General features: G+C 52.6%; 55 protein-coding genes, 1 pseudogene and 1 other annotated feature (1 of these 57 running past the window's edge). Of the genes and pseudogenes, 39 read left to right on the top strand and 17 right to left on the bottom strand.

Translation table 11 applies throughout. From position 1 onward, the window contains the following. Positions 1-137, bottom strand: the beginning of a protein-coding gene (kup, locus tag FDW88_RS18275) for a low affinity potassium transporter Kup (protein ID WP_115259869.1). Its footprint begins 1,732 nt before the window's first position; the window shows 137 of its 1,869 coding nt (coding positions 1-137); the start codon lies at positions 135-137; the stop codon falls past the left edge of the window. Positions 138-465: 328 nt separating this feature from the next. On the opposite strand from kup, the gene ravA reads away from it, so the two are divergent. Next, the gene (gene ravA / locus FDW88_RS18270) at positions 466-1,962 is read left to right on the top strand and encodes an ATPase RavA (RefSeq protein WP_137363096.1); all 1,497 of its coding nucleotides are present in this window, start codon (positions 466-468) and stop codon (positions 1,960-1,962) included. Next, positions 1,956-3,407, top strand: coding sequence for an ATPase RavA stimulator ViaA (gene viaA / locus FDW88_RS18265; RefSeq protein ID WP_117342610.1), 1,452 nt, complete (start codon positions 1,956-1,958; stop codon positions 3,405-3,407). Before ravA ends, viaA begins: the two co-directional genes overlap by 7 nt. 3 nt (positions 3,408-3,410) lie before the next feature. On the opposite strand, the gene asnA is transcribed toward viaA, so the two are convergent. Continuing rightward, positions 3,411-4,403 carry an aspartate--ammonia ligase gene (asnA, locus tag FDW88_RS18260; protein WP_137363095.1) on the bottom strand — a complete coding sequence of 331 codons (993 nt, stop codon included), beginning with the start codon at positions 4,401-4,403 and terminating at the stop codon, positions 3,411-3,413. Between the two features lie 151 nt (positions 4,404-4,554). Between asnA and asnC the strand changes: the two genes are divergently transcribed. The 22 genes from asnC (at position 4,555) to phoU (ending at position 27,942) form a co-directional block, all read left to right on the top strand. Beyond that, positions 4,555-5,013 (top strand): transcriptional regulator AsnC, encoded by a 459-nt coding sequence (asnC, locus tag FDW88_RS18255; protein ID WP_045449013.1) that lies wholly within the window; start codon positions 4,555-4,557, stop codon positions 5,011-5,013. 88 nt (positions 5,014-5,101) lie between these two features. After that, a complete protein-coding gene (mioC, locus tag FDW88_RS18250; RefSeq protein WP_115259872.1) occupies positions 5,102-5,551 on the top strand; it encodes an FMN-binding protein MioC in 450 nt (149 codons plus the stop codon). 372 nt (positions 5,552-5,923) lie between these two features. Further along, positions 5,924-7,813 carry a tRNA uridine-5-carboxymethylaminomethyl(34) synthesis enzyme MnmG gene (gene mnmG / locus FDW88_RS18245; protein WP_137363094.1) on the top strand — a complete coding sequence of 630 codons (1,890 nt, stop codon included), beginning with the start codon at positions 5,924-5,926 and terminating at the stop codon, positions 7,811-7,813. 105 nt (positions 7,814-7,918) lie between these two features. After that, positions 7,919-8,542, top strand: a complete 624-nt coding sequence (gene rsmG / locus FDW88_RS18240; protein WP_115259873.1) for a 16S rRNA (guanine(527)-N(7))-methyltransferase RsmG — start codon at positions 7,919-7,921, stop codon at positions 8,540-8,542. A gap of 615 nt (positions 8,543-9,157) precedes the next feature. Beyond that, on the top strand, positions 9,158-9,538 hold the full coding sequence (gene atpI, locus FDW88_RS18235) for a F0F1 ATP synthase subunit I (RefSeq protein WP_096758977.1): 381 nt from the start codon (positions 9,158-9,160) through the stop codon (positions 9,536-9,538). A 7-nt stretch (positions 9,539-9,545) separates the two neighbouring features. Then, positions 9,546-10,361, top strand: a complete 816-nt coding sequence (gene atpB / locus FDW88_RS18230; protein WP_096758978.1) for a F0F1 ATP synthase subunit A — start codon at positions 9,546-9,548, stop codon at positions 10,359-10,361. Positions 10,362-10,407: 46 nt separating this feature from the next. Beyond that, positions 10,408-10,647 carry a F0F1 ATP synthase subunit C gene (gene atpE, locus FDW88_RS18225; protein ID WP_000429386.1) on the top strand — a complete coding sequence of 80 codons (240 nt, stop codon included), beginning with the start codon at positions 10,408-10,410 and terminating at the stop codon, positions 10,645-10,647. A gap of 59 nt (positions 10,648-10,706) precedes the next feature. Further along, complete coding sequence (gene atpF, locus FDW88_RS18220) at positions 10,707-11,177, top strand: F0F1 ATP synthase subunit B (RefSeq protein WP_003827022.1); 471 nt, start codon at positions 10,707-10,709, stop codon at positions 11,175-11,177. Between the two features lie 14 nt (positions 11,178-11,191). Beyond that, positions 11,192-11,725 (top strand): F0F1 ATP synthase subunit delta, encoded by a 534-nt coding sequence (gene atpH / locus FDW88_RS18215; RefSeq protein WP_096758979.1) that lies wholly within the window; start codon positions 11,192-11,194, stop codon positions 11,723-11,725. A 12-nt stretch (positions 11,726-11,737) separates the two neighbouring features. Beyond that, positions 11,738-13,279, top strand: a complete 1,542-nt coding sequence (gene atpA / locus FDW88_RS18210) for a F0F1 ATP synthase subunit alpha (RefSeq protein ID WP_003827026.1) — start codon at positions 11,738-11,740, stop codon at positions 13,277-13,279. Positions 13,280-13,329: 50 nt separating this feature from the next. Next, entirely contained in the window at positions 13,330-14,193 is an 864-nt protein-coding gene (gene atpG, locus FDW88_RS18205; protein ID WP_096758980.1) for a F0F1 ATP synthase subunit gamma, read from the top strand. A gap of 26 nt (positions 14,194-14,219) precedes the next feature. Continuing rightward, entirely contained in the window at positions 14,220-15,602 is a 1,383-nt protein-coding gene (atpD, locus tag FDW88_RS18200) for a F0F1 ATP synthase subunit beta (RefSeq protein ID WP_096758981.1), read from the top strand. Between the two features lie 20 nt (positions 15,603-15,622). Next, positions 15,623-16,042: a F0F1 ATP synthase subunit epsilon gene (locus FDW88_RS18195; protein ID WP_005121460.1), complete on the top strand. Its 420-nt coding sequence runs from the start codon at positions 15,623-15,625 to the stop codon at positions 16,040-16,042. Positions 16,043-16,698: 656 nt separating this feature from the next. Next, positions 16,699-18,069, top strand: a complete 1,371-nt coding sequence (glmU, locus tag FDW88_RS18190; protein WP_137363093.1) for a bifunctional UDP-N-acetylglucosamine diphosphorylase/glucosamine-1-phosphate N-acetyltransferase GlmU — start codon at positions 16,699-16,701, stop codon at positions 18,067-18,069. A gap of 239 nt (positions 18,070-18,308) precedes the next feature. After that, a complete protein-coding gene (gene glmS / locus FDW88_RS18185) occupies positions 18,309-20,138 on the top strand; it encodes a glutamine--fructose-6-phosphate transaminase (isomerizing) (protein WP_135912819.1) in 1,830 nt (609 codons plus the stop codon). A 106-nt stretch (positions 20,139-20,244) separates the two neighbouring features. After that, positions 20,245-21,132 carry a GyrI-like domain-containing protein gene (locus FDW88_RS18180; RefSeq protein ID WP_137363092.1) on the top strand — a complete coding sequence of 296 codons (888 nt, stop codon included), beginning with the start codon at positions 20,245-20,247 and terminating at the stop codon, positions 21,130-21,132. Positions 21,133-21,200: 68 nt separating this feature from the next. Beyond that, positions 21,201-22,952, top strand: a complete 1,752-nt coding sequence (locus FDW88_RS18175; RefSeq protein WP_137363091.1) for an amidohydrolase — start codon at positions 21,201-21,203, stop codon at positions 22,950-22,952. Positions 22,953-23,286: 334 nt separating this feature from the next. Next, entirely contained in the window at positions 23,287-24,327 is a 1,041-nt protein-coding gene (gene pstS, locus FDW88_RS18170; protein WP_096758984.1) for a phosphate ABC transporter substrate-binding protein PstS, read from the top strand. A gap of 144 nt (positions 24,328-24,471) precedes the next feature. Beyond that, the gene (pstC, locus tag FDW88_RS18165) at positions 24,472-25,431 is read left to right on the top strand and encodes a phosphate ABC transporter permease PstC (protein ID WP_096758985.1); all 960 of its coding nucleotides are present in this window, start codon (positions 24,472-24,474) and stop codon (positions 25,429-25,431) included. Further along, positions 25,431-26,321 carry a phosphate ABC transporter permease PstA gene (gene pstA / locus FDW88_RS18160; protein ID WP_096758986.1) on the top strand — a complete coding sequence of 297 codons (891 nt, stop codon included), beginning with the start codon at positions 25,431-25,433 and terminating at the stop codon, positions 26,319-26,321. Before pstC ends, pstA begins: the two co-directional genes overlap by 1 nt. A gap of 107 nt (positions 26,322-26,428) precedes the next feature. Then, positions 26,429-27,202, top strand: a complete 774-nt coding sequence (gene pstB / locus FDW88_RS18155; protein WP_003023821.1) for a phosphate ABC transporter ATP-binding protein PstB — start codon at positions 26,429-26,431, stop codon at positions 27,200-27,202. A 14-nt stretch (positions 27,203-27,216) separates the two neighbouring features. Then, on the top strand, positions 27,217-27,942 hold the full coding sequence (gene phoU / locus FDW88_RS18150; RefSeq protein ID WP_115259878.1) for a phosphate signaling complex protein PhoU: 726 nt from the start codon (positions 27,217-27,219) through the stop codon (positions 27,940-27,942). Positions 27,943-28,062: 120 nt separating this feature from the next. On the opposite strand, the gene yieH is transcribed toward phoU, so the two are convergent. Continuing rightward, complete coding sequence (gene yieH, locus FDW88_RS18145) at positions 28,063-28,728, bottom strand: 6-phosphogluconate phosphatase (RefSeq protein ID WP_096758988.1); 666 nt, start codon at positions 28,726-28,728, stop codon at positions 28,063-28,065. A gap of 167 nt (positions 28,729-28,895) precedes the next feature. Here yieH and adeP point away from each other — a divergent pair, with 167 nt between their 5' ends. Beyond that, on the top strand, positions 28,896-30,233 hold the full coding sequence (gene adeP, locus FDW88_RS18140; protein WP_138140552.1) for an adenine permease AdeP: 1,338 nt from the start codon (positions 28,896-28,898) through the stop codon (positions 30,231-30,233). A gap of 54 nt (positions 30,234-30,287) precedes the next feature. On the opposite strand, the gene FDW88_RS18135 is transcribed toward adeP, so the two are convergent. The 9 genes from FDW88_RS18135 to rpmH all read right to left on the bottom strand — a co-directional run bounded on the left by FDW88_RS18135 (position 30,288) and on the right by rpmH (position 37,951). Next, positions 30,288-30,854 carry an NADPH-dependent FMN reductase gene (locus FDW88_RS18135; RefSeq protein WP_096758989.1) on the bottom strand — a complete coding sequence of 189 codons (567 nt, stop codon included), beginning with the start codon at positions 30,852-30,854 and terminating at the stop codon, positions 30,288-30,290. A 30-nt stretch (positions 30,855-30,884) separates the two neighbouring features. Then, positions 30,885-31,634, bottom strand: a complete 750-nt coding sequence (locus FDW88_RS18130; RefSeq protein ID WP_115259880.1) for a 4'-phosphopantetheinyl transferase superfamily protein — start codon at positions 31,632-31,634, stop codon at positions 30,885-30,887. 166 nt (positions 31,635-31,800) lie between these two features. Further along, positions 31,801-32,760: an HTH-type transcriptional regulator YidZ gene (gene yidZ / locus FDW88_RS18125; protein WP_117342605.1), complete on the bottom strand. Its 960-nt coding sequence runs from the start codon at positions 32,758-32,760 to the stop codon at positions 31,801-31,803. Continuing rightward, entirely contained in the window at positions 32,729-33,910 is a 1,182-nt protein-coding gene (locus tag FDW88_RS18120; RefSeq protein WP_117342604.1) for an MFS transporter, read from the bottom strand. The genes yidZ and FDW88_RS18120 overlap by 32 nt, the downstream gene beginning before the upstream one ends. A 180-nt stretch (positions 33,911-34,090) precedes the next feature. Further along, a complete protein-coding gene (gene mnmE / locus FDW88_RS18115; RefSeq protein ID WP_096758993.1) occupies positions 34,091-35,455 on the bottom strand; it encodes a tRNA uridine-5-carboxymethylaminomethyl(34) synthesis GTPase MnmE in 1,365 nt (454 codons plus the stop codon). A gap of 108 nt (positions 35,456-35,563) precedes the next feature. Continuing rightward, positions 35,564-37,210 carry a membrane protein insertase YidC gene (yidC, locus tag FDW88_RS18110; RefSeq protein WP_115259883.1) on the bottom strand — a complete coding sequence of 549 codons (1,647 nt, stop codon included), beginning with the start codon at positions 37,208-37,210 and terminating at the stop codon, positions 35,564-35,566. Positions 37,211-37,212: 2 nt separating this feature from the next. Further along, on the bottom strand, positions 37,213-37,470 hold the full coding sequence (gene yidD / locus FDW88_RS18105) for a membrane protein insertion efficiency factor YidD (protein ID WP_003023846.1): 258 nt from the start codon (positions 37,468-37,470) through the stop codon (positions 37,213-37,215). Beyond that, positions 37,434-37,793: a ribonuclease P protein component gene (gene rnpA, locus FDW88_RS18100; protein ID WP_096758995.1), complete on the bottom strand. Its 360-nt coding sequence runs from the start codon at positions 37,791-37,793 to the stop codon at positions 37,434-37,436. Before rnpA ends, yidD begins: the two co-directional genes overlap by 37 nt. A gap of 17 nt (positions 37,794-37,810) precedes the next feature. Next, positions 37,811-37,951 (bottom strand): 50S ribosomal protein L34, encoded by a 141-nt coding sequence (gene rpmH, locus FDW88_RS18095; protein WP_003023858.1) that lies wholly within the window; start codon positions 37,949-37,951, stop codon positions 37,811-37,813. Positions 37,952-38,557: 606 nt separating this feature from the next. On the opposite strand from rpmH, the gene dnaA reads away from it, so the two are divergent. The 5 genes from dnaA (at position 38,558) to yidA (ending at position 45,757) form a co-directional block, all read left to right on the top strand. Continuing rightward, positions 38,558-39,961, top strand: coding sequence for a chromosomal replication initiator protein DnaA (gene dnaA / locus FDW88_RS18090; RefSeq protein ID WP_096758996.1), 1,404 nt, complete (start codon positions 38,558-38,560; stop codon positions 39,959-39,961). 4 nt (positions 39,962-39,965) lie between these two features. Continuing rightward, positions 39,966-41,066 (top strand): DNA polymerase III subunit beta, encoded by a 1,101-nt coding sequence (gene dnaN, locus FDW88_RS18085; RefSeq protein WP_096758997.1) that lies wholly within the window; start codon positions 39,966-39,968, stop codon positions 41,064-41,066. 148 nt (positions 41,067-41,214) lie between these two features. Further along, positions 41,215-42,288 carry a DNA replication/repair protein RecF gene (recF, locus tag FDW88_RS18080; protein ID WP_096758998.1) on the top strand — a complete coding sequence of 358 codons (1,074 nt, stop codon included), beginning with the start codon at positions 41,215-41,217 and terminating at the stop codon, positions 42,286-42,288. Positions 42,289-42,316: 28 nt separating this feature from the next. Continuing rightward, positions 42,317-44,731, top strand: coding sequence for a DNA topoisomerase (ATP-hydrolyzing) subunit B (gene gyrB, locus FDW88_RS18075; protein WP_115257112.1), 2,415 nt, complete (start codon positions 42,317-42,319; stop codon positions 44,729-44,731). A gap of 213 nt (positions 44,732-44,944) precedes the next feature. Further along, positions 44,945-45,757, top strand: coding sequence for a sugar-phosphatase (gene yidA / locus FDW88_RS18070; RefSeq protein WP_115257113.1), 813 nt, complete (start codon positions 44,945-44,947; stop codon positions 45,755-45,757). 5 nt (positions 45,758-45,762) lie between these two features. Here the strand turns inward: yidA and cbrA are convergent, their stop codons facing one another. After that, a complete protein-coding gene (gene cbrA, locus FDW88_RS18065; RefSeq protein WP_115257114.1) occupies positions 45,763-46,890 on the bottom strand; it encodes a colicin M resistance lipid reductase CbrA in 1,128 nt (375 codons plus the stop codon). 99 nt (positions 46,891-46,989) lie between these two features. Here cbrA and FDW88_RS18060 point away from each other — a divergent pair, with 99 nt between their 5' ends. Next, a complete protein-coding gene (locus FDW88_RS18060; RefSeq protein WP_137363090.1) occupies positions 46,990-48,216 on the top strand; it encodes a DUF3748 domain-containing protein in 1,227 nt (408 codons plus the stop codon). A gap of 1 nt (position 48,217) precedes the next feature. On the opposite strand, the gene FDW88_RS18055 is transcribed toward FDW88_RS18060, so the two are convergent. After that, entirely contained in the window at positions 48,218-48,550 is a 333-nt protein-coding gene (locus tag FDW88_RS18055; RefSeq protein ID WP_096759493.1) for a YceK/YidQ family lipoprotein, read from the bottom strand. Between the two features lie 240 nt (positions 48,551-48,790). Further along, positions 48,791-48,863: a sequence feature (ROSE (Repression Of Heat Shock gene Expression) occurs in the 5'-region of heat shock genes and acts as an RNA thermometer to modulate expression.), on the top strand. On the opposite strand from FDW88_RS18055, the gene ibpA reads away from it, so the two are divergent. The 3 genes from ibpA (at position 48,857) to FDW88_RS18040 (ending at position 51,579) form a co-directional block, all read left to right on the top strand. Further along, positions 48,857-49,270, top strand: a complete 414-nt coding sequence (gene ibpA / locus FDW88_RS18050; RefSeq protein ID WP_045448945.1) for a small heat shock chaperone IbpA — start codon at positions 48,857-48,859, stop codon at positions 49,268-49,270. It overlaps the preceding feature by 7 nt. Positions 49,271-49,364: 94 nt before the next feature. Continuing rightward, on the top strand, positions 49,365-49,793 hold the full coding sequence (gene ibpB, locus FDW88_RS18045; RefSeq protein ID WP_096759003.1) for a small heat shock chaperone IbpB: 429 nt from the start codon (positions 49,365-49,367) through the stop codon (positions 49,791-49,793). 124 nt (positions 49,794-49,917) lie between these two features. Continuing rightward, positions 49,918-51,579, top strand: a complete 1,662-nt coding sequence (locus tag FDW88_RS18040; RefSeq protein WP_135911180.1) for a putative transporter — start codon at positions 49,918-49,920, stop codon at positions 51,577-51,579. Positions 51,580-51,702: 123 nt separating this feature from the next. On the opposite strand, the gene FDW88_RS18035 is transcribed toward FDW88_RS18040, so the two are convergent. After that, positions 51,703-52,152 carry a hypothetical protein gene (locus tag FDW88_RS18035; protein ID WP_135911181.1) on the bottom strand — a complete coding sequence of 150 codons (450 nt, stop codon included), beginning with the start codon at positions 52,150-52,152 and terminating at the stop codon, positions 51,703-51,705. A 108-nt stretch (positions 52,153-52,260) separates the two neighbouring features. Here FDW88_RS18035 and FDW88_RS18030 point away from each other — a divergent pair, with 108 nt between their 5' ends. The 3 genes from FDW88_RS18030 to FDW88_RS18020 are packed head-to-tail and all read left to right on the top strand — an operon-like array spanning position 52,261 to position 53,487. Then, positions 52,261-52,608 carry a YidH family protein gene (locus tag FDW88_RS18030; RefSeq protein ID WP_096759005.1) on the top strand — a complete coding sequence of 116 codons (348 nt, stop codon included), beginning with the start codon at positions 52,261-52,263 and terminating at the stop codon, positions 52,606-52,608. Continuing rightward, positions 52,598-52,960: a DUF202 domain-containing protein gene (locus FDW88_RS18025; protein ID WP_115257118.1), complete on the top strand. Its 363-nt coding sequence runs from the start codon at positions 52,598-52,600 to the stop codon at positions 52,958-52,960. The genes FDW88_RS18030 and FDW88_RS18025 overlap by 11 nt, the downstream gene beginning before the upstream one ends. Continuing rightward, positions 52,957-53,487, top strand: coding sequence for a radical SAM protein (locus FDW88_RS18020; protein ID WP_137363089.1), 531 nt, complete (start codon positions 52,957-52,959; stop codon positions 53,485-53,487). Before FDW88_RS18025 ends, FDW88_RS18020 begins: the two co-directional genes overlap by 4 nt. Before the next feature lie 12 nt (positions 53,488-53,499). Here FDW88_RS18020 and dsdA read toward each other — a convergent pair whose 3' ends face one another. Both dsdA and dsdX read right to left on the bottom strand, forming a co-directional pair. Continuing rightward, positions 53,500-54,822, bottom strand: a complete 1,323-nt coding sequence (dsdA, locus tag FDW88_RS18015) for a D-serine ammonia-lyase (protein WP_137363088.1) — start codon at positions 54,820-54,822, stop codon at positions 53,500-53,502. 17 nt (positions 54,823-54,839) lie between these two features. After that, the gene (gene dsdX / locus FDW88_RS18010; RefSeq protein ID WP_096759009.1) at positions 54,840-56,177 is read right to left on the bottom strand and encodes a D-serine transporter DsdX; all 1,338 of its coding nucleotides are present in this window, start codon (positions 56,175-56,177) and stop codon (positions 54,840-54,842) included. 241 nt (positions 56,178-56,418) lie between these two features. Here dsdX and dsdC point away from each other — a divergent pair, with 241 nt between their 5' ends. Both dsdC and FDW88_RS18000 read left to right on the top strand, forming a co-directional pair. Then, positions 56,419-57,345 carry a DNA-binding transcriptional regulator DsdC gene (gene dsdC / locus FDW88_RS18005; protein ID WP_137363097.1) on the top strand — a complete coding sequence of 309 codons (927 nt, stop codon included), beginning with the start codon at positions 56,419-56,421 and terminating at the stop codon, positions 57,343-57,345. A gap of 81 nt (positions 57,346-57,426) precedes the next feature. Beyond that, a pseudogene (locus FDW88_RS18000) lies at positions 57,427-57,642 on the top strand (hypothetical protein); the annotation flags it as partial. Between the last annotated feature and the right edge of the window lie 29 nt (positions 57,643-57,671).

Below are 57,671 nucleotides of genomic sequence, written 5' to 3'. Positions count from 1 at the left end.
CGTTCAACGCCAAAACCGAACTGCCCAGACAAACATTCACGGAGTGTATAAAGTGGGCTGGTACCAATATCACCGTAGACAACCCCAATAGCTGCAAGGGTAATCGCAGACAATGATTGCTTATTATCAGTGCTCATAGACTCGTCTTTCGTTTATACACGTCATTCTTCAGGCCGCTTCCATTGGCTTCACTCGTTATTCCGCCCATCCCAGGAGATAACTCATTTACCGTCTTCGTGCAGCTTGATTGATTTGGTGTATATATAAGAAATGTGTGCGTAGTCCCTTGGCCCACAAAAAGGCGCACAGTATGCACGATTAATCGCAAAATCGTACCCCTAAATGAGACCAGATTAATCTGGCTCAAAGAAAAATAAGCGCACCTTCAGTCTATTACTGCACTGGTGTGAAGCATCTATACTCGCAGTTTACGCAGTACATTTGGCGAAAGGACGCCACTTCATTATGGCTCACCCACATTTATTAGCGGAAAGAATTTCCCGTCTGAGCAATGCGCTGGAAAAGGGACTCTATGAACGTAGCCACGCCATTCGTCTGTGCCTGCTGGCGGCGCTTAGCGGTGAGAGTGTGTTCTTACTCGGCCCGCCAGGGATCGCAAAAAGCTTAATTGCACGTCGGCTGAAGTTTGCGTTTAAAAATGCGCGCGCTTTCGAATATTTGATGACGCGCTTCTCCACGCCAGAAGAAGTCTTCGGCCCGCTATCTATTCAGGCCCTGAAAGATGAAGGGCGCTATGAGCGCTTAACGGCGGGTTATCTTCCCGAAGCTGAAATCGTTTTTCTGGATGAAATCTGGAAGGCGGGCCCGGCCATCCTCAACACCCTGCTGACCGCCATTAACGAACGCCACTTCCGCAACGGCGCGTTTGAGGAAAAAATCCCGATGCGTCTGCTGGTGGCGGCCTCCAACGAACTGCCTGAAGCAGACAGCAGCCTGGAAGCACTGTACGACCGTATGCTAATTCGCCTGTGGCTGGACAAGGTGCAGGACAAGGCCAACTTCCGCTCCATGTTGTTAAGCCAGCAGGATGAAAGCGACAACCCTGTTCCGGCAACGTTACAGGTGACCGATGAAGAGTATTACCAGTGGCAAAAAGATATCGGCACCATCACGCTTCCCGATCGCGTCTTTGAGTTGGTCTATACGCTGCGCCAGCAGTTGGATGCACTACCGAACGCTCCTTACGTCTCTGACCGTCGCTGGAAAAAAGCGATCCGCCTGTTGCAGGCCAGCGCCTTCTTTAGCGGACGCGATGCGGTTGCGCCTATCGATCTTATCCTGTTGAAAGATTGCCTGTGGTACGATGCACAAAGCCTGAATCTGATGCAGCAGCAGATTGAAATATTGATGACCGGACACGCCTGGCAGCAGCAATCAATGCTAACGCGCCTCGGCGCGATTGTGCAGCGCCGCCTCCAGTTACAGCAGCAACAGAGCGATAAAACCGCCTTTACCGTTATTCGCCAGGGTGGGATGTTCAGCCGTCGTCCACATTATGATTTACCTGCAGACGTTAATACGGCGGTAGTGACGTTGCTGCTACAAAAGCCTTTAAAACTGCATGATATGGACGTTATTCATATTGCGTTTGAGCGTAGCGCGCTGGAGCAGTGGCTGACCAAAGGCAGTGAGATCCGCGGCAAGCTAAACGGCATAGGCTTTGCCCAGACGCTGAATATGGAAGTCGACAGCGACCAGCACCTGGTCGTGCGCGACGTCAGCTTACAAGGCTCCCGCTTGGCACTTCCGGGTTCATCGAGAGAGAATATGCCCAGCGAGATAAAAGAGCAGCTTGAGGCGCTCGATACCGAGTGGCACCAGCAGCACCGCGGGTTTAGCGAACAGCAAAAATGTCTGTTTATCCATAGCGACTGGTTAGGCCGGATTGAAGCCAGCCTGCAAGACGTTGGCGAGCAGATCCGCCAGGCACAGCAATGCTGACGCTTGATACGCTGAATATCATGCTGGCGGTAAGCGAAGAGGGGATGATCGAAGAGATGATCCTCGCGCTGCTGGCCTCCCCACAGCTGGCGGTTTTTTTTGAAAAATTCCCCCGGCTAAAAAAGGCGATAGCCAACGATCTTCCCCGCTGGCGCGAGGCATTACGCAACCGTCTGAAAGATACCCGCGTACCGCCGGAACTGACGGAAGAAGTGATGTGCTACCAGCAAAGTCAGCTCCTTTCCACCCCGCAGTTTATCGTCCAGTTACCGCAAATATTAACGCTACTGCACCGGTTACATTCCCCCTATGCCGGGCAAGCCCAACAATTGGTTGATGGCAACAGTACATTCACTCCCGCGCTGCACACGCTGTTTTTACAACGCTGGCGTTTAAGCCTGGTGATTCAAACCACCACGCTGAATCACCAGTTGCTGGAAGAAGAACGCGAACAATTGCTCAGTGAAGTTCAGGAACGTATGACGCTGAGCGGACAGCTGGATCCGGTGCTGGCGGAAAACGACACCGCCGCAGGCCGTTTATGGGACATGAGCGCAGGTCAAATCAAGCGCGGCGATTACCAGTTGATCGTGAAGTACGGTGATTTCCTGACGCAGCAGCCCGAACTCCAACGCTTAGCCGAACAGTTGGGACGCTCCCGGGAAGCCAAATCGGTTCCGCGGAAAGATGCGCCAATGGAAACCTTTCGCACGCTGGTACGCGAACCCGCCACCGTCCCGGAGCAGGTTGATGGCATCCAACAAAGCGACGATATTCTGCGTTTACTCCCTCCGGAGCTGGCGACCCTTGGCATCACCGAACTGGAATATGAGTTCTATCGGCGGCTAGTGGAAAAACAGCTGCTGACATACCGCCTGCATGGCGAAGCCTGGCGTGAAAAAGTCACCGAGCGCCCGGTCGTGCATCAGGATTTTGACGAGCAGCCTCGCGGACCATTTATTGTCTGCGTGGATACGTCGGGTTCAATGGGAGGATTTAATGAGCAGTGCGCGAAAGCCTTTTGTCTGGCGCTAATGCGCGTAGCCCTTGCCGATAACCGTCGCTGCTACATCATGTTATTTTCGACTGAAGTTGTGCGCTACGAACTGTCTGGTCCACAGGGCATTGAGCAGGCGATCCGTTTCTTAAGCCAGCGTTTTCGCGGCGGTACGGATATTGCCAGCTGTTTTCGCGCCATTATTGAAAGGATGCAGGGACGGGAGTGGTTTGATGCTGACGCGGTCGTGATTTCGGATTTTATCGCTCAGCGATTGCCTGATGAAGTAGTGAGTAAAGTTGGGGAGTTACAGCGGGTGCATCAACACCGTTTTCATGCGGTTGCGATGTCAGCCCATGGCAAACCCGGCATCATGCGCATTTTCGATCATATCTGGCGCTTTGATACCGGGATGCGAAGCCGCCTGCTCAGACGCTGGCAGCGTTAATACTTACAGCAGGGAGTCGACGCTTTCACGGACCTGCGCCGGCCATACGCCGCACTGTACCTGACCAATATGCGGCAACTGCAGCAACAACATGGTCAAACGTGACTGACCAATACCGCCGCCAATGGTCTGCGGCATTTCGCCACGCAGCAGCGCCTGGTGCCATTCCAGACTCAGGCGATCTTCGTCGCCCGTCAGGGAAAGCTGGTGTTTCAACGCATGGGCATCCACACGGATCCCCATGGAAGACAGTTCAAACGCATCTTCAAGAACCGGGTTCCAGACCAGAATATCGCCGTTCAGACCGGCGTAACCCAGTTCGGAAGCCGAACTCCAGTCATCATAATCCGGCGCACGTACGTCATGACGATGACCATCGCTGAGCTTGCCGCCGATCCCCACCAGGAATACCGCACCCAGATCTTTCGCGATGGCACGTTCACGCCCTTTGGCATCAAGATCCGGATAACGCGCTAACAACTCCTGGCTGTGAACAAAATGGATCTGCTCTGGCAGGAACGGTGCCAGACCAAATTCTTTGCTTACCGCCGCTTCGGTCGCCTTAATTCCCGCCCAGATAGCCTCTACCGTGCTTTTCAGGGTGGAGAATTGACGCTCACCATCGCCCATAACGCGCTCCCAGTCCCACTGGTCCACATAGACCGAGTGAAGCGGAGAGAGACGGTCTTCATCCGGGCGCAGGGCTTTCATGTGCGTGTACAGCCCCTCACCCGCGCTGAAGTCGTGTTGTCCCAGCGTTTGACGCTTCCACTTCGCCAGTGAATGCACCACTTCGAACTGGGCGTCTGGCAAAGCTTTCACTTTCACCTGCACCGCTTTTTCACAGCCCGACAAGTTATCCTGCGTGCCATCTCCTACACGGCTCAGGATCGGTGCCTGGACTTCAATCAGCCCCAGACGCTCTTCCAGTTGGCGAGAAAAGTGAGATTTCACGAAGCTAATTTGACGTTGTTTGGCAATGTAAGCGGTTTTCATTATGTTTACTCCTGTGTCCTGTTGCCTATGATTAAGCAACAGAATGCGGTCAATATTCAATAATCAACAAACAAAAAGTCTCATTAGATTTTAATTCGTTAAAATAAACCGCTAAAATAGAGCGAATCATCAATCTACATAAGAAAAACCTATGGAAAATTATCAGATCGACAATCTGGACCGCGGCATTCTCGACGCCCTAATGGAAAATGCCCGTACAGCCTACGCTGAACTGGCTAAACAGTTTGGTGTCAGCCCGGGGACGATCCACGTGCGCGTAGAGAAGATGAAACAGGCTGGGATCATTACCGGGGCGCGCATTGACGTCAGCCCCAAACAGTTGGGCTATGACGTTGGCTGTTTTATCGGCATCATCCTGAAAAGCGCGAAAGACTATCCGTCCGCACTGGCCAGACTGGAAAGCCTTGATGAAGTAACCGAAGCGTATTACACCACCGGGCACTACAGCATCTTTATTAAGGTCATGTGCCGATCCATCGACGCCTTACAGCAGGTACTTATCAACAAGATCCAAACAATCGATGAAATTCAGTCCACTGAAACCTTGATCGTCCTGCAGAACCCGATTATGCGTACTATTCGTCCATAATCGTTTTTTTTAATCCCCTATTTTTCCACAGGTAGATCCCAGCTCGCTCACAGCGTACAATACGCACTCTTTATAGAGGTGGGCGAGCATGGCAGACATTACTCTTATCAGCGGCAGTACCCTTGGCGGTGCTGAATACGTTGCAGAACATCTGGCTGAAAAGCTGGAGGATGCAGGTTTTTCAACCGAAACCTTGCACGGCCCGCAGGTCGAGGAGCTTTCAAGCTGTGGCATTTGGCTGGTGATCAGCTCAACGCACGGTGCGGGAGACATTCCGGACAACCTGCTTCCCTTCTATAACGATCTACAGTCTCAGAAACCCGACCTTTCCCAGGTTCGTTTTGGTGCAATCGGTATTGGCAGTCGCGAATATGACACCTTCTGTGGCGCGATCGATAAATTACAGACTGAACTGACCGCGTCTGGTGCAAAACAGATAGGCGAAACACTCAAGATCAACGTCCTCGAACACGACATTCCGGAAGATCCAGCAGAAGTTTGGCTCGGATCCTGGATTAATTTACTCAAAAACGTGTAAAGATCGTGCGATCGAGTGTGGATAACTCTGGTAGTAAGCTTGGATTAACCGGTAGTTATCCAAAGAACAACCGTTGTTCAGTTTTTGAGTTGTGTATAACCCTTCATTTTGATCCCAGCTTATACGGACCAGGATCACCGATCATTCACAGTTAATGATCCTCAGCAACGTGTTGATCTTATTCAGAGGATCGCCCTTATCCACAGAACATCGCGATCCTAATAAGAGATCACAATAAAACAGATCTCTAAATAAAAAGATCTTCTTTTTAATACCCAGGATCCAAGGTCTTTCTCGATCGACTAAAGTTGAGTAGAATCCACGGCCCGGGCTTCAATCCATTTTCACACCGCGTTATGCGAGGCAATTACCATGTTTTATCAGGATCCTTTTGACGTCATCATCATTGGCGGGGGTCATGCAGGCACCGAGGCCGCGATGGCCGCGGCGCGAATGGGTCAACAGACCCTGCTGTTGACACACAATATCGACACTCTGGGACAGATGAGCTGCAACCCGGCGATCGGCGGTATTGGGAAAGGACACCTGGTAAAAGAAGTGGATGCGCTCGGTGGGCTGATGGCCAAAGCGATCGACCATGCAGGCATTCAGTTTAGGATACTAAACGCGAGCAAAGGACCGGCGGTGCGCGCCACCCGTGCTCAGGCAGACCGCGTGCTGTATCGCCAGGCCGTTCGTACTGCTCTGGAGAATCAGCCAAACCTGATGATCTTCCAACAGGCGGTTGAAGATCTGATTGTGGAAAACGATCGTGTTGTCGGGGCAGTGACCCAAATGGGACTGAAGTTCCGTGCCAAAGCCGTGGTCTTAACGGTCGGAACCTTCCTCGACGGTAAAATTCATATCGGTCTGGACAACTACAGCGGTGGCCGTGCAGGCGATCCGCCGTCTATTCCGCTGTCACGCCGCCTGCGCGAACTGCCGCTACGCGTCAGCCGCCTGAAAACAGGTACACCACCGCGAATTGATGCGCGTACTATCGATTTCAGCGTGCTGGGTCAGCAGAACAGCGATAACCCCATGCCGGTCTTCTCGTTCCTTGGCGACGTCTCTCAACACCCGCGCCAGATGCCGTGTTATATCACGTATACCAACGAGAAAACCCATGACGTGATCCGCAATAACCTCGATCGTAGCCCGATGTATGCTGGCGTGATCGAAGGGATCGGTCCACGCTACTGCCCGTCGATCGAAGACAAAGTGATGCGCTTTGCCGACAGGAACCAGCATCAGATTTTCCTCGAGCCGGAAGGACTGACGTCCAACGAAATTTACCCGAACGGTATCTCCACCAGCCTACCGTTTGATGTGCAGATGCAAATTGTGCGCTCAATGCAGGGGATGGAAAACGCCCGAATCGTCCGCCCTGGCTACGCGATTGAGTATGATTTCTTCGATCCGCGCGACCTAAAACCGACTCTGGAAAGCAAATTTATTCAGGGCCTGTTCTTTGCCGGACAAATCAACGGTACAACGGGTTACGAAGAAGCCGCTGCGCAAGGTTTACTTGCGGGCCTCAACGCTGCTCGCCTGTCAGCCGACAAAGAAGGCTGGGCGCCTGCGCGTTCTCAGGCCTATCTCGGCGTGCTGGTGGACGATCTCTGCACGCTGGGTACCAAAGAACCGTACCGCATGTTTACCTCACGAGCGGAATACCGTTTGATGCTGCGTGAGGACAATGCCGATCTCCGTCTGACCGAAAAAGGACGCGAGCTGGGTCTGGTGGATGATGCACGCTGGGCGCGCTTCAATGAAAAACTGGAGCGCATTGAACAAGAACGTCAGCGTCTGAAATCGACCTGGGTGAACCCATTAGCCGAGACTGCTGCAGAAATGAACGCTTACCTGGCGACCCCGTTGTCACGTGAGGCCAGCGGTGAAGATCTTCTGCGTCGCCCGGACGTGACCTACGCGCAACTGACGTCGTTGTCAGCGTTTGCACCAGGCCTTGACGATGCTCAGGCCGCTGAACAGGTTGAGATTCAAGTTAAGTACGAAGGCTATATCGCTCGCCAGCAGGACGAGATCGAAAGACACCAGCGTAATGAAAACACCCTGTTGCCTGCGACCCTGGATTATCGCCAGGTATCCGGCTTGTCGAATGAAGTCATTGCTAAGCTGAACGATCACAAACCGGTGTCTATCGGTCAGGCATCGCGCATATCTGGCGTTACGCCTGCCGCCATCTCCATTTTGCTGGTATGGCTGAAAAAACAAGGTATGCTGCGCCGTAGCGCTTAATGACACACTATTTTGGCGGGGGCGCTTTGCTTGCCCGCCCTACAAATTTGTAGGCCCGGTCAGCGTTAGTGCCATCGGGCAAATTATCATCAACAGGTAAAGACCGTGCTCAACAAACTCTCTCGTCTGCTGGCCGATGCCGGTATATCTCTTACCGATCACCAGAAAAATCAGCTGATAGCGTATGTCGATATGCTGCATAAATGGAACAAAGCGTACAACCTGACGTCGGTGCGTGATCCCAACGACATGCTGGTACGTCATATTCTGGACAGCATTGTCGTTGCGCCACATCTGCAGGGGGAGCGTTTTATTGACGTTGGTACGGGTCCTGGACTGCCGGGTATTCCGCTCTCCATTGTACGTCCAGATGCGCATTTCACTCTGTTAGACAGTTTGGGGAAACGCGTACGCTTCTTGCGTCAGGTGCAGCATGAACTCAAGCTGGAAAACATCACCCCGGTACAAAGTCGGGTTGAGGATTTTCCTTCGGAACCGCCTTTTGATGGCGTGATCAGCCGTGCTTTCGCTTCGCTGAACGATATGGTGACCTGGTGCCATCATTTACCGGGTCAAAACGGACGCTTTTACGCGTTGAAGGGGCAGTTGCCTGAGGATGAAATTGCCTCTTTGCCTGCTGAGTTCAGCGTCGAGTCGGTTGAAAAATTACGCGTTCCACAACTGGATGGCGAACGTCATCTGGTGGTGATTAAGCCAAACAAAATTTAATATTTGTCAAAAAAAATAGAAATAAAACGGTGCGTCAGGCGTTAAAAAATAGGGGTGATCGTGTGGTTAAATGTTGTTACATTTCACCGGTGACTTACTGTTTTGCATCATAACTATAACGTACCGTTTTTTGTTAAAAGTGAAACAAGTCAACTGTGAAAATATCAGGCTGCTAAAAATAGAACCTAACAATCATCGGTGTGTGTTAATTTTTTATTATAAATGTCAATGAGTGGTGTTTTTGTTGTTAGGCGCTATTTTTAAAAGAGTGATGATTTTTAGGCTTAAATATCAAAAAGATGAAAAGGCATCATTTGCCACGCAATTTAATTATGCGAAGGTGAATATGTTCAATATGTGATCTGTCGCACGCTTTGCAGCCAGTGTTTACGCGGTATTTGCAGTTTTGCATGATCGTTCACAGTTTGCCAAAAAGTAATAAATGTGGCCCAGAGAAAAATATTTAAACATTTATTCACTTTTTAGCTACTTATTGTTTGAAATCACGAAGGCGCACCGTATAATTTGTCCGCTTTTTGATGCTTGACTCTAAGCCATAAAGAACGTTTTATACGACACGCGGCGTACCTCGAAGGGAGCAGGAGTAAAAACGTGATGTCTATGTCGCTCTTGAGTCGAAACGTTGCACGTAAGCTTTTGCTCACACAGCTTCTGGTGGTAATGGCAAGTGGATTGCTGTTTAGCCTCAAAGACCCTTTCTGGGGCATCTCCGCATTGTGCGGTGGATTGGCAGTGTTACTGCCTAATATGTTGTTTATGATATTTGCCTGGCGTCACCAGGCACATACACCAGCAAGAGGTCGAGTGGCCTGGTCGTTCGCCTTCGGCGAAGCCTTCAAGGTGTTAGCGATGCTGGTTTTGCTGGTGGTGGCGTTGGCGGTTTTGAAGGCGGTATTTACGCCGCTGATCGTTACGTGGGTTTTGGTGCTGGTGGTTCAGATACTGGCACCGGCTGTAATTAACAACAAAGGGTAAAGGCATCATGGCTTCAGAAAATATGACGCCGCAGGATTACATAGGACACCATCTGAATAACCTTCAGTTGGACCTACGTACATTCTCGCTGGTGGATCCGCACAACCCCCCAGCCACCTTCTGGACGCTCAATATTGACTCCATGTTTTTCTCGGTGGTTCTGGGTCTGTTGTTCCTGCTTGTGTTCCGTAGCGTGGCCAAAAAGGCAACCAGCGGCGTACCGGGTAAATTTCAGACCGCGATTGAGCTGGTAATCGGCTTTGTACATGGTAGCGTGAAAGACATGTACCATGGCAAAAGCAAGCTGATTGCTCCGCTGGCCCTGACGATTTTCGTCTGGGTATTCCTGATGAACCTGATGGATTTACTGCCTATCGACCTGCTGCCGTACATCGGCGAGCATATCTTTGGCCTGCCGGCTCTGCGTGTGGTTCCGTCTGCTGACGTGAACATCACCCTGTCGATGGCACTGGGCGTATTTATCCTCATTCTGTTCTACAGCATCAAAATGAAAGGCATCGGTGGCTTCACGAAAGAGTTGACGCTGCAGCCGTTCAATCACTGGGCGTTCATTCCTGTCAACTTAATCCTTGAAGGGGTAAGCCTGCTGTCCAAACCAATCTCTCTTGGTTTACGACTGTTCGGTAACATGTATGCCGGTGAGCTGATTTTCATTCTGATTGCTGGTCTGTTGCCGTGGTGGTCACAGTGGATCCTGAATGTGCCATGGGCCATTTTCCACATACTGATTATCACGCTGCAAGCCTTCATCTTCATGGTTCTGACGATTGTCTATCTGTCGATGGCGTCTGAAGAGCATTAATTTACCAACACTACTACGTTTTAACTGAAACAAACTGGAGACTGTCATGGAAAACCTGAATATGGATCTGCTGTACATGGCTGCCGCTGTGATGATGGGTCTGGCGGCAATCGGTGCTGCGATCGGTATCGGCATCCTCGGGGGTAAATTCCTGGAAGGCGCAGCGCGTCAACCTGATCTGATTCCTCTGCTGCGTACTCAGTTCTTTATCGTTATGGGTCTGGTGGATGCTATCCCGATGATCGCTGTAGGTCTGGGTCTGTACGTGATGTTCGCTGTCGCGTAGTAAGCGTTGCTTGAATTAAGAGCAATATCAGAACGTTAACTAGATAGAGGCATTGTGCTGTGAATCTTAACGCAACAATCCTCGGCCAGGCCATCGCGTTTGTCCTGTTCGTTCTGTTCTGCATGAAGTACGTATGGCCGCCATTAATGGCAGCCATCGAAAAACGTCAGAAAGAAATTGCTGACGGTCTTGCTTCTGCGGAACGAGCACATAAGGATCTTGACCTTGCAAAGGCCAGCGCGACCGACCAGCTGAAAAAAGCGAAGGCGGAAGCTCAGGTAATCATTGAGCAGGCGAACAAACGCCGCGCTCAGATCCTGGACGAAGCCAAAACTGAAGCAGAGCAGGAACGTACTAAAATCGTGGCACAAGCGCAGGCGGAAATTGACGCCGAACGTAAACGTGCTCGCGAAGAACTGCGTAAGCAAGTCGCTATCCTGGCTGTTGCTGGCGCCGAGAAGATCATCGAACGTTCCGTGGATGAAGCTGCTAACAGCGACATCGTGGACAAACTTGTCGCTGAACTGTAAGGAGGGAGGGGCTGATGTCTGAATTTATTACGGTAGCTCGCCCCTACGCCAAAGCAGCTTTTGACTTTGCCGTTGAGCACCAGAGCGTTGACCGTTGGCAGGATATGCTGACGTTCGCCGCTGAGGTGACGAAGAACGAACAAATGGCAGAGCTTCTCTCTGGCGCGCTGGCGCCGGAAACGCTCGCTGAGTCGTTTATCGCAGTCTGCGGTGAGCAGCTGGACGAAAGCGGCCAAAACCTGATTAAGGTAATGGCTGAAAATAACCGTCTGAATGCGCTCCCGGATGTTCTTGAGCAGTTTATTCACCTGCGTGCAGCCAGTGAGGCTATCTCTGAGGTAGAAGTCACTTCTGCCAATGCACTGAGTGATGAGCAGCTTGCGAAGATCAGCGCCGCGATGGAAAAACGTCTGTCACGCAAAGTTAAGCTGAATTGCAAAATCGATAAGTCTGTAATGGCGGGCGTAATCATCCGTGCGGGTGATATGGTCATTGATGGCAGCGTACGCGGCCGTCTTGAGCGCCTTGCAGACGTCTTGCAGTCTTAAGGGGACTGGAGCATGCAACTGAATTCCACCGAAATCAGCGAACTGATCAAGCAGCGCATTGCTCAGTTCAGTGTTGTGAGCGAAGCTCATAACGAAGGTACTATTGTTTCTGTAAGTGACGGTGTTATCCGCATCCACGGCCTTGCCGATTGTATGCAGGGTGAGATGATTTCCCTGCCGGGTAACCGTTACGCTATCGCACTGAACCTGGAGCGCGACTCCGTAGGTGCAGTTGTGATGGGTCCATACGCTGACCTCGCCGAAGGCATGAAGGTTAAGTGTACGGGTCGTATCCTTGAAGTTCCGGTAGGCCGTGGCCTGCTGGGTCGTGTGGTGAACACTCTGGGTTCCCCAATCGACGGTAAAGGTCCGGTTGATAACGATGGCTTCTCGCCAATCGAAGTTATCGCACCGGGCGTAATCGAACGTCAGTCCGTCGATCAGCCGGTACAGACCGGTTATAAATCCGTTGATGCCATGATCCCAATCGGACGTGGTCAGCGTGAGCTGATCATCGGTGACCGTCAGACCGGTAAAACCGCGATGGCGATCGATGCGATCATCAACCAACGTGACTCCGGCATCAAATGTGTGTACGTGGCTATCGGCCAGAAAGCGTCCACCATTTCTAACGTGGTTCGTAAACTGGAAGAGCACGGCGCACTGTCCAACACTATCGTTGTTGTGGCTACCGCGTCTGAATCTGCTGCACTGCAATATCTGGCACCGTATGCGGGTTGCGCAATGGGCGAATACTTCCGTGACCGCGGTGAAGATGCACTGATCGTTTACGATGACCTGTCCAAACAGGCTGTTGCTTACCGTCAGGTTTCCCTGCTGCTGCGTCGTCCGCCAGGACGTGAAGCATTCCCAGGCGACGTATTTTACCTCCACTCCCGTCTGCTGGAGCGCGCATCCCGCGTTAACGCTGAATACGTTGAGAAGTTCACCAATGGTGAAGTTAAAGGTAAAACCGGCTCCCTGACCGCTCTGCCGATTATCGAAACCCAGGCGGGTGACGTTTCTGCGTTCGTTCCGACCAACGTAATCTCAATTACCGATGGTCAGATCTTCCTGGAAACCAACCTGTTTAACTCCGGTATTCGTCCGGCGGTTAACCCAGGTATCTCCGTATCGCGTGTAGGTGGTGCAGCGCAGACCAAGATCATCAAGAAACTGTCCGGTGGTATTCGTACCGCGCTGGCACAGTATCGTGAACTGGCCGCGTTTTCTCAGTTCGCTTCCGACCTGGATGAAGCTACGCGTAAGCAGCTGAGCCATGGTCAGAAAGTCACTGAGCTGCTGAAGCAGAAACAGTATGCCCCAATGTCTGTTGCACAACAGGGTGTGGTGTTGTTTGCGGCTGAACGCGGTTACCTCGAAGATGTGGAACTGGCGAAAATCGGTAGCTTTGAAGCCGCTCTGCTGGCTTACGTCGACCGTGATCACGCTCCGCTGATGCAAGAGATTAACCAGTCCGGTGGCTATAACGATGAAATCGAAGGCAAGCTGAAAGCTATCCTCGATTCCTTCAAAGCAACCCAGTCCTGGTAACGTCTGGCGGTCTGTCCTAGGGCGGACCGCAAGGCATTGAGGAGAAGCTCATGGCCGGCGCAAAAGAGATACGTAGTAAGATCGCAAGCGTCCAGAACACGCAGAAGATCACTAAAGCGATGGAGATGGTCGCCGCTTCCAAAATGCGTAAATCGCAGGATCGCATGGCGGCCAGCCGTCCTTATGCAGAGACCATGCGCAAAGTGATTGGTCACCTTGCGAATGGTAATCTGGAATATAAGCACCCTTACCTGGAAGAACGCGACGTTAAACGCGTGGGCTACCTGGTGGTGTCGACCGACCGTGGTCTGTGCGGCGGCTTGAACATTAACCTGTTCAAAAAACTGTTGGCGGATATGAAAGCATGGTCCGATAAAGGCGTTCAGTGCGATATCGCAATGATCGGCTCTAAGGGCGTGTCTTTCTTTAACTCTGTTGGCGGTAACGTGGTTGCTCAGGTAACCGGTATGGGGGATAACCCTTCCCTGTCCGAACTGATCGGTCCGGTTAAAGTGATGCTGCAGGCCTACGATGAAGGCCGTCTGGACAGACTGTACGTTGTCAGCAACAAATTTATTAACACCATGTCACAGGTTCCGACCCTGACTCAGATGTTGCCATTACCGGCATCAGAAGATGAAGAGTTGAAACAAAAAGCCTGGGATTACCTGTATGAACCAGACCCGAAACCGCTGCTGGATACCCTGCTGCGTCGTTACGTTGAATCTCAGGTTTATCAGGGCGTGGTAGAAAACCTGGCCAGCGAGCAGGCCGCACGTATGGTGGCGATGAAAGCCGCGACCGACAATGGCGGCAGCCTGATTAAAGAGCTGCAGTTGGTATACAACAAAGCTCGTCAGGCCAGCATTACTCAGGAACTCACCGAGATTGTCGGTGGTGCATCCGCGGTATAACCAGGTTAATTCGTAGAGGATTCAAGATGGCTACTGGAAAAATTGTCCAGGTAATCGGCGCCGTAGTTGACGTCGAATTCCCTCAGGATGCCGTACCGCGTGTGTACGAAGCCCTTGAGGTTCAGAATGGTAATGAAGTTCTGGTGCTGGAAGTTCAGCAGCAGCTCGGCGGCGGTATCGTACGTACCATCGCTATGGGTTCTTCCGACGGTCTGCGTCGTGGTCTGGAAGTTAAAGACCTCGAGCACCCGATCGAAGTCCCGGTAGGTAAAGCAACACTGGGTCGTATCATGAACGTATTGGGTCACCCGATCGACATGAAAGGCGACATCGGTGAAGAAGAGCGTTGGGCTATCCACCGCGCGGCACCGTCCTATGAAGAGCTGTCCAGCTCTCAGGAACTGCTGGAAACCGGCATTAAAGTTATCGACCTGATGTGTCCGTTCGCGAAGGGCGGTAAAGTCGGTCTGTTCGGTGGTGCGGGTGTAGGTAAAACCGTAAACATGATGGAGCTGATCCGTAACATCGCGATCGAACACTCCGGTTATTCTGTGTTTGCGGGTGTAGGTGAACGTACTCGTGAGGGTAACGACTTCTACCACGAAATGACCGATTCCAACGTTCTGGACAAAGTATCCTTGGTATATGGCCAGATGAACGAGCCGCCGGGAAACCGTCTGCGCGTTGCACTGACCGGCCTGACCATGGCTGAGAAATTCCGTGACGAAGGTCGTGACGTACTGCTGTTCGTTGATAACATCTACCGTTACACCCTGGCCGGTACGGAAGTATCCGCACTGCTGGGTCGTATGCCATCAGCGGTAGGCTATCAGCCGACTCTGGCGGAAGAGATGGGTGTTCTTCAGGAACGTATCACCTCGACCAAAACCGGTTCTATCACCTCCGTTCAGGCGGTATACGTACCTGCGGATGACTTGACTGACCCATCCCCAGCCACCACCTTTGCTCACTTAGATGCAACCGTGGTACTGAGCCGTCAGATCGCATCCCTGGGTATCTACCCGGCCGTTGACCCGCTGGACTCCACCAGCCGTCAGCTGGATCCGCTGGTTGTTGGTCAGGAACACTACGACACCGCGCGTGGCGTACAGTCCCTGCTGCAGCGTTACCAGGAACTGAAAGACATCATCGCCATCCTGGGTATGGATGAACTGTCTGAAGAAGACAAACTGGTGGTAGCACGTGCGCGTAAGATCCAGCGCTTCCTGTCCCAGCCGTTCTTCGTTGCGGAAGTATTTACCGGTTCTCCGGGTAAATACGTTTCCCTGAAAGACACCATCCGTGGCTTTAAAGGCATCATGGAAGGCGAATACGACCACCTGCCAGAGCAAGCGTTCTACATGGTTGGTTCTATCGACGAAGCCGTGGAAAAAGCGAAAAAACTTTAACGCCTTAATCGGAGGGTGATATGGCAATGACTTACCACCTGGACGTCGTCAGCGCAGAGCAACAAATGTTCTCTGGTCTGGTCGAAAAAATCCAGGTAACGGGCAGTGAAGGTGAACTGGGTATTTTCCCGGGACACGCACCGCTGCTCACCGCCATTAAGCCTGGTATGATCCGCATCGTTAAACAGTTCGGTCATGAAGAGTTTATCTATCTGTCCGGCGGCATTCTTGAAGTGCAGCCTGGCAACGTGACCGTACTGGCTGATACCGCGATTCGCGGGCAGGATCTCGATGAAGCGAGAGCCCTGGAAGCGAAACGTAAGGCAGAAGAGCACATTAAGAGCTCTCATGGTGACGTGGATTACGCTCAGGCATCTGCGGAACTGGCCAAAGCGATCGCCAAACTGCGCGTTATCGAGTTGACCAAAAAAGCGATGTAACACCGGCTTGAAACACAAAAACCAGTCTGATTTCAGGCTGGTTTTTTTATGCCTGTGTTTTAGATAATTTGAAACTGAAAAGGTATTTTAAAATTTATGTGATATTCATCACATAAATATTGATCGATTAAAAAATGAAGCGTAGACTCTTTTTTTGTGATGAGTGTCACATAATTAACTCAGATAAAAACGGGATACCAACATGAAACTGATCAACAAAATCATCGCCCTTTTCAGCAGCATGAACGTCTCTTTCGGCACGTTCAACCTGTAATACCTGCTTTAATGTGGCGCGATGCTTTGCGTAATTTATAAGCTAGCGCCATCTGTTCTCCTGTCGTTTTCGCACTATCCCCCGCCTCGATCCACTCCTTCTATTACTCCCTGAATTCGATAAATAAAATTGAGTCCGGACACTGAATTCTTTATTCATGGGGCAAAAAAATAGCAAAAACATTAACCTAAGGCTTTAATAAGAGCAGTCTCCTGTTTTTGGGAAGACAAAAGGCGTAGATATCGACGAAAATAGTGGGCTAAACGATAGGTATTTTCCCCTATTGAACGTTTTATCTTCGGCCCATTTCACGATGAAAAAAATGTAGTATTTTCAATGTGAAACGGTATAAATTCGTTCTTAAATTACAGTCAGGACGTGTATGTTGAATAGTGCTATGAGCGTCGTGATCCTTGCCGCAGGCAAAGGTACACGTATGTATTCCGATCTTCCTAAAGTGCTGCATACCCTCGCGGGCAAATCGATGGTCCAGCATGTCATTGATGCTGCTAATGAATTAGGCGCCACTCGCGTACATCTGGTCTACGGACACGGTGGCGAACTGCTTAAACAAACGCTGAAAGATGACAACCTGAACTGGGTTCTTCAAGCAGAGCAGTTGGGTACCGGTCATGCTATGCAGCAGGCGGCGCCATTCTTTGGTGATGACGAAGACATTTTGATGCTTTATGGCGATGTTCCGCTCATCTCCACCGACACCTTACAGCGTCTGCGCGATGCAAAACCGCAGGGTGGCATCGGCCTGTTAACGGTGAAACTGGATGACCCAACCGGCTACGGGCGTATTACGCGTGAAAACGGCGTGGTAACTGGCATCGTTGAGCATAAAGATGCCACCGACGAGCAGCGTCAGATTCAGGAAATCAATACCGGTATTCTGGTGGCTAACGGTGCAGACATGAAGCGCTGGCTGGAAAAACTCACCAACAACAATGCGCAGGGTGAATACTACATCACCGATATCATTGCGATGGCCTATCATGAAGGACGTGAGATTGCCGCGGTACATCCGGCGCGTATTAGCGAAACGGAAGGCGTCAATAATCGTCTGCAGCTTTCCCGCCTGGAGCGCGTTTATCAGTCCGAGCAGGCAGAAAAACTGCTGCTGGCTGGTGTGATGCTGCGCGATCCGGCGCGTTTTGATCTACGCGGTACGCTTATTCACGGGCGCGATGTTGAAATTGATACTAACGTTATCATTGAAGGTCACGTGACCCTCGGCGATCGCGTCAAGATTGGCGCAGGTTGCGTCATCAAGAACAGCGTGATTGGTGATGACTGTGAGCTTAGCCCATACAGCGTTGTGGAAGATGCACGCCTCGATACGGCATGTACTATTGGTCCGTTTGCACGTTTACGTCCCGGTGCTGAGCTGCAGGAAGGCGCACACGTGGGTAACTTCGTCGAAATGAAAAAAGCGCGTCTGGGTAAAGGCTCCAAAGCCGGTCATCTGACGTATCTGGGCGATGCAGAAATTGGCGATAACGTGAACATCGGCGCAGGGACTATTACCTGCAACTACGATGGTGCCAATAAGTTTAAAACCATTATTGGCGACGATGTGTTTGTTGGTTCTGATACTCAGCTGGTGGCGCCTGTCTCCGTGGGTAAAGGCGCGACTATTGCCGCCGGGACCACCGTAACGCGTGATGTCGCGGATAACGAACTGGTTATCAGCCGGGTACCGCAGGTCCATAAACAGGGCTGGAAGCGTCCGGTGAAGAAGAAGTAATTAATTTTTGCTGGATGGCGACTTTGCCTTATCTGACCTACGTGCGGTGACGTTCAGTAGGCCTGATAAACGTGATTGCCATCAGGCAGACAAGAGATGAGGGGATAATATAATCCTCCGCTCAACACGCAGTACCATAAAAATAACCCCACTCTCTACAAGGCTCGGGGCGCCCGGAATACGGGTATCAGGTTGACCGACAACGACAGGCACAATGCCTAAATTCGGAATCTAAAAATATGTGTGGAATTGTTGGCGCTATCGCGCAGCGTGATGTTGCTGAAATCCTTCTCGAAGGTTTACGTCGTCTGGAATATCGTGGTTATGACTCTGCCGGTCTGGCAGTTGTCGATGCTGAAGGCAAAATGACCCGTCTGCGTCGTCTGGGCAAAGTACAGATGCTTACCGCGGCTGCGGAAGATCATCCGTTACATGGCGGCACCGGTATTGCTCACACGCGTTGGGCAACGCACGGCGAACCTTCAGAAGCGAACGCGCATCCGCATGTTTCTGATCACATTGTGGTGGTGCATAACGGCATCATCGAAAACCATGAACCGCTGCGTGAAATGCTGAAAACACGTGGCTACACTTTCGTGTCAGAAACCGACACCGAAGTGATTGCTCACCTGGTGCACTGGGAGCTGGAGCAGGGCGGTACTCTGCGTGAGGCCGTACTGCGGACTATCCCGCAGCTGCGCGGTGCATACGGTACGGTGATCATGGATACCCGTAACCCTGAAATCCTGCTGGCGGCGCGTTCTGGTAGCCCGCTGGTAATTGGTTTGGGCATGGGTGAGAACTTTATCGCTTCCGATCAGCTGGCGCTGCTGCCGGTAACCCGTCGCTTTATCTTCCTGGAAGAAGGCGATATTGCGGAAGTGACTCGTCGTTCAGTGACCATTTTCGACAAGTCTGGCGTGGAAGTTAAACGTCAGGATATTGAATCCAGTCTGCAATATGACGCGGGCGAAAAAGGTATCTATCGCCACTACATGCAGAAAGAGATCTACGAACAGCCGAATGCGATCAAAAATACGCTGACCGGGCGCATCAGCCACGGTGAGGTGGATTTAAGCGAGCTGGGTCCGCATGCCAACGAGATGCTGTCTCAGGTGGAGCATATTCAGATCATCGCCTGTGGTACGTCGTACAACTCCGGTATGGTGTCTCGCTACTGGTTTGAGTCGCTGGCGGGTATTCCGTGTGATGTAGAAATCGCCTCTGAATTCCGTTACCGCAAATCAGCGGTGCGTCGCAACAGCCTGATGATCACCCTGTCCCAGTCTGGTGAAACGGCGGATACCCTGGCGGGTCTGCGCTTATCAAAAGAGCTGGGTTATCTGGGATCGCTGGCGATTTGTAACGTACCGGGTTCTTCTCTGGTGCGTGAATCCGACCTGGCGATGATGACCAACGCCGGTACCGAAATCGGCGTGGCCTCCACGAAAGCATTTACCACCCAACTGACTGTACTGCTGATGCTGGTGGCGAAACTGTCACGTCTTAAAGGCCTGGATGCGTCTATTGAGCATGACATCGTTCACGGTCTGCAGGCGCTGCCGAACCGTATTGAGCAGATGCTGTCTCAGGACAAACGCATTGCTGCCCTGGCAGAAGATTTCTCTGACAAACACCATGCACTGTTCCTCGGCCGTGGCGATCAGTATCCGATTGCGCTGGAAGGCGCGCTGAAGCTGAAAGAGATCTCTTATATTCACGCGGAAGCCTACGCAGCTGGCGAGCTGAAACACGGCCCGCTGGCGCTGATTGATGCGGATATGCCGGTTATCGTCGTGGCACCGAACAACGAACTGTTGGAAAAACTGAAATCCAACATTGAAGAAGTTCGTGCCCGTGGCGGCCAACTGTACGTCTTCGCCGATCAAGATGCGGGCTTTACCAGCAACGAAAACATGCACATCATTGAGATGCCGCATGTGGAAGAGGTTATTGCTCCGATCTTCTATACCGTTCCGCTGCAACTGCTGGCGTATCACGTGGCGCTGATTAAAGGCACCGATGTCGATCAGCCGCGCAACCTGGCGAAGTCGGTTACCGTAGAGTAACGCGCCACGCGATTTATCGCGGAGATAGCGCTAAAAATCCGGCGTGCTGTTACGGCACTCCGGATTTTTTTTATGTCTAAAATCAGTATATTAAATGAGGCAGAAGATGACGCAGGACTATCGTAAGTCGGTGTTCAGGGCAATGGACTACATCAGCCAGCATCTGGATCTTAACCCGACTCTGGAAGAGGTCTCGCGTGAGGTCGCTGTGTCCTGCTATCACTTTCATCGCATCTTCAAAGCACAGGTTGGCGAAACGGTCGCTGAATTTACCCGTCGTCTGCGGATGGAAAAGGCCGCTATGAGCCTGATTGACGCACCGCATAGCGATATTACCGGGCTGGCATTACAGGTCGGATTTTCCAGTTCGCAAAACTTTGCCCGGGCATTTCGCCGTCATTTTTCCGTATCGCCAGGCGAATTTCGTCGCTCCCTTCGGGAGGCAATAAAAAGCAAGACAGGACACGTCTCTCAGCAAAAAAGCACCTATTCTCAGTGCGATACTACCCAAGCACACTGGCATACAGCAGGCTTTTTGGGCGCAAAAGTCATTGAGCTCCCCACGCGTAGGGTCGCATTTATGCGCCGATTTGGACCATACGGTAAAGAGACCTGCCAACAAACGCATCAGGACTTGTTGACCTCGTTGCCCGCCAGAACGCCGTTACAGCCTGCCGGAATGCTATGTGTTTACTGGGATCCGCCAGATGTGACGGCAGAACAGCATTGCCGCACGGATGTTGGTTTTGAACTCAGCGAGGGGGAGCAGGTCAGTCGACATATCGCCGTGCAGACAATAGCCGCCGGAAATTATCTGGTATGCAAGTGCGCAGCTTGGGGAGATCAGGTTGATAACACCTGGGCGCTCGCCTTTGCCTGGATGCGAACGAAAGGGCTGATGAAAAGCGATAAACCTTGCTACGAAATGTATTACAACGAAACCAATGCCGCGCATGATTATTATGTCTATGACATTTGCATCCCTTTGAATTAACGCCAGAAAAATAGCTATCTACACAGCAACGAATACGTTTATTCGCAACGCAATGGAGTTAATTTTTCATGAGAATTTCAATGCTCTTTCTGGCATGTTCACTGGCCGTCACGTCTTCCACGGTCTCTGCTCTGGAAGGTAATAAAATGATTATCTTTGGCGGGGAAATCTACAGCGCCGATCCAAATAATCCCTCTCCACAAGCCATCGCTATTGAAGGCAAAAAAATCATTGCCGTGGGAACGTTCAACGATGTGCTGAAGAAGGCCGGTTCTGATGCTATTCGCATTGATTTGCAGGGTAATTACCTGATGCCGGGGTTGATCGACAGCCACGCCCATGTTGCTGATGGCGGTTTTAAAACGATCACCGTCGAATTTCCTGAAGGGATGACAAAAGCGGCAGCGATTAGAGCGTTTGTCGATAAAAATAAGCGTAACCCTCAGCGCGATCTCCATGGTGTCCAGTTTTACAGCAATGTATCCCTGGATTACTGGGAAAATATTAGCCTGCTGGATAGCGTATTTAATGCGCCAGAATATCAGGATACGCCGGTGGTGCTGGCTGGATCGGATGCCCATACCGGCTGGGTTAATAACGCCATGTTACGTAAAGCCAAGTTGGATCCCCAGGCCATTGCTGACGCTGGCAACAGTATAAGAACCAATGTTGGGCTAACCCCCAATGGAAAACTCAACGGCTTTGTCTCCGAAGGCGCATGGGATCGGGTGCTCGGTGCCATTCCTCCCGTCGATAACGACAAAATTGCGCAGTCGATTATCGCTGGATCAAAGGTGATGAACCGCTATGGTATCACCGCCTGGATGGAGCCGCTGAGCAACCTGCGCCCGCTGGCACCGTCATTTGATGCTCACCCGGGACGCAACGATGAAGGGCTACTTCCGGCGTACAGTTCTCTGGCGAAGGACGGAAAACTCACCGCCCACGTAACCGGTCTGGCATTGGTCAATATTAACGCTTCTCCAGCAGCCATTGATGACGTAGTGGCTATCAGGGATAAATATGCCGGAATACCCGATATCAAGCTGGCTGGGATTAAAATCTTTCAGGACGGAGTGATTGAATATCCGTCCCAGACCGCGAAGTTGAGTCAGTCATACCTGAATCGACTTGGCTACAGTGGTAGTAACTCGCTGGATAAAGTGACGTTCTGTTCGCTGGTGGCCAAAGCGGATGCTGAAAAGTTGATTGCCCACTTTCATGCTATCGGCGATCGCGCCGTGCAGGAGTCACTGGATGCGGTTGCCTGTGCGCGCGAAAAGAATGGCAACAGCGGCATATTGCACAGCATTACCCACCTGGAAATCGTCAACCCGCAGAGCCTCCCTCAATTTCAGCAGTTGAACGTCGCAGCGTCTATGCAGTTGCTGTGGGCGGGTAAAGACGGTGCAACGACAACTCTGCTGGATGGCAAAGTGCCAGTGCCGTTACTCCAACACCTTTATCCAGCTGGCGATCTGTTCCGCCATCACGCGCTGATTGCGGGGGCCAGCGACTGGCCGGTATCTAGCCCCAACCCGCTGTTTGCCATTTACACGGCAGTTACGCGGATGGGGGAAGAGGGCGAACTGCCACCTGAGAGTGAAAAAATCAGCCGTGCCGCGATGCTACAGGCTTACACCCTGAATGCAGCAAAAGTTATTGGCCGCGATAAAGAAACGGGCTCAATTGCCGTAGGGAAAAGTGCTGACCTGGTGCTGTTCGATCGCAACCTTGAGAAAGTGAGTATTGAAAAGCTACGGGATGCCACGGTGCTTTGGACGATGTTTGCCGGAAAAAAAGTCTATAGCGGGAAGTAAACTGCTGCTGAAAGGCCACCGGGAGGTGGTCTTTTACATTACGATAGCCTGTTTTTTGAACCGTTAGAAAAGAAATACATCACGGCATTTTGATGAAAAATAGTCATCCTTGGCTACGCTTTTAAGTGTCATAAAAATAAAATTTTCGCGAAATGTTATTGTCATGAAATGCGTTAATAACTTGTTTTTGCAGTATTTTTTAAATTCTGTATTTCACTTTTTTCCATTGTCATAAAACTGTCATATTTCGTACATTTAACTGTCACCTGTTTGTCCTATTTTGCTCACAGTAGCAACTCAAACAATGATTTACGAAAACCGTGCAGGAGACATTATGAAAGTTATGCGTACCACTGTCGCAACTGTTGTCGCCGCGACCTTATCCATGAGCGCGTTCTCTGTATTTGCCGCAGCGAGCCTGACAGGTGCAGGTGCAACTTTTCCTGCGCCAGTGTATGCCAAATGGGCTGATACTTATCAGAAAGAGACCGGTAGTAAAGTCAACTACCAGGGTATCGGCTCCTCCGGTGGTGTAAAACAAATTACGGCAAATACCGTTGATTTCGGCGCTTCTGATGCACCGTTGTCTGATGAGAAACTGGCACAGGAAGGCCTGTTCCAGTTCCCGACCGTGATCGGCGGTGTCGTGCTGGCTGTAAATATTCCAGGCCTGAAATCTGGCGAACTGGTGCTGGACGGTAAGACCCTGGGTGATATCTACCTCGGCAAAATCAAGAAGTGGGATGATGAAGCCATCACCAAACTGAACCCAGGGCTGAAACTGCCTTCGCAGAACATCGCCGTTGTGCGTCGTGCTGATGGTTCCGGTACCTCTTTCGTGTTCACCAGCTACTTGGCAAAAGTGAACGAAGAGTGGAAATCTAAAATTGGTGCAGGCTCTACCGTTAACTGGCCAACCGGTCTGGGTGGTAAAGGTAACGACGGTATCGCCGCGTTCGTACAGCGTCTGCCAGGCTCCATTGGTTACGTTGAATATGCTTACGCTAAGCAGAACAACCTGGCCTATACCAAACTGATTTCTGCTGACGGTAAACCGGTAAGCCCGACCGAAGAAAACTTTGCAAATGCGGCAAAAGGTGCTGACTGGAGCAAAACCTTCGCCCAGGATCTGACTAACCAGAAAGGTGATGAGGCGTGGCCGATTACGTCCACCACATTCATCCTGGTTCACAAAGAGCAGAAGAAACCTGAGCAGGGCGTTGAAGTGCTGAAGTTCTTTGACTGGGCGTACAAAAATGGCGGTAAACAGGCTAATGACCTGGATTACGCCAGCCTGCCGGATAACGTGGTTGAGCAGATTCGTGCTGCATGGAAGACCAACGTGAAAGACAGCAGCGGTAAAGCACTGTACTAATAGAATATCTTTGACGAATTGGCGGATGGCGCTACGCTTATCCGCCCTACGGTTTCTACCGTAGGCCCAGAGTGTAGGCCGGATAAGCGTAGCGCCATCCGGCATGGGCAACTGAGTAAACGAGTTTAACTTAAAGAGTGATTTATGGCTGCAACCAAGCCTGCTTTTAACCCACCGGGTAAAAAGGGTGACATGATATTCAGCGTGCTGGTAAAACTGGCTGCGCTGATTGTGCTATTGATGTTGGGTGGCATTATTGTCTCTCTGATCATCTCCTCCTGGCCAAGCATTCAAAAATTTGGTTTCTCATTTTTGTGGACCAAAGAGTGGGATGCGCCAAACGACATCTACGGTGCGCTGGTACCGATTTACGGTACGCTGGTGACCTCGTTTATCGCCTTGCTGATCGCCGTTCCGGTGAGCTTCGGCATCGCTTTATTTTTGACTGAGTTAGCACCTAACTGGTTACGTCGCCCGCTGGGCATTGCAATTGAACTGCTGGCGGCGATCCCGAGTATTGTTTACGGCATGTGGGGCCTGTTTATTTTTGCCCCGCTGTTTGCAACCTACTTTCAGGAGCCGGTGGGTAACATCCTTTCCAACATACCGTTTGTGGGTGCCCTGTTTGCGGGTCCGGCCTTTGGTATCGGTATTCTGGCAGCCGGTGTGATCCTGGCCATTATGATCATCCCGTACATTGCGGCGGTCATGCGCGATGTGTTCGAACAAACGCCGGTACTGATGAAAGAGTCAGCCTACGGCATCGGCTGTACTACCTGGGAAGTTATCTGGCGCATCGTCCTTCCGTTCACCAAAAATGGGGTGATTGGCGGCGTGATGTTGGGTCTTGGCCGCGCGCTGGGTGAAACCATGGCGGTGACCTTTATCATCGGTAACACCTACCAGCTCGACAGTGCATCACTGTTTATGCCGGGTAACAGTATTACCTCTGCGTTGGCGAATGAATTTGCCGAAGCGGAATCTGGCCTGCATGTGGCTGCGTTGATGGAACTGGGGCTGATCCTGTTTGTGATCACCTTCATCGTGCTGGCAGCGTCTAAGTTCATGATCATGCGCCTTGCGAAGAACGAGGGGGCACGCTAATGGCTACGCTTGATATGCAAAACACCGCCGCGCTGGCGGAGTCTCGTCGTAAGATGCAGGCGCGTCGCCGCTTGAAAAACCGCATCGCACTGACACTCTCAATGGGGACGATGGCGTTCGGTCTGTTCTGGTTGGTGTGGATACTGTTCTCAACGGTGGTTCGCGGTATCGACGGTATGTCGCTGGCGCTGTTCACTGAAATGACGCCGCCGCCGAATACGGCGGGTGGCGGTCTGGCGAATGCCCTGGCGGGCAGCGGGCTGTTGATCCTGTGGGCGACCGTGTTGGGTACGCCGCTCGGTATTATGGCGGGCATCTATCTGGCCGAGTACGGGCGTAAGTCCTGGCTGGCTGAGATTATCCGCTTTATCAACGACATCCTGCTGTCTGCGCCGTCGATTGTTGTGGGTCTGTTCGTTTACACCGTGGTCGTCGCGAAAATGGAGCACTTCTCTGGCTGGGCGGGCGTGATTGCGCTGGCGCTGCTGCAGGTGCCAATCGTGATTCGTACCACCGAAAACATGCTCAAACTGGTGCCGGATAGCCTGCGTGAAGCGGCCTATGCGCTGGGTACGCCGAAGTGGAAGATGATTTCAGCGATCACCCTGAAGGCGTCTGTCTCCGGCATTATCACCGGTGTCTTGCTGGCGATTGCGCGTATTGCCGGTGAAACCGCTCCGCTGCTGTTTACATCGCTCTCCAATCAGTTCTGGAGCACCGACATGATGCAGCCGATAGCCAACCTGCCGGTGACCATCTTTAAGTTTGCGATGAGTCCATTTGTGGAATGGCAGCAACTGGCCTGGGCCGGGGTGCTGATTATTACCCTGTGCGTACTGCTGCTGAACATTCTGGCGCGCGTTATTTTCGCGAAGAAGAAACACGGTTAAGACGAATTGCCGGATGGCGGCGTAAACGCCTTATCCGGCCTACGGTCGAACATATTTGTAGGCCTGATAAGCTGCGCGCCATCAGGCATGATAAGGAATAGATTGAAATGAGTATGGTTGATACTGCCCCAGGTAAGATTCAGGTTCGTGATTTGAACTTCTACTACGGCAAATTCCATGCCCTGAAGAACATCAACCTGGATATCGCTAAAAACCAGGTCACGGCGTTTATCGGGCCATCAGGCTGTGGTAAATCAACGCTTCTGCGTACCTTCAACAAAATGTTTGAACTGTATCCAGAACAGCGTGCGGAAGGTGAAATTCTGCTGGATGGCGACAATATTCTCACCAATACCCAGGATATCGCGCTGCTGCGTGCCAAAGTAGGGATGGTGTTCCAGAAGCCGACGCCGTTCCCGATGTCCATCTACGACAACATCGCGTTTGGTGTCCGTCTGTTTGAAAAACTCTCGCGTGCAGACATGGACGAGCGCGTGCAGTGGGCCTTGACCAAGGCCGCATTATGGAATGAAACCAAAGATAAACTACACCAGAGTGGGTACTCTCTCTCCGGTGGTCAGCAGCAGCGTTTGTGCATTGCGCGTGGTATTGCCATTCGCCCTGAAGTGTTGCTGCTGGATGAGCCGTGTTCGGCGCTCGACCCGATCTCTACCGGGCGTATTGAAGAGCTGATCACCGAGCTGAAAGAGGATTACACCGTCGTTATCGTTACCCACAACATGCAGCAGGCTGCGCGTTGTTCCGACCACACGGCGTTTATGTACCTGGGCGAGTTGATTGAGTTCAGCAACACGGACGATCTGTTCACCAAGCCCGCGAAGAAACAAACAGAAGATTATATCACCGGCCGTTACGGTTGATTCAGGAGCGCGTTATGGACAGTCTGAACCTTAATAAACATATTTCCGGCCAGTTCAACGCAGAACTGGAAAGCATCCGCACCCAAGTAATGACCATGGGCGGCATGGTGGAGCAGCAGCTTTCTGATGCCATTACCGCTATGCACAACCAGGACAGCGAGCTGGCGAAGCGCGTCATTGAGGGCGATAAGAACGTCAACATGATGGAAGTGGCGATTGATGAAGCCTGTGTGCGCATCATTGCCAAGCGTCAGCCGACGGCGAGCGACCTGCGCCTGGTGATGGCAATCATCAAAACTATCGCTGAGCTGGAACGTATTGGTGATGTAGCGGATAAAATTTGCCGTACCGCGCTGGAGAAATTCTCCCTGCAGCATCAGCCGTTGCTGGTAAGCCTGGAATCACTGGGTCGCCATACGGTGCAAATGCTGCATGATGTTCTGGATGCATTTGCGCGGATGGATCTGGACGAAGCGGTGCGTATTTACCGTGAAGACAGGAAAGTTGATCAGGAATATGAGGGCATCGTACGCCAACTGATGACCTATATGATGGAAGACCCGCGCACCATTCCGAGCGTGCTGACCGCACTGTTCTGCGCCCGTTCTATCGAGCGTATCGGTGACCGTTGCCAGAATATTTGCGAATATATCTTCTACTTCGTGAAGGGACAAGATTTCCGTCACGTCGGCGGCGATGAGCTGGATAAGCTGCTGGCGGGTAAAGACCCGAAGGAATAAGCGGCTTGTTGCGTTCGCCGGGATCCCCGGCGTCGCTATTGTAGGCCGGATAAGGCGTTACGCCGCATCCGGCATTCTGCGCCATCCGCTTGATGGCGCTTTGCTTATCAGGCCTACTGTTTAATCGACGATATTCCAACCCCGCGCCTTCCACAATGCCGGCAACTGTGCCAGATCGGTAAAGGTCGTCACTTTAGGATGATCGATCGGTTTGTTGTGCGAATCGGCGCAGAAGTAGAACACCTCCATCCCGGCATCAATCCCTGACTGCGCACCCGCAGCAGAATCATCCACCAGAATGCAGTTTTGCGGATTGACGTTCATGGCTTTTGCCGCATGAAACATCAGCGCCGGATCGGGCTTCCAGCGTTGGATATCATAGCCGCTGAACAGTAAATCCGGGAAATGATGCAGCATGCCTAGCTTGCCCAACGAGTGCTGCATTTTGCTGACCGGACCGTTCGACACCACGCACATCGGCACTGCCATGCTATCCAGCAGCGCGTTGGCACCCGCAATCACCTCCAGTTCCGTATCGAACAGGCGTGCGACCTCGGCGCGGTAAATCGGTTCTAGTTCGGCTTTTGCCAGTTCGACACCGTGCTCGTCGTTGATAATGTCGATGATCTCGTAGAGCTTTACCCCCTTGAAGCGTTTAAACGTCTCTTCAAGATCGAGCGTAATGCCAAACGCCTGGAACATGCTGACATACGCGCGAGAACAAATGACTTCACTGTCGACGAGGGTTCCGTCACAGTCAAAAAATACAGCTTCTATCTGGGACATGTCATTTCCGTTTTAACAAGTTTAACGTTTACGTACAGCATTATTGGGCGACGCAATCGTTGCCGTATAAGCAAAATCAATGGAAAAAAATCGCTCATAACCCACCCTATTGTCGCATTTTGGTATAGGATAGCGACGAATTTTCCCTCCTTGTTCGGAAATTGATAATGAGTCAACAACACACAACCCAGGCTTCTGGCCGGGGCATACTGGAACGCGTGTTTAAACTGCGCGAACATGGCACGACGGCACGGACCGAAGTGATCGCCGGTTTCACCACGTTCCTGACGATGGTCTACATCGTTTTCGTCAACCCGCAAATTCTGGGCGTAGCCGGAATGGACACCAGTGCCGTCTTCGTGACCACCTGTCTGATTGCGGCGCTGGGCAGTATCCTGATGGGCGTATTCGCTAACCTGCCGGTGGCGCTGGCGCCAGCGATGGGGCTGAACGCCTTCTTCGCGTTCGTCGTGGTACAGGCAATGGGCCTGCCGTGGCAGGTAGGTATGGGCGCTATCTTCTGGGGTGCGGTGGGTCTGCTGCTGCTGACTATCTTCCGCGTGCGTTACTGGATGATTGCCAACATTCCGGTCAGTCTGCGCGTGGGGATCACCAGCGGTATCGGTCTGTTTATCGGCATGATGGGGCTGAAAAATGCCGGCGTTATCGTGGCGAACAAGGATACGCTGGTTTCCATCGGTAACCTGACTTCTCACAGCGTGCTGCTGGGGGTCTTGGGCTTCTTCATTATCGCTATTCTGGCGTCCCGCAACATTCATGCGGCGGTGCTGGTTTCGATTATCGTCACCACCCTGCTGGGCTGGATGCTGGGCGATGTGCACTATAACGGTATCGTTTCTGCACCACCGAGCATCACCACCGTTGTGGGCCATGTTGACCTTGCCGGGTCGTTCAACCTGGGGCTGGCGGGGGTGATCTTCTCCTTCATGCTGGTTAACCTGTTCGACTCCTCCGGTACGCTTATTGGTGTGACGGACAAAGCGGGTCTGGCCGATGAAAAAGGCAAGTTTCCGCGCATGAAGCAGGCGCTGTTTGTGGATAGCGTCTCCTCGGTTGCCGGGTCCTTTATCGGTACTTCTTCGGTGACTGCGTATATCGAGTCGTCTTCCGGGGTTTCAGTTGGCGGGCGTACTGGTCTGACGGCTGTCGTGGTGGGGATCCTGTTCCTGCTGGTGATTTTCCTGTCGCCGCTGGCGGGAATGGTGCCGCCCTATGCGGCAGCAGGTGCGCTGATTTATGTCGGTGTGCTGATGACCTCCAGCCTGTCACGCGTGAAGTGGGATGACCTGACCGAAGCGGTCCCGGCGTTTATTACCGCCGTGATGATGCCGTTTAGCTTCTCGATTACCGAAGGTATCGCGCTGGGCTTTATTTCCTACTGTGTAATGAAAATCGGTACCGGACGCTTCCGCGACCTCAGCCCATGCGTGATCGTTGTGGCGCTGCTGTTTGTGCTGAAGATTGTGTTTATCGACGCACACTAAAATATCGGTATTCTCTACAGCCCGCCCGGCATTACTGCTGGCGGGCTTTTTCTTTTATGCTTTTACGCGCTGAATATAATCCCCGAAGGCGGCTAACTGGCCCGTCAGGTGATCCAGCGTGCTTTGATCAATCACTTCGCCGGTTTGTGTATCCACTTTATTCTGAATGACACCGCCCATAAACTCCGGTTTATTCATGACCATGGCGTCAAGGAACACCAGAATCTGGCGCAGATGGTACTGACAGCGGGCACCGCCAATCGCGCCCATTGAGCTGGTCTGGATCAGCACCGGTTTGCCTGCCAGAGGCTGATCGGGCAGACGGGACAGCCAGTCGATGGCGTTCTTCAGTCCACCTGGTACCGAATAGTTATATTCTGGTGTGACAATCACCACGCCATCCGCTTTTCTGATCTGCTCCGCCAGCGCTTCTACGCTTGCCGGAAAACCTTCTTCCTGCTGGAGATCGGCATCGTACAGTGGAATATCGCCAATCGACGGTAATGCGTTGACGTCCATCCCTGCCGGGGCAATTTTTGGCAGCGTACGGGCAACCATTCCATTAAATGAGCCTTTGCGCAGGCTCCCCAGTAACGTAACAACATTCAATGTTTCGGACATGGTTACTCCTGTTTCATCATGAAGGTTAAATCAGTTAAGCGTGTAGCTCTTCGCTGCGGATAATTGAGAGAAGCGGATCAGGCGGCCCGTTGGCGCATTGGCGCGAGTCTGGATATCGGGCAAACTTTTCCAATCCTGCTTACCATCAAACTCCCAAACCTTGAGTTTTTCAATGGCTGGCGTCACCGCGACCGACCACACCAGCACATCTTCCGCATCGCAAATGGCTTCGATCTGCGCCGTATGGGCGCATTTCAGGCGTCCGGCGCCGGGTAACAACTGGAGTTCGCGCGGATCGTCATTGCTCATATCACCGGTAAGTTTGAGTACGCTCTGGCGTAGGGTAATGAGCTGTGCGCGTGCTTCATTCGGATCGCTTTGGTTGTTGATCCACAGGTTTTCGTTGCTGGAAAAGCGCCTGGTGTCCGTCGAATGTGGATAGTTAAACCCACGGATTGCTCGCTGAAGTTCCATATCCAGGCCGCAGCTGCCTTCTGTCGTCAGCGCAACGCCGACGATATTTCCGGCGTAGGAAATGGAAAATCCGGGCAGATTTTTATCGCGAAAGACCGGTTTGCCTTTGGCATGTTGCACGATTTCGGGCAGCGAGCTGGTGCCGTAAAGCATAAACATCAGTTCAGCGAGGAGGCTTCTGGAGGCCAGAAAGCGTGTTCGGCGGTGAGTTGGGAGGCTGTTTGCTTCGATATGACATGGAGAAGGGAGGCGAACTGAAATCAGGTGTCCCTCCGTAAGAATCCCTCTGGCAAAATGTGTCGCCATTTTTCGCTCCGTGATTAATGGTCCGTGATTATTACCAGAGTAACATTTACACGGCGTCCAGGCAGGCTTTGCTGCCTAAAAATCAGGCGAAAACGGGATACATTACGCGACATTTACATTTCTGACACTATCATGGTTAATTTAGCAACAATTTGGGCGCGCAGTGTCAGGACATATCACGATAGAGCGTCTTGATCGTGTCTTTCAGCCAGACGATCTTTGGATTGTGGCTGTTACGTTTATGCCAGAGCAGGGTGAACGGTACGCGCATTTTTTCCAGCTGTGCGGTATCAAAGGGCAGCGGGCGTGCCACCAGTGGAAGCTGGTGGAGTTGATTATAACGCTGACAGTAGACTGGGGCAGTGGCTATCAACGCGTGATCCGGTTGGGCGGCCATAAACAGAGACTGCTCAAACCCCGGTAGGCTCAGGGCGATAGTGCGTTTGCGTCCCATCTCCTGCAGCACATCGTCCAGCGCCCAGGTATCGCTTTGTTCCCAACTGATGCTGATATGCGGATAGCGCAGGAAGGTCTCCAGGTTCCACTCTTCTCGTAACGCCGGATGATCTTCGCGCAGCCAGACGCAGGGGAGATCGGAAAACAGCACTTCATGGTCGATAGATAACGGCAGCAGGCTCAGCAACTCGCGTGAGCGCGGGTGGCTTTCGCGCCCGGTAAAGCCGATATCCACCTCACCGCGAATAATGGCGTCCAGCGAATCGTAATCCCAGTTGCGCACTTTGATGGACGCTTGCGGATAGCGTTGATAAATCTGCTGCGAGAGCGCGTTGAACATGATCATCACCAGCGGCGTCTCGGCCACCAGATCAAACTTCAACCCGCGCGGTGCTTCGTGATGCGGCTTATCGAGCAACTGATTGCCCATCTGCATCCACTCCGCCAGGTTCTGTTCCATACTGACCATCAACGGCGTCGGCGTCAGCCCCAGCGGGGTGTTTACAAACAGCGGATCGTCAAACCAGGATCTCAGCTTCGCCAACGATTTACTGACTGCCGACGGCGTGACGTTCATCCGTTTGGCGGTTTTGGTGACGCTGCGCTCCTGCATCAGGAGCTGCAGGCAGAGCAGTAAATTAAGATCGAGACTGCTGAGGGATTTCTTCATGAGTAGGCGCGGACCGGTTAGGAGCAACAGTGATAATCAGCATGATGCTCACTATGCTACAGCCAATCAGAATCCCGATCAGCATATTCAACGCGTCAAGTCCGAGGACAGCCGCCAGCCAAATCCACAGTGATGAGCCACAAACCTGGGCGATGCCTAGCGTTGAGCTGGCGACGCCCGCTCGCAGCGAGAACGGTCCCAGCGCCTGGCTCATGGCAACGCCGAAACCGACCGAGAATCCGGCACAGATTAACGTCAGGCCAAACAGTGTAACTGCATGCGAGCTGGCAAGGGTTAATACCACGCCTGCGCTCAGGAACAGCACCTGCGAGGCCAGCATCAGGGTACGGGGCTTAAACAGGCTCAGGGCGAACGGCGTGGAGAAAGAGACCGCCATACTGACCCCTGCGGTCATCGCCATGGTCGTGGCGTATTCACCGCGGTCAAAACCCATTACCTCCATCAGTAGCACCGGCGAGGTGTTGACGAAGGTAAGGATCACCGACACGCTGAGCGTGGTAATCGCCAGTCGGCTGAGGAAAAAGCGGTTTACCAGCGATTCGGTGCGCTGCTCAACACCCGCAGACCTTGAGAGCGTCGCTGGGCGCGATTCTCGCAGGATAAACACCGACAGCAGGCAAACTGCCACGCCCATACCAATCATCGTGTAGAACAGGCTCTGCCACGGGTATTTGAGCATAATTAGATGCCCCATTACCGGGGCCAGAACCGGCACGATACAGGTGATACCGTTCAACAGAGACAGCACCTTCGCCCGGCGGCGATCGTCGAGCGTATCGCGCAAAATCGCAAAGGCCACTACATAACAGCAGCCTGCGCCAATTCCCTGAATAAAACGGCCCACCAGGAACGGCGTACCGCTCTCGGCGAATGAACACAGGGCGGAAGCAAAAATAAAGATCAGGGCGCCGACAATCGCGACCGGTTTACGACCCGACTGGTCGGCAATCTTACCGGCGAACAGCATCGCCGCGGCCATTCCGGCCAGATACACCGAAAATGCGATATGCAGCTGTGCTTCGCTGGCGTTAAGATCGGCGGCAATACGCGGTAACCCCACCAGATACATATCAATACCGGCAGGATAAAGCAGAACCAGAGCAAAACTGCAGATTAAAAAGCGTGTCATAGCGACCTCATGAGGAATGTGGCGCTAAGAATACGGGGAGAGCATCAGTAGCACGAGTTGCCATTCGGACAACAGTGATTTCCTGTGAGGAAATCACTGTTGTCCGAATGGCGACTTTGCCTTATCGTGCCTACGGGTCCTGTAGGCACGATAAGCATCGCGCCACCGGGCAACATAACGTTACTTACCGATACAGAAGCTGGAGAAAATCCGTCCCAGCAGATCGTCGGAGGTAAACTCCCCGGTGATCTCACTGAGATTCTGCTGCGCGAGGCGTAGCTCTTCTGCCAGCAATTCTCCGGCCCTGGCGCCCAACAGCTGAGCTTTGCCCTGCTCGAGATGCTCTGCCGCTTCTGCCAGTGCCTGCAGGTGACGACGGCGCGCCAGGAAACCGCCTTCCATATTGGTTTCGAAACCCATGCTCTGCTTGAGGTGGTTGCGTAGCACGTCCACGCCTTCACCGGTACGCGCGGAGAGGCGAACCAGTGAGTGGCCATTTACTTCGCTAAGGCCCAGCGTTTCTCCGGTGATATCCGCTTTGTTGCGTACCACGGTGATGGGTAACTTCGTCGGCAAACGTGCGATAAAATCAGGCCAGATATCGGCCGGGTCGACGGCATCGGTGGTGGTGCCATCCACCATAAACAGCACGCGGTCGGCCTGTTCGATTTCCTGCCAGGCGCGTTCGATACCAATGCGTTCAACTTCGTCACTGGCATCACGCAGACCGGCGGTGTCGATGATATGCAGCGGCATGCCGTCGATATGAATATGTTCGCGCAGCACGTCGCGGGTGGTGCCAGCAATGTCGGTGACAATCGCCGCCTCACGGCCCGCTAAGGCGTTCAGCAGGCTTGATTTCCCGGCGTTAGGACGTCCGGCGATCACCACCTTCATCCCTTCACGCAGCAGGCTACCCTGACGCGCTTCGGCCCGTACGGCATCGAGATCGGCGATGACGTTATTAAGCAGGCCTTCAATTTTACCGTCAGAGAGGAAGTCTATTTCCTCATCCGGAAAATCAATCGCCGCTTCCACGTAGATGCGCAGGTGAGTGAGTGCTTCCACAAGGTGATTTACGCGGGCGGAGAACGCACCCTGCAAGGAGTTCAGCGCGGAACGTGCGGCTTGTTCTGAACTGGCATCGATCAGGTCGGCAATGGCTTCTGCCTGGGCTAAATCGAGTTTATCGTTCAGGAACGCGCGCTCCGAGAACTCACCGGGTCTGGCAATACGCAGGCCGGGAATAGTCAGAATACGTTTTAACAGCAGGTCGAGAATGACCGGGCCGCCGTGGCCCTGCAATTCTAAAACGTCTTCACCTGTAAAGGAGTTTGGACCGGGGAACCACAGGGCAATGCCCTGATCCAGCGTGCTACCATCGGCATCTTTAAACGGCAGGTAGTCGGCATAACGTGGTTTTGGCAGTTTGCCCAGTACGGATTCTGCAACCTCGCGGGCTTTCAGGCCGGAGATGCGCAGAATACCCACACCACCACGTCCCGGTGGGGTGGCCTGAGCGACGATGGTGTCGTTATGGCTCATGATATGTCTCTTAAATACCAATAATAAAAAAGGCGGTCAATCGACCGCCCTTTAATTTATGTTCCGTTTGCCGGATGGCGGCTTCGCCTTATCCGGCCTACAACCGAATCAGGAATTCTTTTTCTCGCGGCTATGCAGGCCACGCTTCTCCAGACCACGGTAAATCAGCTGCTGCTGAATAATGGTTACCAGGTTGCTGACGATATAGTACAGCACCAGACCTGACGGGAACCACAGGAAGAACACGGTGAAGATGACCGGCATAAAGGTCATGATCTTCTGCTGCATCGGGTCGGTCACGGTGGTCGGCGACATCTTCTGAATGAAGAACATCGTTACGCCCATCAGGATCGGCAGGATGTAGTACGGGTCCTGTGCAGACAGGTCATGGATCCACAGTGCGAACGGCGCATGGCGCAGTTCAATGGAGCCCATCAGCATGTAGTACAGTGCCAGGAAGATTGGCATCTGGATGATCAGCGGGAAGCAGCCGCCCAGAGGGTTAACCTTCTCAGCTTTGTACAGGGCCATCATTTCCTGGCTCTGACGCTGTTTGTCATCGCCCAGACGCTCACGCATTGCCTGAATCTTCGGCTGCAGCATACGCATCTTCGCCATGGAGGTGTACTGCGCTTTAGTCAGCGGGTACATGATGCCACGAACGATAAAGGTGATAACGATGATAGAGAAGCCCCAGTTACCCAGGAAGCTATGGATCCACTTCAGCAGTTTGAACAGCGGCTGAGAGATGAACCACAACCAACCGTAGTCGACGGTCAGATCCAGGTGCGGTGCAACGGCCGCCATTTTATCCTGAATTTCCGGGCCAACCCACAGGGTGCTGGTCATCGCGCTTGTCTGGCCCGGTTGAACCAGTACCGGCTGAGATTTATAGCCGATAGCGGCAATGCCGTTACCCAGATTTGCGGTATAGAAGTTATTGGTGCCGTCGTTACGCGGAACCCATGCCGTGGCGAAATACTGCTGCAGCATTGCGACCCAGCCGTCTTTAGCGTTGACGTTCAGGTTTTCGTTTTCAGCAATGGTGTCGAACTTGTATTTCTCATACTTCTCATCAGGCGTGGAGTAAGCCGCGCCACGGAAGGTATGCAGCGCAAAGTTGCTGCTACCAGTGTCGAGATGAGAGGGCAGATTGATGGATTGCTTCAGCTGACCAAAGGTGGAGATTTCCAGCGGCTTCTCGCTGGCGTTCTGCACGCTGTAGTTAACGCTTACCGCATACTCACCGCGCTTGAGAACAAACGTTTTGGTAAACGTGTTGCCAGCGGCGTCTGTATAGGTCATCGGGATCTGCAGTTCATTTTGACCGTCAGCCAGTACAAAAGCGTCTTTGTCGACGTTGTACAGCGGACGCGGGCCGTTAGCCGGGTTATCTGGGCCGTCACGACCTGTCAGGCCACTCTGTGCCTGATAGATGAACTGTGGCGTGGTATCCAGTAACTGGAACGGTTCGGTAGAACCGAGTTCTTTCGGGTAAGCTGGCAGTGAAGCCTGTTCCACATCACCACCACGGGTGTTGATGGTCAGATCAAGCACGTCAGTCTTAACCGTAATCAGTTTCCCCTGGCCACTGGCCGGTACGCCCTGGTCGGCGGCGCTACCCGCTGCGGTGGTCGTTGTCTGCGTGGTCTGTTGAGCTTGAGGTTGCGGATTTTTATCCTGCTCCCAGGCTTGCCAGATCATGAAAGACACGAACAGCAAAGCGATGACTAAAAGATTGCGTTGCGAATCCATCGTTAGTGTTCTCTGGTATCAAATGGTCCGGGTGGGACGGGATCGTCACCACCAGGGTGTAAAGGGTGGCATTTTAATACGCGTTTCACCGTCAACCAACTGCCTTTTATCACTCCAAACCTGCGCAATGCCTCAATTCCGTAGCTCGAACAGGTTGGAGTGAAACGGCAATGCGGCCCAAGCAGCGGACTGATCAGGCGTTGATAGACCCGAATGAGGGCTATCAGGACCCGCGAGCCAGGCGACAATGGCGACGCCATAATTTTTCCAACGCTTCCGAGAGAGCACGGTTATCGAGGTCGGCAACCCCTTTTTTAGCCACCACTACGAAATCCATTGCTGGAAGTTCGTGCTGACGTAAACGGAAGCTTTCACGCGTCAGGCGTTTAATCCTGTTGCGTTCATGCGCACGTTTAACATTTTTCTTGGCGACCGTTAGACCGATGCGGGGATGCCCCAGCGAATTTTGGCGGCCGAGAATGGTGATTTGCGGCGTGCCAGCCCGTTGTGGCTGCTGGAAGACGAATGTGAAATGAGTGGGAGTTAACAAACGTAACTCCCTGGGAAATGCGAGCTTAACCACTCAGGGGCTAGCTTTTATTACTTAGAAACGGTCAGACGAGAACGGCCTTTAGCACGACGACGTGCCAAAACCTGACGACCATTTTTATTAGCCATACGAGCACGGAAGCCGTGAGAACGGTTGCGCTTCAGTACAGACGGTTGAAAAGTGCGTTTCATGGCGATTTCTACCTAAACTTGAATAAATTCACTGACTTTTGCGTATACCCGAACGAACTTCGAACGACTTACGCCACAGTGTGGGTGATTAAAGAGGCCGGATTGTAATAATTGTACACTCCGGAGTCAATTCTCTTTCCTTAATTCCCGCTTTTTTCCGCATGGTTTCGCGTAAAAAACAGGCAGCGTTGACGCCGTGAGGCAACCTTTACTCGCTGGGGGTAAGAATTATACGGGCTGGTGGATAAAGCGCAAGGATCGCACGGGATCTTTATTAGATCGTTTTCGCAGTAAAGCATCTTTACTCATTAATTTTTTCAATATGCGCGCGAAAACCTGCAGCACTTCTCCAGGATCGTTTACACTTAGCCGATTCTGGATCATCCTGTGGATAAATCGGGAAGAATCTGTGAGAAACAGAAGATCTCTCGCTCAGTTTAGGCTATGATCCGCGGTCCTGATCGTTTCAATGGATCCTGATCAGGCATATAACCGCAGACAGCGGTTCGCACGTCACCCTTACGCAGGGTCTTTTCGACGTGCGCCAACAATCATGAATGTTTCAGCCTTTGTCATTTATCGACTTTTGTTCGAGTGGAGTCCGCCGTGTCACTTTCGCTTTGGCAGCAGTGTCTTGCCCGATTGCAGGATGAGTTACCAGCCACAGAATTCAGTATGTGGATACGCCCGTTGCAGGCGGAACTGAGCGATAACACGCTGGCTTTGTATGCGCCAAACCGTTTTGTGCTCGATTGGGTAAGGGACAAATACCTTAATAATATTAATGGATTGCTGAATAACTTCTGCGGAGCAGATGCCCCACAGCTACGCTTTGAAGTCGGTACCAAACCCGTCACGCAAACGCTGAAGACGCCGGTTAATCACGTTGTCGCACCTGCGTATGTAGCGCAACAAGTTCAGCCGCAACGAGCTGCACCTGCAGCACGTTCGGGTTGGGATAACGTCCCGGCCCCGGCAGAACCAACCTATCGCTCTAACGTCAACGTCAAACACACGTTTGATAACTTCGTTGAAGGTAAATCTAACCAACTGGCGCGCGCGGCGGCTCGTCAGGTGGCGGACAATCCTGGCGGCGCCTACAATCCTCTATTCCTTTATGGCGGCACCGGTCTGGGTAAAACCCACCTGTTGCATGCTGTGGGTAACGGGATTATGGCGCGCAAGCCGAATGCAAAAGTGGTGTATATGCACTCCGAGCGTTTTGTACAGGACATGGTTAAAGCCCTACAAAACAATGCGATCGAAGAGTTTAAACGCTACTACCGTTCGGTTGATGCGTTGCTGATTGACGATATTCAATTCTTTGCTAATAAAGAACGATCCCAGGAAGAGTTTTTCCACACCTTCAATGCCCTGCTGGAAGGTAATCAGCAGATCATCCTGACGTCGGATCGCTATCCGAAGGAGATCAATGGTGTTGAAGATCGTCTGAAATCCCGCTTTGGCTGGGGACTGACCGTCGCGATCGAACCACCTGAACTGGAAACGCGCGTTGCGATCCTGATGAAAAAAGCTGACGAAAACGATATTCGTCTGCCAGGCGAGGTGGCGTTCTTTATTGCCAAGCGTTTACGCTCTAACGTGCGTGAACTGGAAGGCGCACTGAACCGCGTGATTGCTAACGCCAACTTTACTGGCCGGGCGATTACTATCGATTTTGTGCGTGAGGCGCTGCGCGACCTGCTGGCATTACAGGAAAAACTGGTCACCATCGACAATATTCAAAAGACGGTGGCTGAGTATTACAAAATCAAAATTGCGGATCTGCTTTCTAAGCGTCGATCTCGCTCGGTAGCGCGTCCGCGTCAGATGGCGATGGCGCTGGCAAAAGAGCTTACCAACCACAGTTTGCCGGAAATTGGCGACGCCTTTGGTGGGCGTGACCATACTACCGTGCTTCATGCCTGTCGCAAGATTGAACAGTTGCGTGAAGAAAGCCATGATATTAAAGAAGATTTCTCCAATTTAATCAGAACATTATCTTCGTGACGCTATGAAATTTACCGTTGAACGTGAACATTTATTAAAACCGCTTCAGCAGGTCAGCGGCCCGCTGGGTGGTCGTCCTACGCTGCCGATCCTCGGAAACCTGTTACTACAGGTTGCGGATGGAACGCTTTCTCTGACCGGTACCGATCTCGAGATGGAGATGGTGGCACGCGTTGCGCTGATCCAGCCGCATGAACCCGGTGCGACCACCGTCCCGGCGCGTAAATTCTTCGACATTTGTCGTGGTCTGCCGGAAGGTGCGGAAATTGCTGTCCAGTTGGAAGGTGACCGCATGCTGGTGCGTTCTGGCCGCAGCCGTTTCTCGCTGTCCACACTGCCTGCCGCCGACTTCCCGAATCTGGATGACTGGCAGAGTGAAGTTGAATTCACGCTGCCGCAGGCGACGATGAAGCGTCTGATTGAAGCCACGCAGTTTTCGATGGCTCATCAGGATGTGCGCTATTACTTAAACGGCATGCTGTTTGAAACCGAAGGTGAAGAACTGCGTACCGTGGCGACCGACGGTCACCGCCTAGCGGTGTGCTCTATGCCGGTGGGTCAATCGCTGCCCAGTCATTCGGTGATCGTGCCGCGTAAAGGCGTGATTGAACTGATGCGTATGCTCGACGGCGGCGACAACCCGCTGCGCGTGCAGATTGGCAGCAACAACATCCGTGCGCATGTTGGCGATTTCATCTTTACCTCCAAGCTGGTAGATGGACGTTTCCCGGATTACCGTCGCGTACTGCCGAAGAATCCAGACAAACATCTGGAGGCGGGCTGCGATATCCTTAAGCAGGCGTTTGCCCGTGCGGCCATACTCTCCAATGAGAAATTCCGCGGTGTGCGTCTGTACGTCAGCGAAAACCAGCTCAAAATTACGGCCAACAACCCAGAGCAGGAAGAAGCGGAAGAGATCCTCGATGTCACCTATCCTGGGACTGAAATGGAAATCGGCTTCAATGTTAGCTATGTGCTGGACGTATTGAACGCGCTGAAGTGCGAAAACGTCCGTATTATGCTGACCGATTCCGTATCGAGCGTACAGATTGAAGATGCAGCGTCACAATCCGCAGCCTACGTCGTCATGCCTATGAGATTGTAGAATCTGCAAAGGGGCTGGTTTACTTGCCATTTCGCCTTCCGGCAGTGCTCGAAATGCTCACGTACTTCGTGTACGCTCCGCTTTCTGCGCGCTGGCGGTAGACGAACTGGCTGCGGCACCCACGCCCCTTGAATGATGACGAGTTGATATGTCGCTATCCCGACTCCTGATTAAAGATTTCCGCAATATTGAAAATGCGGATCTCACTTTATCTCCCGGCTTTAACTTCCTGGTCGGCGCTAACGGCAGCGGTAAAACCAGCGTGCTGGAAGCTATTTATACGCTCGGTCACGGTCGGGCGTTTCGCAGTGTGCAGATTGGCCGCGTCATTCGCCACGAGCAGGAGTCGTTTGTACTCCACGGGCGTTTGCAGGGCGCCGAGCGTGAAACCTCGATTGGCCTGACCAAAGACAAGCTGGGTGACAGCAAAGTGCGCATTGACGGAACTGACGGTCATAAGGTTGCCGAACTGGCGCACCTGATGCCGATGCAGCTGATAACGCCTGAGGGGTTTACTTTACTCAATGGCGGCCCCAAATACAGAAGAGCATTCCTTGACTGGGGATGCTTTCACAATGAAGCCGGATTCTTTACCGCCTGGAGCAACCTTAAGCGATTGCTAAAGCAGCGCAATGCGGCGCTGCGCCAGGTGAGTCGTTATGAGCAACTGCGCCCGTGGGATCGAGAGTTGATCCCGCTGGCGGAACAAATCAGCACCTGGCGCGCGGAGTACAGCGCCGGTATCGCGCAGGATATGGCGGATACCTGCCAGCAGTTTCTTCCCGAGTTTTCACTCTCTTTCTCTTTCCAGCGTGGCTGGGAGAAAGAGACCGACTACGCTGAGGTGCTGGAACGCAGTTTTGAACGCGATCGCATGTTGACCTACACCGCGCACGGCCCGCACAAAGCGGATTTCCGCATACGTGCCGACGGTGCACCGGTGGAAGATACGTTGTCGCGTGGGCAGTTAAAACTGCTGATGTGCGCCTTACGTCTGGCGCAAGGGGAGTTCCTGACCCGCGAAAGCGGACGGCGCTGCCTGTACCTGATAGATGATTTTGCCTCTGAACTGGATGATGCGCGTCGCGGACTGCTAGCCAGCCGCTTAAAAGCCACGCAATCTCAAGTCTTTGTCAGCGCAATTAGCGCTGAACACGTTATGGACATGTCGGACAAAAATTCGAAGATGTTCACCGTGGAAAAGGGTAAAATAACGGATTAACCCAAGATAAAATGAGCGAGAAACGTTGATGTCGAATTCTTATGACTCCTCCAGTATCAAAGTCCTGAAAGGACTGGATGCGGTGCGTAAGCGCCCGGGTATGTATATCGGCGACACGGATGACGGCACCGGTCTACACCACATGGTATTCGAGGTGGTAGATAACGCTATCGACGAAGCGCTCGCGGGTCACTGTAAAGATATCGTGGTGACAATCCACGCTGACAACTCCGTGTCCGTTACCGATGATGGTCGTGGTATCCCAACCGGTATCCACCCGGAAGAGGGCGTTTCGGCGGCCGAAGTGATCATGACCGTCCTGCACGCAGGCGGTAAATTCGATGATAACTCCTATAAAGTCTCCGGCGGTCTGCACGGCGTAGGTGTTTCCGTGGTTAACGCCCTGTCGCAGAAACTGGAGCTGGTGATTCGCCGCGAAGGTAAAGTGCATCAGCAAACTTACGTGCACGGCGTACCGCAGGCACCACTGGCCGTGACTGGCGAGACTGAAGCGACCGGTACCCAGGTGCGTTTCTGGCCAAGCCATGAAACCTTTACCAATGTCGTTGAGTTTGAATATGAAATTCTGGCGAAACGCCTGCGCGAGCTGTCATTCCTGAACTCCGGCGTATCCATCCGCCTGCGCGACAAGCGCGACGGCAAAGAAGATCATTTCCACTACGAAGGTGGCATCAAGGCGTTTGTTGAATACCTCAACAAAAACAAAACGCCGATCCACCCGAATATCTTCTACTTCTCCACCGAAAAAGACGGTATTGGCGTCGAAGTTGCGCTGCAGTGGAACGATGGTTTCCAGGAAAACATCTACTGCTTCACCAACAACATTCCGCAGCGTGATGGCGGTACTCACCTTGCAGGCTTCCGTGCGGCGATGACCCGTACCCTGAACGCCTACATGGACAAAGAAGGCTACAGCAAAAAAGCGAAAGTCAGCGCCACCGGTGACGATGCCCGTGAAGGCCTGATTGCTGTCGTTTCCGTGAAAGTACCGGATCCGAAATTCTCCTCCCAGACCAAAGACAAGCTGGTTTCCTCCGAGGTGAAAACCGCAGTAGAACAGCAGATGAACGAACTGCTGAGCGAATACCTGCTGGAAAACCCGTCTGACGCGAAAATCGTCGTCGGTAAAATTATTGATGCGGCACGTGCCCGTGAAGCAGCACGTCGTGCACGTGAAATGACCCGTCGTAAGGGGGCGCTGGACTTAGCTGGCCTGCCGGGCAAACTGGCGGACTGTCAGGAACGCGACCCGGCCCACTCTGAACTGTACCTGGTGGAAGGGGACTCAGCGGGCGGCTCTGCGAAGCAGGGACGTAACCGTAAGAACCAGGCGATTCTGCCGCTGAAGGGTAAAATCCTTAACGTGGAGAAGGCGCGCTTCGACAAGATGCTCTCTTCTCAGGAAGTGGCAACGCTGATTACCGCGCTCGGCTGCGGTATCGGTCGCGACGAATACAACCCGGATAAACTGCGTTATCACAGCATCATCATCATGACCGATGCGGACGTCGACGGCTCGCACATTCGTACATTGCTGTTGACCTTCTTCTATCGTCAGATGCCGGAAATTGTTGAACGCGGCCACGTCTACATTGCACAGCCACCGCTGTACAAAGTGAAGAAAGGCAAGCAGGAACAGTACATCAAAGACGATGAAGCGATGGATCAGTACCAGATCTCTATTGCTCTTGATGGCGCCACGCTGCACACCAATGCCCACGCTCCGGCGCTGGCGGGTGAAGCGCTGGAAAAACTGGTATCTGAATACAATGCCACGCAGAAAATGATTGGTCGTATGGAGCGCCGCTTCCCGCGCTCGTTGCTGAAAGAACTGGTTTATCAACCGACGCTGGCCGAAGCCGATTTGGCTGATGAAGAGAAAGTCACGGCCTGGGTTTCCCAGCTGGTGAACGTGCTGAATGAAAACGAAATGCACGGTAGCACCTGGAATAGCTTTGTACGTAAAGACGCCGAGCTGAACCTGTTTGAACCGGTTATCCGCGTGCGTACCCACGGGGTCGATACCGACTATCCTCTGGAGCATGAGTTTGTGACCGGAGGTGAATACCGTCGTCTCTGCACGCTGGGTGAGAAACTGCGTGGCCTGATCGAAGACGATGCGTTTATTGAACGTGGTGAGCGTCGTCAGCCGGTTACCAGCTTCGAGCAGGCGCTGGACTGGCTGGTGAAAGAGTCCCGCCGTGGTCTGTCTATTCAGCGTTATAAAGGTCTGGGCGAAATGAACCCGGATCAGCTGTGGGAAACCACCATGGATCCGGAAAGCCGTCGTATGCTGCGTGTGACGGTGAAAGACGCGATTGCTGCCGACCAGTTGTTCACTACGCTGATGGGCGACGCCGTTGAACCGCGTCGTGCGTTTATCGAAGAGAACGCCCTGAAAGCGGCAAATATCGATATCTAATGTGTAACTCAGGCCTGCTCCTGTAGGCCTGATAAGCGCAGCGTCATCAGGCAGTTCGTCAGTTTTTGCCGGATGGCGGCTTAGGCCTTATCCGGCCTACCATCGATTGTCAAAAGGGGGATCCCGGTTCCCCTTCCTATCCCCCTTTTCGTAGCTGTTTTTTGAGCGGAATCGCGTTAGCATGAGGACGGACTCATTTAATCCGGGGAACTCATGGCTATCAAACTTATTGCTATCGATATGGATGGCACACTTCTGCTGCCCGATCACACCATTTCACCTGCAGTCAAAAATGCAATTGCTGCGGCGCGCGCGCGCGGGATAAACGTGGTGCTGACCACTGGCCGTCCGTATGCCGGCGTCCACAGCTACTTGAAAGAACTTCATATGGAACAACCCGGCGACTACTGCATTACCTACAACGGGGCGCTGGTGCAGAAAGCAGGGGATGGCAGCACCGTTGCCCAAACGGCGTTGAGCTATGACGATTATCGTTACCTGGAACAACTCTCCCGGGAAGTCGGTTCACACTTCCACGCCCTCGATCGCAACACGCTGTATACCGCTAACCGAGATATCAGCTACTACACGGTGCATGAATCGTTTATCGCGACCATTCCGCTGGTGTTCTGCGAAGCCGAGAAGATGGACCCGGCGACTCAGTTCCTGAAAGTGATGATGATTGATGAACCAGAAATCCTCGATAAAGCCATCTCACGCATTCCGGCAGAGGTGAAAGAGAAATATACAGTGCTGAAAAGTGCGCCGTACTTCCTCGAAATCCTGGATAAACGCGTCAATAAAGGCACCGGTGTGAAATCGCTGGCCGATGCGCTGGGCATTAAAGCCGAAGAGGTTATGGCGATTGGCGATCAGGAAAACGACATCGCGATGATCGAATATGCCGGTATGGGCGTAGCCATGGATAACGCAATTCCCTCGGTAAAAGAAATCGCCAACTTCGTCACCAAATCTAATCTTGAAGACGGCGTTGCGTATGCCATTGAGAAATTTGCGCTGAATTAGGTCCGCTATGGGCAAATGCCTTGCCGCATTTGCCCAACGTCTTTTTCATCCGTTGTCGTTTTTGATTCAGGGTATTCGGCCTGCGGAATATGCGCCACGCCGCTGCGCATTATCCATTTACGGGAAAATGCGGACGTTAGCGCCCGGCTCTTGAGGATTTTTCCATACAGCTTGATACGCAGTTTGCGGGTTGCTTTGCGATAGGCTTTATTTTTGTCTACCACGTCCTGCAACAGTACGGATTTAAGGATTTCCGCGCTGTCCAGCGCATAGCTAATACCTTCCAGTGAACTGGCGCTAATAAATCCGGCGGCTTCACCAATCAGAAAGGCGTTCTCCTCGCCGCAGACGAAATCCTTCCAGCGTGACGGGAACAGGACTGTACATTTTTCGCTTTTCACCGGTTTGCCAAACTGGAAATGGAACGCTTCCATCCTGGTTTTCAGCATGTCAAAACGTGCCTGACCGTCCTTCATTGGGTAAGCACCCCCGAAGATAAAAAAGCCGTCTTTGCTGATACTCCAGGAATAACAGTCCGTAGCATCGTTATCAAAAATACACGAGTAGAACGGGACAGGGTGTTGTTCCGTAAACCACTGTTGGATAGCAACATATTTACGGATCTGGTGTTGTGGATAGAGATGACGGCGCACCAGCGAATTCGCCCCGTCGGCACCGATCAGATAGCGAGCCGTAATCTGCTGTTCCCAGCCGTCTGCACGGAATATCACATGCCATTTATCGCCCTCGCGCCAGACTTTACGACACAGACTGTCATGATAAACCTGCACATCGTCAGGGATGAGTGATTTCATCCATAAATCAAAAGCATGGCGATCGATATTGATATAACTACGCTGGTAGTTTCGGGTCAGAGAGGCGGCCACATCGACCGTTTTAACGCTGAATATCTGCGGATTGGCAATAACATCAACGGGGAGCGTGATCCCGTCGCGGATAAATGAACGCTGGGCGTCAGGAGCCAGTAGACCTCCGCAGGGTTTGGTGAACCCTTCAGTCCCACACTGGCGCTTTTTATCCAGAGCAATCACGCGCATTTTTCCGCTCAACTGCCGCGCCAGCGCCGCACCTGCCGGGCCTAAACCGATAATCGCTACGTCAAAATGTTCCATCTTTGTGCCCATAGTAAGTGAGATGAGCATACGCTAAAGCCTGAAAGTGAAGTCCTTGTGAAGTATGATTGCTGAAATTGTCTCGTATCAGGGCATCCCATGAAGCAAGTCACCTTTACGCCGCGTCATCACCAACTGACCAATATCAATACCTGGACCCCGGACAGCCAGTGGCTGGTTTTTGATGTGCGACCCTCCGGCGCATCGTTTACCGGCGAGACCATTGAACGCGTCAATATTCACACTGGCGAGGTGGAAGTGATTTATCGCGCGACGCAGCAGGCACACGTCGGCGTGGTGACCGTTCATCCGAAGTCTGAAAAATACGTGTTCATTCACGGGCCTGAAAATCCTGATGAAACATGGCATTACGACTATCATCACCGTCGCGGAGTCATTGCCGGGCAGGGTGATGTGACGAATCTGGACGCGATGGATATTACTGTCCCGTATACCCCTGGCGCACTGCGCGGCGGCAGCCATGTACATGTTTTTAGCCCGAACGGCGAGTTTGTCAGCTTCACCTATAACGACCATGTGTTGCGTGAGCGTTCCCTGGCGCTGGATTTACGTAACGTTGGCGTGGCTTCGCCGTACGGTCCGGTGACGGTTTCCGTTCAGCATCCGCGCGAGTACAGCGGAAGTCACTGGTGCGTACTGGTAAGCCAGACTACGCTTGCGCCACAGCCGGGTAGCGATCAGATTAACCGTGCCTATGAAGAGGGCTGGGTGGGGAACCACGCGCTGGCGTTTATCGGTGATACGTTGTCAGTCAATGGTGAGAAAGTACCTGAACTGTTTATTGTCGACTTACCGCAGGATGAAAGTGGCTGGAAGCAACCGGGCGATGCACCGCTTGAAGGCAGCGAATCAACAATGCCAGCCCCGCCGGCTGGCGTGGTTCAGCGCCGCCTGACGTTTACTCACGACCGCGCTTTCCCAGGGCTGGTGAATCAGCCGCGTCACTGGGTGCGCAGTCATCCCCTGGCATCAGAGATTGCGTTTTTGATGCGTGATGATCATGGCGTGGTGCAGCTCTGGTTGATTTCACCTCAGGGCGGTGCACCGCGCCAGTTAACTCACTGTTCGAGTGATATTCAGTCCGCCTTTAACTGGCATCCGTCGGGGCAATGGTTGGGATTCGTGCTGGAAAATAGAATTGCCTGCTGTGATGCACAGACGGGAGAGATTGATTTTTTAACGAAAAGTCACGAAGCCCCTCCGTCTGCTGATGCGATCGTTTTCTCGCCTGATGGGCAGCAGGTTGCGTGGATGGAGAACGTCGAGGGTTTCCGCCAGCTATGGGTGACAGAAACCGGGCGTTAACTTAAGGGGCTGGCATTGTTGCCGGGGGGATCACGTCGTTAATGGCTTGCGTGCTTTCCTCGCTTCTTTCAACGCGCGATCTTACCGAGCTATCGGTACGGAAGAAATCCCACGGGAGCAGTAGCGTATCCAGCACGGCGGTAAATGGCATATCAAGAATCGCCAGTGACTTGGTTCCCCAGTTGGTATCGCTCTCGCTAATCATCGTGGCGCTGGCACGCGTGCCAGGATACGTTCCCTCTTTGCCACCGGTGTGCGACATGACGCTGGAGCACCCGCTCACAACAACCATTCCGCTGCACATCATCAGTGTTAACAACATTTTTCTAATCATCATTTTTTCATCTGTTAAACATCGGTGTTTGCATGGTGAGTTATAGCGATCCGTTGCGAAAAATAACATCACCATTCTGTCGCACTGTGGTGGCTATCGCACTCTAACGATAACAACTGTTCCCCCAGTGTATGCAATAGACAACAAACTGCAAAAAAAGTCGGATGAATACGCTTGAAAAGTTTGTATCAAGACCCATTTTTAGGATGTAGGCAAATGAAGGGCACGCCTGATGGGTGTTCTGGCTACCTGACCTGTCCATGATGGAAGGTCTAACATTCTCGCTGATTTCAGGAGCTATTGATTATGCGTAACTTTGACTTATCCCCGTTATACCGTTCTGCAATTGGTTTTGATCGTCTTTTTAACCTGCTAGAAAGCAATCAGAGCCAGAGTAATGGCGGCTACCCTCCGTATAACGTCGAGCTGGTAGACGAAAACCATTACCGTATTGCGATTGCCGTTGCGGGCTTTGCTGAAAGCGAGCTGGAAATTACCGCCCAGGACAATTTGCTGGTGGTGAAAGGCGCTCATGCAGACGAGCAAAAAGAACGTACTTACCTGTATCAGGGTATTGCCGAGCGCAACTTTGAACGCAAGTTCCAGTTGGCGGAGAACATTCATGTTCGTGGCGCAAACCTGGTGAATGGTCTGCTGTATATCGAGCTTGAGCGCGTGATTCCGGAAGCGAACAAACCGCGCCGTATCGAAATCAACTAATTCAGTGGGCCGCGTCAGGCGGCCCTGCTAAGCAATCAGCTTGCCGTCAGGGAGCTGAAAGGTATTTACTCGCTTCTTAGAAGGAGAAATGAATATGCGTAACTACGATTTATCCCCGCTGCTGCGTCAATGGATCGGTTTTGACAAACTGGCCAATGCACTGCAAAACACCGGCGAAAGCCAGAGCTTCCCACCCTATAACATCGAAAAGAGCGACGATAACCACTATCGCATTACGCTTGCGTTAGCCGGTTTCCGTCAGGAAGATCTGGATATTCAGCTGGAAGGTACGCGTCTGACCGTGAAAGGTACGCCTGAGCAGCCGGAAAAAGAGACCAAGTGGCTGCATCAGGGGCTGGTGACACAATCCTTCAGCCTGAGCTTTACCCTGGCTGAAAATATGGAAGTCTCCGGCGCGAGCTTCACCAATGGTTTGCTGCACATCGATTTAATTCGCAACGAACCTGAAACGGTCCCACCGCAGCGGATCACCATCAGCGAACGTCCCGCATTAAATAGCTAATTAGCTCCTTGCCTTTGCCCCGCCAGAAATGACGGGGCTTTTTTGTGCTTTACCACCCATACATTGCGACTGTACTCTGCCAGAATCCATCTACTTAATGATGTTATTCACAGGGAACAGAAGAATGAGTGATATAGCATTGACGGTCAGCGTTCTGGCATTGGTGGCGGTTGTCGGGTTATGGATCGGCAACATTAAAGTCCGGGGTGTGGGTTTTGGCATCGGAGGCGTGCTGTTTGGCGGTATTATCGTCGGACATTTTGTCGATCAGGCAGGGATGACCCTGAGCGGCGATATGCTGCATTTTATTCAGGAGTTCGGCCTGATACTCTTCGTGTACACCATCGGTATCCAGGTGGGGCCGGGTTTCTTTGCTTCGCTGCGCGTTTCGGGCCTGCGCCTGAATTTGTTCGCCGTGCTGATTGTCATTATGGGGGGGCTGGTTACCGCTCTCCTGCATAAAATTTTTGCTATACCTCTTCCCGTGGTGCTGGGCATATTCTCCGGTGCCGTCACTAATACTCCGGCGCTGGGTGCTGGACAGCAAATCCTGCGCGATCTGGGTACGCCCATGGATGTCGTGGACCAGATGGGGATGAGCTACGCCATGGCTTATCCTTTTGGTATTTGCGGTATCTTGCTCACGATGTGGTTAATGCGCCTTATCTTCCGCGTTAACGTCGAGGCAGAAGCACAGCAGCACGAATCAACGCGGACCAACGGTCAGGCGCTGATTCAGACCATGAACATCCGCGTTGAAAACCCGAACCTGAATAATATGGCGATTCAGGACGTCCCCATTCTGAACAGCGATAAAATTATCTGCTCGCGTCTGAAGCGGGATGAGACACTGATGGTGCCGTCGCCGGGAACCATTATCCAGATGGGCGACCTGCTCCACCTGGTCGGGCAGCCCGATGACCTGCACAACGCGCTGGTAGTGATCGGTCAGGAAGTTGATACCTCGCTGTCGACGCGAGGCACGGATTTGCGCGTCGAGCGTGTGGTGGTGACCAACGAACAGGTGCTGGGTAAACGGATCCGCGATCTGCATTTCAAAGAACGCTATGACGTTGTTATCTCGCGTCTGAACCGCGCAGGTGTTGAGCTGGTCGCCAGCAGCGACGCCAGCCTGCAGTTTGGTGATATCCTCAATTTGGTGGGGCGGCCCTCGTCCATCGATGCCGTCGCTAATGTTGTCGGCAACGCGCAGCAAAAACTGCAGCAGGTACAGATGCTGCCAGTGTTTATCGGTATCGGACTTGGGGTTTTACTGGGTTCTATTCCGCTGTTTATTCCTGGCTTCCCGGTGGCGTTAAAGCTGGGCCTGGCTGGTGGGCCGCTGATTATGGCGCTGATACTTGGGCGTATTGGCAGCATCGGCAAGCTGTACTGGTTTATGCCGCCGAGCGCTAACCTGGCGTTGCGCGAACTGGGGATTGTGCTCTTTCTCGCGGTGGTTGGCCTGAAATCGGGTGGTGATTTTGTCGATACATTAACCCAGGGCGATGGCTTAAGCTGGGTGGGTTACGGTATTTTCATTACCGCCGTTCCGCTGATCACCGTTGGTTTGCTGGCGCGGCTGCTCACCAAAATGAACTACCTCACGCTGTGCGGAATGCTGGCCGGTTCGATGACTGACCCACCGGCATTGGCTTTTGCCAACAACCTGCACGCTACCAGCGGTGCGGCGGCGCTTTCCTATGCCACGGTCTACCCACTGGTGATGTTCCTGCGCATTATCACCCCCCAACTGCTGGCGGTGATCTTCTGGGGGATGGGTTAACACTGACTTATCCGGCCTGCCTGGTCTGTAGGTCGGATAAGACGCAATTCGCCATTACCCTCCAGCGATACTCTGATTGCATCATTTCTAGCCAAATAATGTGACTGTATTTTGATAAAACGATTAAATCGGCGAACCGCCGCTGAGAAATGAAAATATCATTATAATCAGAATGATGGTGAATATCAGCGCGACGCCAAAGAGCAAGGTATGAAAGACTAGTGTTCCTCCGCCGAAGATAATGGCGCCATAGATACCCCAACGATTTTCTCTGCGCATGCCACCGATAAAAGCACAAACCAGAGCAATGACGGCAAGAGCGATACTACTGTTATTCAGCACCTTATCAATATTGATGGTTTCTTCTTTGTCAGTAACAAGCGGCTTCTCACCCTTCAGCCCAGCAATAATACCTTTTTTGACGGCTGAAACCTTCTCTGCCACCACGTTCTCAAGTCGAGCCTGTGGGGCGTAAAATGGACCGAAAGAGAAATGAAAAATACCAAAAATCAAGGCAATGGCGCCGAAAAGCATTCCTAATGAGCTACATTTGTTTTGCGATATGATGTCCATTTGACCTCCCGGTGCTGGATAGCGTGAAGAATATCAGCAATCTGGCGTTTGAAATTCTGAAAGTGGGCAGGAAAAACGGCTGAACCGCGATAGTTAAAAGGAGCCATAATGAAGATTTCCCGCCTCGGAGAAGCGCCGGATTACCGCTTCTCGCTGGCAAATGAGCGTACGTTTTTGGCGTGGATCCGCACCGCGCTGGGGTTTCTGGCCGCCGGTGTGGGTCTTGATCAACTGGCACCGGATTTCGCCACGCCGGTCATTCGCGAACTGCTGGCGCTGCTGCTGTGCCTGTTTGCCGGCGGTCTGGCGATTTATGGCTACCTGCGCTGGTTGCGGAATGAAAAGGCCATGCGCCTGAAAGAGGACCTGCCATACACGCATAGCCTGTTGATAATCAGTCTGATTTTGATGATTGTTGCGGTCATTGTGATGGGCCTGGTGCTGTATGCCGGATAGCCGTAAATCGCGACGTATTGCCGATCCGGGGCTGCAACCTGAGCGTACCTCGCTGGCCTGGTTTCGCACCCTGCTGGGTTACGGCGCGTTAATAGCGCTGGCGCTGAAACATAACTGGCATCAGGCCGGCTTTCTGTTTTGGGTGTCAATTGGGGTACTGGCAATTGTGGCGATAATTCTTTGGCGCTATACCCGGAGCCGTAACCTGATGGACGTCACGCATAGTGATTTTTCTGAATCTCGCGCGGTGCGTGACAAATTTATGATCTCCCTCGCGGTGTTATCTCTCGCAATACTGTTTGCTGTAACACACGTTCGCCAACTTATCGTATATCTCGGGAATTTTGTATGACGGAGTGTGAGCACATGGATGTTAGTGAGGGAATGATTAAGGTGGTGGTAGATCGGCTGAAATGCAATCAACCTATTGATTTATATCGCAATATACAAAAATCAAGCGTTCGTTCGGTGCAGTTTGTTCCCTTAGTTGAACGCGATGAAAAAGGGTGTCTGACCGCGGGTTCCGTTACAGCGGAAGACTGGGGACATTTTTTAAATACGGTATTTGATATCTGGGTTCGTGAGGATATTACGCGAATATCTATTCCGCTTTTTGATGAAACGTTGAATCGGTGGTGTGGTCGAACGGGACAAACCAATCGACAGACGATCTCACAGATGAGCGCGCGCTGTCAGTCATGTTCCCTGTTGCAATTCTATCGTGGCGATTGCCCTGCATTTTGTGATGATAGCGGCAAGGGTGGACTGTGTGCAGGCTATCAAGCTTTCTTTGACCACACGGCTCCGCATATGCGCGTTATGCGCGACCTGCTGAAGCAGCATCGCTCACCGATGGAACTGATGGCGATGCTGCGTTAAGGTCAACGGCGTTTAGCGCCCTTTCGCCAGGTACTGTGCCATTTCGGCTTCCGGCACCATGCCGCCGCCGGTGGCCCACACCAGGTGCGTGGCGTTATTAAGCTGCTCAGCACTGAAACCGTGCATTTGTTGATAATCAGTTGACGCGCAAACGCGCTGCGGACCGGCCATCCCCGCCAGTGCCGACGGCTCAAGGCGAATCCCTTCCTCCTGCGCCAGCCAGCCCAGCATGTCGTACATGGTCTGGTCATCAAGGGTGTACAAGCCGTCGAGTAGACGCTCCATCGCACGCCCCACAAAACCAGAAGCCCGACCCACCGCCAGGCCATCGGCTGCGGTCAGATTATCAATGCCAATCTCCTGTACAGAGATGTCATCGTGCAGCCCGGTGTAAACCCCGAGCAGCATGCATGGTGAATGGGTCGGCTCCGCAAAGAAGCAGTGTACGTTATCGCCGAACGCCAACTTCAGGCCAAATGCCACGCCGCCAGGGCCGCCGCCGACACCGCATGGCAGATAAACAAACAACGGATGGTCGGCATCTACCACGCGGCCCTGCTGCGTGAACTGCGCCTTCAAACGCTGCCCGGCAACCGCATAGCCTAAGAACAGCGTGCGGGAATTTTCGTCGTCGATAAAGAAGCAGTTCGGGTCAGACTCCGCCGCCTTGCGGCCCTGTTCAACCGCCACGCCGTAATCTTCTTCATACTCCACTACCGTCACGCCGTGGCTGCGCAGTTTGGCTTTTTTCCAAGCGCGGGCGTCAGCAGACATATGCACCGTCACCTTAAAGCCAATGCAGGCGCTCATGATACCGATCGACATCCCGAGGTTACCGGTCGAGCCTACCGCGATGCTGTACTGGCTGAAGAACTGCTTGAACTCAGGTGAAAGCAGCACGCTGTAATCATCATCGGTGGTCAGCAGACCGGCTTCCAGCGCCAGTTTTTCGGCGTGAGTCAGTACTTCATAAATACCGCCACGGGCTTTAATCGAGCCGGAAATCGGCAGGTGGCTGTCCTTCTTCAACAGAATTTCGCCACTGATATTCTGGCCAAACTCTTTTTCCAGCCGTTTCTTCATGGCGGGAATAGCGGCCAGCTCAGATTCGATAATACCGCCGGTGGCCACGGTTTCCGGGAAAGCTTTTGCCAGGTACGGCGCAAAGCGCGCCAGACGGGCGTGAGCATCCTGAACGTCGTCTTCCGTCAGGCCAACATAGGGTAAACCTTCCGCAAGAGAGGTGGTGCCCGGGTTAAACCAGGTCGTTTCTTTCAGTGCGACCAGATCCTCCACTAACGGATACTGGGCGATGAGTTTTTGCATGTTTTCCATAGGACGTCTCTTTGCGCTTAGATGATAAAGGAAAGCAGGAATGTGCACGCGAGTGCAATCACCGACGCGATAAATGTCGCGGTCGTATAGTATTTAAACGTCTCATTCAGGGTAGCGCCGCAGTACTGCTTCACCAGCCAGAAGAGGGAATCGGTGACGATTGTGCAGCCAATCGCGCCGGAACCGATGGCAATGGCAATGATCTCCGGGCTGACGTTGGGATAGAGCGGCAGCATGGGTGCCACAATCGCCGTTGCGCCCATCATCGCCACCGTGGCAGAACCCACCGCAGCGTGCAGGATCAGCGCCACCAGCCAGGCCAGCAGAATCGGGTGCATATGCATGTTTGAAAGAATCAGCGCCAGCGTATCCGCCAGTCCGCTGCTCTTCAGAATGGCGTTGAACGCGCCGCCCGCACCGATAATCAGCAGGATGTTGGCAATGGATCCAAAGCCATTTTCAGTATGGGTCAACAGTGCGCCCATGCCGATATGCTGGCGCAGACCGAGAATGTAATAGGCCACAAACACGGCGATAAACATGGCGGTGATCGGGTTGCCGATAAACTCCAGCAGCGTATACACCGCGCTGCCTTTCGCCATATTCAGTTCAGCGACGGTTTTCATCAGCATCAGGCCAATCGGCAGCAGCACGGTAAACAGCGTGGCACCCAGCGACGGCAGCGTGTTTTCGTCGCGTACCTTCAGGTCGGAAAACTCAGCCGGTACCGGTTTAAACGGCAGACGATTGCCGAGGAATTTCAGGTACAGCGGCCCGCCGATCAGCGACGCCATCAGACCCACCAGTAAACCGTAAACGATCACTGTACCAATATCGGCACCCAACTTGTTCGCCACGAACAGGGCCGCCGGATGTGGTGGGACGACGCAGTGCACCGCCATCAGTGCTGTACACAACGGGATCGCCAGCTTCAGTAGCGAGGTATTGGTTTTTTTGGCGATAGAAAACGCCAGCGGAATCAACAGCACCACGCCGACTTCAACAAACAGCGTGATCCCGCAAATCAGACCGACCAGCACCATTATGACGTCAGCGGAAAGCCAGCGGCAGCGCTGTAGCGTCAGGCCGATGCGTTCTGCCGCGCCGGACACTTCCATCATTTTTCCGAGAATAGTCCCCAGACCGATAACCGCGGCGAGGAAGCCCAGCGTACCGCCGATACCACTCTCAATGGCATTAACCATATCCAGTGGACCCATACCCATCATCGTTCCCACAAAGAAGCTGGCTAACAGCAGCGCCAGAAACGGGTGGAATTTGAACTTCACGATGGTCAAAACGATCAACACGATGCTTATCAACAACGTGCTCACAACCCAGATTTGAGAGTGCATATCTCACCTTGCCCTGTGATTAACCTGACTTTATAGCCTGGGTCTATTGGACAAAAATAAGGCACTCGCTGACAAACGATAAAAATCCTCTTTCACATGAGTCAGATTGAATCAAATGGGTGATTTACCTCTAATAATGGCCTAATAATGCGATATGGTTCACTCTGATTCATCTTTGCGCTGATTTTTACAGCGGTTTTTTTTACACTTCGGGGAAAGATTCAGGATGAAAGAGGTGAGTATGGATCCCGTACGCGAGGTCAGAAATCGGCTGCTCAATGGCTGGCAACTGTCAAAGCTTTATACCTTTGAAGTGGCGGCCAGGCATCAGTCGTTTGCGCTGGCAGCAGACGAACTGTCGTTAAGTCCCAGCGCCGTCAGTCACCGTATTAATCAACTGGAAGAGGAACTGGGCATCCAGCTGTTTGTCCGTTCACATCGCAAAGTCGAACTCACGCACGAAGGCAAGCGGGTGTTCTGGGCGCTGAAATCTTCTCTGGATACGCTTAATCAGGAAATTCTCGATATCAAAAACCAGGAGCTGTCCGGGACGCTTACCGTCTACTCGCGGCCCTCCATCGCCCAGTGCTGGCTGGTTCCCGCGCTCGGCGACTTTACCCGTCGCTATCCGTCGATTTCACTGACCATGCTGACCGGGAATGACAACGTCAATATGCAGCGTGCCGGTATTGACCTGGCCATCTATTTTGATGATGCGCCTTCTGCGCAGCTCACGCATCATTTCCTGATGGACGAAGCGATCTTGCCGGTGTGCAGCCCGGATTATGCCCGCCGCCATGATCTTACCGACGCGCGGGTGAACCTGTCGCACTGCACGTTGCTGCATGACAGGCAGGCGTGGAGTAATGATTCAGGGACCGATGAGTGGCACAGCTGGGCGCAGAATTTTGCAGTGAATTTGCCGACATCATCGGGCATTGGCTTCGATCGTTCCGATTTAGCGGTGATTGCCGCCATGAACCACATCGGCGTGGCGATGGGGCGCAAGCGGTTGGTACAAAAACGCCTCGATAGTGGAGAACTGGTCGCTCCCTTTGGTGATATGGAGCTGAAATGCCATCAGCATTATTACATCACTACGCTACCTGGCCGGCAGTGGCCGAAAATCGAGGCGTTTATTAGCTGGCTGCAGGAGCAGGTAAAATAATCGAGGTGAGCCTCGAATATTTTTACGCTTTCTCTCTACACCCGGCGTCAGAAATCATGCTAAATACGTGAATCACACCTGATGATTTACTTGAGGATCACCGTGTTAAAGCCGCTTGCTTCTCTGTTGCTGCTCGCCAGCGCCACTGTCTATGCGGCACAACCTCCGCTGACGGCAGCACACTACGCCCAACAACTGGGTGTGGGGATGGACGTGGATTGGGCGCGCACCGAACGGGGCATCCGCGAGTTTGACCCGCTGGTGGTAAGAGATTTCCAGGCGAAGGGGCTCGCCCATGGGTAATCCCCCCATTTTTAACGGAGGCA

Source organism: Citrobacter sp. wls829 (assembly GCF_005280825.1).
GTDB lineage: Bacteria > Pseudomonadota > Gammaproteobacteria > Enterobacterales > Enterobacteriaceae > Citrobacter > Citrobacter gillenii.
The sequence above is the reverse complement of the archived record's forward strand: the minus strand, read 5'-3'. Positions and strand labels throughout refer to the sequence as shown.

Coding starts and splice junctions, on each gene's coding strand:
- atpI (WP_096758977.1), top strand. CDS start 9,158: ATGTCTATGTCGCTCTTGAGTCGAAACGTTGCACGTAAGCTTTTGCTC.
- atpE (WP_000429386.1), top strand. CDS start 10,408: ATGGAAAACCTGAATATGGATCTGCTGTACATGGCTGCCGCTGTGATG.
- phoU (WP_115259878.1), top strand. CDS start 27,217: ATGGACAGTCTGAACCTTAATAAACATATTTCCGGCCAGTTCAACGCA.
- pstS (WP_096758984.1), top strand. CDS start 23,287: ATGAAAGTTATGCGTACCACTGTCGCAACTGTTGTCGCCGCGACCTTA.
- pstB (WP_003023821.1), top strand. CDS start 26,429: ATGAGTATGGTTGATACTGCCCCAGGTAAGATTCAGGTTCGTGATTTG.
- adeP (WP_138140552.1), top strand. CDS start 28,896: ATGAGTCAACAACACACAACCCAGGCTTCTGGCCGGGGCATACTGGAA.
- yieH (WP_096758988.1), bottom strand. CDS start 28,728: ATGTCCCAGATAGAAGCTGTATTTTTTGACTGTGACGGAACCCTCGTC.
- FDW88_RS18180 (WP_137363092.1), top strand. CDS start 20,245: ATGACGCAGGACTATCGTAAGTCGGTGTTCAGGGCAATGGACTACATC.
- FDW88_RS18195 (WP_005121460.1), top strand. CDS start 15,623: ATGGCAATGACTTACCACCTGGACGTCGTCAGCGCAGAGCAACAAATG.
- dnaN (WP_096758997.1), top strand. CDS start 39,966: ATGAAATTTACCGTTGAACGTGAACATTTATTAAAACCGCTTCAGCAG.
- yidZ (WP_117342605.1), bottom strand. CDS start 32,760: ATGAAGAAATCCCTCAGCAGTCTCGATCTTAATTTACTGCTCTGCCTG.
- gyrB (WP_115257112.1), top strand. CDS start 42,317: ATGTCGAATTCTTATGACTCCTCCAGTATCAAAGTCCTGAAAGGACTG.
- atpD (WP_096758981.1), top strand. CDS start 14,220: ATGGCTACTGGAAAAATTGTCCAGGTAATCGGCGCCGTAGTTGACGTC.
- asnC (WP_045449013.1), top strand. CDS start 4,555: ATGGAAAATTATCAGATCGACAATCTGGACCGCGGCATTCTCGACGCC.
- pstC (WP_096758985.1), top strand. CDS start 24,472: ATGGCTGCAACCAAGCCTGCTTTTAACCCACCGGGTAAAAAGGGTGAC.
- FDW88_RS18055 (WP_096759493.1), bottom strand. CDS start 48,550: ATGATTAGAAAAATGTTGTTAACACTGATGATGTGCAGCGGAATGGTT.
- yidC (WP_115259883.1), bottom strand. CDS start 37,210: ATGGATTCGCAACGCAATCTTTTAGTCATCGCTTTGCTGTTCGTGTCT.
- atpG (WP_096758980.1), top strand. CDS start 13,330: ATGGCCGGCGCAAAAGAGATACGTAGTAAGATCGCAAGCGTCCAGAAC.
- ravA (WP_137363096.1), top strand. CDS start 466: ATGGCTCACCCACATTTATTAGCGGAAAGAATTTCCCGTCTGAGCAAT.
- FDW88_RS18025 (WP_115257118.1), top strand. CDS start 52,598: ATGCCGGATAGCCGTAAATCGCGACGTATTGCCGATCCGGGGCTGCAA.
- asnA (WP_137363095.1), bottom strand. CDS start 4,403: ATGAAAACCGCTTACATTGCCAAACAACGTCAAATTAGCTTCGTGAAA.
- FDW88_RS18060 (WP_137363090.1), top strand. CDS start 46,990: ATGAAGCAAGTCACCTTTACGCCGCGTCATCACCAACTGACCAATATC.
- cbrA (WP_115257114.1), bottom strand. CDS start 46,890: ATGGAACATTTTGACGTAGCGATTATCGGTTTAGGCCCGGCAGGTGCG.
- atpH (WP_096758979.1), top strand. CDS start 11,192: ATGTCTGAATTTATTACGGTAGCTCGCCCCTACGCCAAAGCAGCTTTT.
- FDW88_RS18020 (WP_137363089.1), top strand. CDS start 52,957: ATGACGGAGTGTGAGCACATGGATGTTAGTGAGGGAATGATTAAGGTG.
- yidD (WP_003023846.1), bottom strand. CDS start 37,470: ATGGCGTCGCCATTGTCGCCTGGCTCGCGGGTCCTGATAGCCCTCATT.
- dsdC (WP_137363097.1), top strand. CDS start 56,419: ATGGATCCCGTACGCGAGGTCAGAAATCGGCTGCTCAATGGCTGGCAA.
- pstA (WP_096758986.1), top strand. CDS start 25,431: ATGGCTACGCTTGATATGCAAAACACCGCCGCGCTGGCGGAGTCTCGT.
- viaA (WP_117342610.1), top strand. CDS start 1,956: ATGCTGACGCTTGATACGCTGAATATCATGCTGGCGGTAAGCGAAGAG.
- mnmG (WP_137363094.1), top strand. CDS start 5,924: ATGTTTTATCAGGATCCTTTTGACGTCATCATCATTGGCGGGGGTCAT.
- rpmH (WP_003023858.1), bottom strand. CDS start 37,951: ATGAAACGCACTTTTCAACCGTCTGTACTGAAGCGCAACCGTTCTCAC.
- yidA (WP_115257113.1), top strand. CDS start 44,945: ATGGCTATCAAACTTATTGCTATCGATATGGATGGCACACTTCTGCTG.
- glmU (WP_137363093.1), top strand. CDS start 16,699: ATGTTGAATAGTGCTATGAGCGTCGTGATCCTTGCCGCAGGCAAAGGT.
- dsdA (WP_137363088.1), bottom strand. CDS start 54,822: ATGGAAAACATGCAAAAACTCATCGCCCAGTATCCGTTAGTGGAGGAT.
- mnmE (WP_096758993.1), bottom strand. CDS start 35,455: ATGAGCCATAACGACACCATCGTCGCTCAGGCCACCCCACCGGGACGT.
- atpB (WP_096758978.1), top strand. CDS start 9,546: ATGGCTTCAGAAAATATGACGCCGCAGGATTACATAGGACACCATCTG.
- FDW88_RS18135 (WP_096758989.1), bottom strand. CDS start 30,854: ATGTCCGAAACATTGAATGTTGTTACGTTACTGGGGAGCCTGCGCAAA.
- FDW88_RS18030 (WP_096759005.1), top strand. CDS start 52,261: ATGAAGATTTCCCGCCTCGGAGAAGCGCCGGATTACCGCTTCTCGCTG.
- FDW88_RS18175 (WP_137363091.1), top strand. CDS start 21,201: ATGAGAATTTCAATGCTCTTTCTGGCATGTTCACTGGCCGTCACGTCT.
- recF (WP_096758998.1), top strand. CDS start 41,215: ATGTCGCTATCCCGACTCCTGATTAAAGATTTCCGCAATATTGAAAAT.
- ibpB (WP_096759003.1), top strand. CDS start 49,365: ATGCGTAACTACGATTTATCCCCGCTGCTGCGTCAATGGATCGGTTTT.
- dsdX (WP_096759009.1), bottom strand. CDS start 56,177: ATGCACTCTCAAATCTGGGTTGTGAGCACGTTGTTGATAAGCATCGTG.
- ibpA (WP_045448945.1), top strand. CDS start 48,857: ATGCGTAACTTTGACTTATCCCCGTTATACCGTTCTGCAATTGGTTTT.
- FDW88_RS18040 (WP_135911180.1), top strand. CDS start 49,918: ATGAGTGATATAGCATTGACGGTCAGCGTTCTGGCATTGGTGGCGGTT.
- FDW88_RS18120 (WP_117342604.1), bottom strand. CDS start 33,910: ATGACACGCTTTTTAATCTGCAGTTTTGCTCTGGTTCTGCTTTATCCT.
- mioC (WP_115259872.1), top strand. CDS start 5,102: ATGGCAGACATTACTCTTATCAGCGGCAGTACCCTTGGCGGTGCTGAA.
- atpA (WP_003827026.1), top strand. CDS start 11,738: ATGCAACTGAATTCCACCGAAATCAGCGAACTGATCAAGCAGCGCATT.
- glmS (WP_135912819.1), top strand. CDS start 18,309: ATGTGTGGAATTGTTGGCGCTATCGCGCAGCGTGATGTTGCTGAAATC.
- FDW88_RS18035 (WP_135911181.1), bottom strand. CDS start 52,152: ATGGACATCATATCGCAAAACAAATGTAGCTCATTAGGAATGCTTTTC.
- FDW88_RS18130 (WP_115259880.1), bottom strand. CDS start 31,634: ATGGCGACACATTTTGCCAGAGGGATTCTTACGGAGGGACACCTGATT.